This is a genomic window from Azoarcus sp. KH32C (assembly GCF_000349945.1).
In the GTDB taxonomy this organism is placed as follows: domain Bacteria; phylum Pseudomonadota; class Gammaproteobacteria; order Burkholderiales; family Rhodocyclaceae; genus Aromatoleum.
Window position 1 is genome coordinate 4,621,457 of sequence record NC_020516.1, and the last position, 56,983, is coordinate 4,678,439.

A 56,983-nucleotide genomic window follows, 5' to 3' on the forward strand; every position below is an offset into this window, starting at 1 on the left:
CCAACCCGGAGGAAATCTCGGGGGTGTTCGACCGCCTGCGCCGGATCGGCGTGACGGTCGCGGTCGACGACTTCGGCACCGGCTACTCGAGCCTCGCCTACCTGCGCCGCCTGCCGATCGACGTGCTGAAGATCGACCGTTCCTTCGTCAGGAACGCCGACCGCGACGCGGGCGACGCGCAGATCGTGCGCATCATCATGGCGCTCGCCCAGGCGCTCAAGCTGGACGTCATCGCCGAAGGGGTCGAGACCCAGGCCCAGGCCCACTTCCTGGCATCCTGCGGGTGCGAGACGGCGCAGGGCTTCCTGTTCGCACAACCGCAACCGGCCACCGTCGCAGCCGAGTGGCTGCGGGCCCATCGGGCCGTCAGCGGTCCGACCGCCGTGGAGGAAACGCTATGTTCTGCCAGCCGCTAAGACTTGCCATCGTCGTGCTGATCGCGGGGGCCGCACCGGCGTTCGCGGCGCCGCTCGACGGCGAGCCGATCAAGCCGCTTCCGGCGAACCTGAACCCCGACCCGTCGCGCGCCGCGCTGGGCCGCCGCCTCTTCCACGAGCCGCGCCTGTCGGCGAATGGCGCGGTGTCGTGTGCGAGCTGTCACGCTCTCGACAAGGGCGGCGCCGACGGACGCGACCGGTCGATCGGCTTCGACGGACGCCAGACGGCGGTGAATGCGCCGACCGTGTTCAACGCCGCACTCAATTTCCGCCAGTTCTGGAACGGACGCGCCGCCACGCTGGAAGCGCAGGTGGATGCCGTCGTGCAGCATCCGGTGGAGATGGGATCGAAGTGGGAGGACGTCGTCGCCAAGCTGGCGCGCGACCCCAATTACCGGAGCGAATTCGCGCGCAGCTACCCGGATGGCGTGACGAAGGCGAACATCCAGGATGCGATCGCGAGTTTCGAGCGCACGCTGATCACGCCCGATTCACGCTTCGACCGCTACCTGCGCGGCGACGGCGACGCGCTCTCCGCCGAAGAGAAGGCCGGATACACGAAGTTCAAGCAATACGGCTGCGTGACCTGTCATCAGGGCGTGAACGTCGGCGGCAACATGTTCCAGAAGTTCGGCGTGATGGCCGACTATTTCGCGAAGCGCGGCCACATGACCGAAGCCGACCTCGGGCGCTACGTCATCACCGGCGATGTCGAAGACACGCATGTCTTCAAGGTCCCGAGCCTACGCAACGTCGCCCTGACCGCACCCTACTTCCACGACGGATCGGCCAAGACCTTGGGCGACGCAGTCGACGTCATGTTCCGATATCAGCTCGGCCGCCCCGCATTGCAGGCCGACAAGGTGGCGATTGTCAAATTCCTCGAAACGCTGACCGGCGACGTGGCAGGGAGGCCGCGATGACGCATCCGAAACGGCGCATCTATTTCGCCATTGCCGCGATGGTCGCGGTGCTCACGTCGGCGCTGGCTTTCCTCTACGCCAAAACGCGCGCCTACGACGAGACGCGCCATTTCGAGAATCTGGCCAACCTGCGCGAGATCGAGCACCTCGACGCACACTGGGAGCTCGACGCGCTGAAGTCGCGGCTCGGCATCAACACGCATTACGACCCCCTGGCGGCCGCATTGCCCGAGTTCCGACGCATGGAGGCGGAACTCCGGGCACTGGTCGCCGACGGACTGGCCGACACGCCTTCAGCCCTGGTACAAAACATCGATGCGCTCGATCGATCGATCCAGCAAAAGACCGAACTGATCGAACACTTCAAGTCCCACAACGCGGTGCTGCGCAACTCGATGGCCTTTCTTCCCACCGCCGCCGACGACGTGCAGGAACTGGTGGACGCGGCACTGGCCAAGACCGCGACACGGCGGTCGGGCGGCATGCGGCGCATTCCTGAAGACACGGACGACTTGCTGCTGGCGGCCTTCGTCTACGGCCACGACGGCTCCGAGGACAGGGCCGGCGAGGTCGAGGACGCACTGAGCCGCATTGCCGCCGACACGGACCAACTGCCGGCGGATATCCGCGAACGGCTGGACGTCTTTGCTGCCCACATCCGCACCGTGCTGCGCGAACACCGAGTCCTCATCGGCCTGCTCGACGAGATCGCAGCCGTGTCGATCGACCGCCACATCGACGACATCGAAGCGCTGCTGTCCGACCAATACCTGCGGGCCAGCACCGAACGCCACCGCTACGGGCGCTACCTGCTCGGCTTCGCGGCGCTATTGACGGCTTTGCTCGTCCCCGCGGCGTATAGCGCGATCCGCAACCATGGCGTCGTCAAGCGCGTCAATCGGGAGCTGCAGGAAGCCAACGAAAGCCTGGAGCAGCGGGTTCGTGAACGCACGCGCGAACTGCACGAGACCCAGGCGGAACTTGTCGACGCCGCGCGCCACGCCGGGATGGCGGAGATCGCGACCAACGTGCTGCACAACGTCGGCAACGTCCTCAACAGCGTGAATGTCTCGGCGAGCCACGTGGCCGGACGCGTGCGCGGGTCGAAGGCCGGCGGACTGGCGCGGGCGGTCGCGATGATGAACGAGCACGCCGCGGAGCTCGGCGAGTTCCTGACGCAGGATGAAAAGGGCAAGCTGCTGCCGGGCTATCTGGCGAAGCTCTCCGAGGCGCTGAGCGCCGAGCAGGCGGAGATCATGGACGAACTCGGGCGGCTGACGAACAGCATCGATCACATCAAGGAGGTGGTCGCGACCCAGCAGTCCTACGCAGGCGCCTCCCAGCTAGTGGAGCCCGTGCGCATCCGCGATCTCGTCGATGACGCGTTGCGCATGAATGCGGGATCGCTCGCGCGCCACGACGTGACCGTCGTCAGGGAGATCGCCGATCTGCCGGAACTGCCGCTCGACCGCCATCGCGTGCTGCAGATCCTCGTGAACCTGATCAGCAACGCCAAGCAGGCGATGGACGCGACGAGCGAGCGGCCCCACCGCATGACCGTGCGCGCAGCACTCGTCGATGACGGCACGGAAGGGCCGCGGCTGCGCATCCGCGTCGAGGACGAGGGCGAGGGCATCGCGCCCGAAAACCTGACGCGCATCTTCAGCCACGGTTTCACCACGCGCAAGAACGGCCACGGCTTCGGACTGCACAGCTGCGCGCTGGCGGCGCGCGAGATGGGCGGCACGCTGAGCGCGCACAGCGACGGTCCGGGCCGCGGCGCCGTCTTCACGCTCGATCTGCCGATGCCGGCGGACGCCCCCGTCAGCTCGTGCTCCCCGGAACCGCTTCCGGAGCGAGCGGCAGCGTAACGCGCACGGTGGTCCCGCGGCCACGGGCGCTATCGATCTCGATGCGCCCGCCATGGCGGCGCACGATGGTATCGGCGACCGACAAGCCCATGCCGGTGCCCGAGCCGACTGGGCGGGTCGTGAAGAAAGGATTGAAGACGCGGGCGAGGTTTTCCTCGGTGATGCCTTCGCCATCGTCCTCGATCTCCACGCGCACCCGCTCGCCGTCCTCGCCGGCGCAGCGCACGACGATCCGTCCGCCCTGCCCGACGGCCTGCATCGCGTTGACGAGCAGGTTGGAGAACACCTGACGGATGCCCGACGCGAGGCAGAAGATCGGCGGCAGCTCGCCCTGCTCGCGCACGATCGTCGCATCGCTGCCCGTGCGGCTCGCGGCCGCGATGATGGCGCCTTCAATCAGTTGCTGCAGGTCGCTCGACTGCCACTCGCCCTGCTCGCCGCTCGCGGAAAACTCCATCAGCTCGCGGACGATGCGGGCAACGCTGGCGAGGCCGGACTGCGTTTCATTGAGCAGCGCCGGCGTGTCCTCGCGCAGGAAATCGAGGTCGCAGGCTTGCCGCGCGGCGCGCAGCAGGGCCTGGTGCTCGGAATCGAGGTGGTGCTCGGTCTGCTCGTAGGTCTGGACGAGCGTCATCAGATCGTTGAAATAGCGCAGCAAGGTGCCGACGTTGGCCTTCACGTAGCCGATCGGGGTGTTGATCTCGTGCGCCACGCCGGCCGCGAGCTGGCCGATGGCGGCCATCTTTTCCGACTGCAGCAGTTGGTCGCGCGTGTCGGACAGGCGCTGGTTGGTTTCGCGCAGCTCGACGAGGCTCTCCTGCAGGGCCCGCTCCGCGCGGTCGCGGTCGCTGACGTCGCTGAAGACCAGCACGGCCCCTTCGCACGCCTCGTCCTCGATGATCCGCGCGACGCTGTATTCGACCGCGAAGGCAGCGCCGCCCGGCCTGTGGAATTCGCTGCGCCGGCGCGCCTGTTCGCTCGTGAAAGGCGGGCGCCACGGGACCGTCCCGGCCGCCTCGGCAGTACTGTCGGCGCCGCGCCCGACGACGACGTCGACGGTCTGCCCGAGCATGTCTTCCACCTGCCGGCCGAGCATCCGTCCCGCGGCCGCATTCGCGTAGTTGATGCGCCCGTCCTGGTCGAGGCCGAGGACGCCTTCGGTCGTCGCGTGCAGGATCAGTTCGTAGGTGCGCGACAGGCGGGCGAACGCCGCCGTCAGCTGCTGCACGCCGTCACCCGGCGCGTCCGGTTCGTCCGAGGCGTCGATCAGGGGCTCGTTGGCAGCCATGACTTCCTCCTTCGCCCTTGGGATGGGCTTCCGGGAACGGACAGTTTGACCGGGCCCGTGCTCGAAAGCTCCGCGCCCCCGCCCCGCTGTCATGCCCGTGTAGGGATTTCCTGACGGCAAAAGCAGCGCTTCCTGACACGCGATTCCGCCTTCCCCGACGGTGCCGGCGGCCGTCTTCCTCTCAAATGTGTCCATCCAGAACCAGCCAGCGGGACACCCGATGAAGCTGCTCATCGTCGAAGATTCGAAGCCTGTCAGCAAGCGCCTCCAGCACGCTTTCGGCCGGCTTCCGGCACTCGAAACCGAGATCGCCGACACCCTGCGCCAGGCCCTCGAACGATTCCGCCTGTGCCAGCCGCAACTGGTGCTGCTCGACATCGAACTGCCCGACGGCAACGGTATCGAGCTGCTGCAGACCATCAAGCGCGAACGCCCGGCGACCTGGGTGCTGATGTTCAGCAACCACGAGATCTACCGCCAGCGCTGCAAGGCGGAAGGCGCCGACTACTTCTTCGACAAATCGGGCGAGTTCGAAGTGCTTGCCTGCATCGTGCAATCCCTCGCGGAGGCGAACTCGTGAGCGATCAAGCGATCCGCCCCTGCGGCGTCCCTGCGGCCGTCTGGCTGGCGCCGCTCCTCGCCACCGTGGTCGGTGCCGGCCTTGCCCTCACCATCGGCGACATCACGACGCGAAACCTCGTCCTCGCCGGCATCCTGCTCGCCGGCGGCGTGGCTGCCGCGTGGGGCACCGTCTTCGCCTGCCGCCGCGCCGCCGAACGCCATGTTCGCGAAGTGACGGCACTTATCGAATCCGAGGCGACCGCCGGAACTGCGCGCAGCGAACAGGCCGCCGGGCAGTTCGCCGCCTTGTGCGGCGGCATCCTGCCGGTATGGAGCCGGCACCTGCAGACGGTACGGATGCAGACCGAGGAAGCGATCGGCACCCTGTCCGCACGCTTCGCCGGCATCTCCGACAAGCTCGACACCGCGGTCCGCGCCTCGCACGAAGCCGCCGGCAATGGTGCGGCGGGCGGCGACGGCATCGTCGGGATGCTCGAAGCGAGCCGCAGCGAGCTCGGCGCGATCCTCGCCTCACTGCGCACCGCCTTCGACAGCAAGATGCACCTGCTCGACGAGATCGCACGTCTGGCCGCCTTCGCCGACGAGCTGCGCGGCATGGCCGACGAGGTCGGCAAGATCGCCGGCCAGACCAACCTGCTGGCACTGAACGCGGCGATCGAAGCGGCGCGCGCCGGCGAGGCGGGACGCGGCTTCGCAGTCGTCGCCGACGCGGTGCGCGAGCTGTCGCGCCAGTCGAGCGAAACCGGCAAGCACATCAGCACCAATATCGCGGCCGTCACCGCGGCGATCGACGCCACGCTGCATGCCGCCAACGAGCAGGCGCATACCGACGAGCAGAGCATCTCCGAGGCCGACGCCGCCGTCGCCTCGATCCTCGAGCGCTTCCACTGCGCGACCGCCGGCCTGGAAGCCTCGGCCGAGATTCTGCAGCGCGAGAGCAGCGGCATCCGCGGCGAAGTCGCCGACGTGCTCGTGTCGCTGCAGTTCCAGGACCGCATTAGCCAGATGCTCGGCCACCTCGACGACGACATGCAGAAGCTCGCCGCCCAGGACGCGGCGGCAATCGACGTCGCAGCCTGGCTCGACGAGCTCGCGCGCAGCTACACGACCGAGGAGCAGCGCGTCGTCCATCACGGCGGCGGGACAGCCCGGCCCGCCACAAGCGAAATCACATTTTTCTAGGAGAGCGCCATCATGGCCAAGACCATTCTCGTTGTGGATGACTCGAGCTCGCTGCGCCAGGTGGTCAGCATCGCGCTCAAGGGCGCGGGTTACGACACCATCGAGGCCTGCGACGGCAAGGACGCGCTGGGCAAGATCGGCGGACGCAAGGTCCATCTGATCATCAGCGACGTGAACATGCCGGTCATGGACGGCATCAGCTTCGTCAAGGAAGTGAAGAAGCTGCCGGAGCACCGCTTCACGCCGGTGATCATGCTCACGACCGAATCGCAGGAGGCGAAGAAGCTCGAAGGCCAGGCCGCGGGCGCCAAGGCCTGGGTCGTGAAGCCCTTCCTGCCGGCGCAGATGCTCGCCGCGGTCTCCAAGCTCGTCCTGCCCTGAGCGCTCAAAGAAGGAACGGAACATGGAAATCACCTTCGACACCACCGTCACGCCCGCCTGCCTGCGTTTCGCCGGCGAAATGACGATCTATGCGGCGGCCGGGGTGCACCGCGAGATGTTCCCCCGCTTCGAGATATGCAACGAGATGACCTTCGATCTCTCGGCCGTCGAAGAGATCGACAGCGCCGGCCTGCAGCTCCTGCTCCTCGCCCGCCAGCACGCGGAGGCGATCGGCAAGGCGTTTGCCCTGGCGGCGATCAGCCCCGCGGTCGGCGAGTTGCTGGAACTCTTCGGACTCGGCGCCTTCTTCGGCGTCCCCGCACTCGGGGCCCCGATCGCCGACATGTCCGACGCGGACGAGCCGGCATGAACATCGACGCCGCCCTGCCGACCTTCATCGCGGAAAGCAACGAGCTGCTCGCGAGCATGGACGACTGCCTGCTGCTGCTCGAACGCGAGCCCGACAACGCCGAAGCGATCGCGGCGACCTTCCGCGCGATCCACACGATCAAGGGTTCGGCCGGGCTCTTCGGGCTGGACTGCATCGTGCGCTTCGCCCACGTCGCCGAGAGCGTGCTCGACCGCGCGCGCGAAGGCGAACTGCCGATCGACGACGCCCTGACGGCGCTGCTGCTCGAATGCCGCGACCACATCGGCGACCTCGTCGCGACCGTCTCCGGCGACGACTCCGCCGCTGCCGACGCGGTCGCGCCGCGCGGTGAAGCCCTGCTCGAAAGGCTCCGCCGGCTGTTGTCGTACGACGTCGTGCCCGCCGCCGACGGCCCCTGCCGCGCAAGCACCTGCCGCGCCACCGACTGCGGACTCGGCCCCTGCCCGCGCCACGACGAGTCGCCCGCCCACGGCGGCGTCGCGAGCGACACCTGGCACGTCTCGCTGCGCTTCGGCCCCGACGTGCTCGCCAACGGCATGGACCCGGCCGCCTTCTTGCGCTACCTCGCGACGCTCGGCGAAGTCGAGCGCACCGTCACACTGTGGGACGGCATGCCCGCCGCCGACACGATGGACCCCGAGCGCTGCTACCTCGGCTTCGAGATCGCATTGCGCAGCACCGCCGAGCGGCAGGCGATCGAAGGCGCTTTCGACTTCGTCCGCGACGACTGCCGCATCGCCATCCTGCCGCCGCACAGCCCGCTCGAAGACTACCGGCAACTGATCGCGACGCTCCCCGAAGGCCGCGAACGCGCCGCCGAACTGCTGCTCGCCTGCGGTACGCTGGATGCGGTCGAGCTGGCCTGCGCGATGGCGGACGAACCCGCGCCCCCGGAGCCGCCCGCCGCTGCGCCCCCGGTCGCGGAACCTCTCGTCGCGGAGCCGGCTGCCGCCCCGCCCGCGACGCGCGCCCCCACGGGCGAATCGCGCCGCAGCCAGGAACGCCGCGGCCAGGAAGCCAAGTTCGTGCGCGTCGACGCCGCCAAGCTCGAAGCGCTGATCAATCAGGTCGGCGAGATGGTCATCGCCAGCGCGTCGGCCGCGCTACACGCGCGCCGCAGCGGCGACGGGCTCCTCAACGAGGCGATGTCGCTGATGGGCCGCCAGATCGAGGAGCTGCGCGACAGCGCGCTCAGCCTGCGCATGGTCGAGATCGGCGAGACCTTCAGCCGCTTTCACCGTGTCGTGCGCGACGTCAGCCGCGAACTCGGCAAGGACATCAAACTCGTCACGACTGGCGACGATACCGAGCTCGACAAGATGGTTGTCGAGAAGATCAACGACCCGCTGATGCATCTGGTCCGCAACGCGATGGACCACGGCATCGAGCCGGTCGACCTGCGCACCGCCCGCGGCAAGCCGGCGACTGCGACGGTGCGGCTCAACGCCTACCACGAGTCCGGCAGCATCATCATCGAAGTCTCCGATGACGGCGGGGGCCTGCCGCGCGACAAGCTGCTGCAGAAGGGGATCGAACGCGGCCTCGTCGCACCCGGCCAGGCCCTCTCCGACCACGAAGTCTTCAAGCTGATCTTCGAACCGGGCTTCTCGACCGCCGAACAGGTCACCAACCTGTCCGGCCGCGGCGTCGGCATGGACGTCGTCCGCCGCAACATCGAGGCGCTGCGCGGCAGCATCGAGATCGACAGTACCCCGGCCGTGGGCACCACGATGCGCATCCGCCTGCCGCTGACGCTCGCGATCATCGACGGCTTCCTGATCGAAGTCGCCGGCTCGCCCTTCGTCGTGCCGCTCGACATGGTCGTCGAATGCCTCGAACTGCCCGACAGCGAGCGCAGCACCGGCAACGGCCGCCACTACCTCAACCTGCGCGGCGAAGTGCTGCCCTTCGTGCGCCTGCGCGAACTCTTCGGCATCGAAGGCGACGCCGCCCGGCGCGAGAACGTCGTCGTCGTGACCTTCGCCGGACAGAAGGCGGGCCTCGTCGTCGATCGCCTGTTCGGCGAACTGCAGACCGTCATCAAGCCGCTGGGCGCCGTCTTCCGCCACCTGCGCGGCATCTCCGGCTCGACCATCCTCGGCAGCGGCGAAGTCGCGCTGATCCTCGACGTTCCCGCCACCGTGCAGCAGGCGGCGAGCCGCGAAGCCGGCGAACGGCCCGATACCGCGGCGCAAACACGCAGACCACTTCCCGCCAGCGCATCGCCTCTAGCCATTCACTGAGCAAGGAGACTTCCAATGTTCCGCAATATGAAAATCGGCCTGCGGCTCTCGCTCGGCTTCGGCGCCCTCCTGTTGTTGCTGCTCACGATCGCCTATGTCGGCATCGTGCGCATGGGCGCACTCGAAGACAGCATCACGCTGATGGTGAAGGACCGCTATCCGAAAACGGTGATGGCCAACGCGATCAACAGCGACGTCGGCGCGATCGCCCGTCACTTGCGCAACATGCTGCTCACCGACGATGCCGCACGCTGGCAGGGCGAGCAGAACGCCATCGAGGACGCCCGCCGCCGCATCCGCGAAAACCTCGAAAAGCTCGACGCGGTCGTGACGACCGAACAAGGCATCGCGCTGCTGAAGGTGATCAAGGACCAGCGGGCGCGCTATCTCGAAGGCAGCGACCGCATCGTCAAGCTGACCACCGACCGCAAGCGCGAGGAAGCCGTCGCCTACCTCAACGCCGAGCTGATCGGCATCCTGCGCGACTACACGGACGCCGTGCAGAACCTCGTCACTTACCAGGGCGAACTGATGGTCAAGGCGGGGGAAGAGGCGTCCGAGCAGTACGCATCGGGCCGCATGCTGATGGTCTCGCTGGCCGGCATCGCCTTCGTCGCGGCGCTGTCGATCGCACTGTGGATCACCCGCGGCGTGGCACGTCCGCTGACCCGCGCCGTCGCCATCGCCAACCAGCTCGCCGCCGGCGACCTGTCCGCGCGCATCGAGGTCGAATCGCGCGACGAGACCGGTCAGCTGCTCGCCGCGATGAAGAACATGGTCGAAAAGCTGTCGAGCGTCATCACCGAAGTGCGCGCCGCCGCCGACAACCTGTCGAGCGCCTCCGAACAGGTCAGCGCGACCGCCCAGTCGCTCGCGCAAGGCTCCAGCGAGCAGGCCGCGAGCGTCGAGGAGACCAGCGCCTCGATCGAGCAGATGTCCGCCTCGATCAACCAGAACGCCGAGAACGCCAAGGTCACCGACGGCATGGCCGCGAAAGCCGCACGCGAAGCCGACGAAGGCGGCGAGGCCGTGGGCCGTACCGTCGCCGCGATGAACAGCATCGCCGAGAAGATCGGCATCATCGACGACATCGCCTACCAGACCAACATGCTCGCGCTCAACGCCGCGATCGAGGCCGCCCGCGCCGGCGAGCACGGCAAGGGCTTCGCGGTGGTCGCCGCCGAAGTCAGGAAGCTCGCCGAGCGCAGCCAGATCGCCGCGCAGGAGATCGGCGAAGTCGCCAAGGGCAGCGTCTCGCTCGCCGAACGCGCCGGCAAGCTCCTCGATGAGATCGTGCCCTCGATCCGCAAGACCTCCGACCTCGTGCAGGAGATCGCCGCCGCGTCCGAAGAACAATCGACCGGCGTCAGCCAGATCAACGCCGCGATGAACCAGCTCAGCCAGACCACCCAGCAAGGCGCCTCGGCCTCCGAACAGCTCGCCGCCACCGCCGAGGAAATGGGCAGCCAGGCCGAGCAACTTCAGACGGCGATGGCCTTCTTCAAGACCGACAGCCGCCCGTCCACGGCGCCGCAAGCGATCGCGCGCAACCGGCTCGCCAGCATGACGGGCCGCGGCGGCCGGCTCGCCGACCGGTCCGAACTCGGCCTCGGCGAACCGGAATTCGTCCGCTTCTAAGCCGACCATCCAGAAACGTCGAAGGAGATTTCGATGAACCCCCATGCCCATCACGCCGCCTCCGGCCACAGCAACGAACTGCAGGACATCATGCGCATCATCGGCCTCGACAACGGCCGCATCCACGAGCGCAAACAGTTCCTCGACATCGACGAGCGCGACGCCCAGCGCATCCGTGCCGTCGCCCCCGTCCTGCAGGAGACGATGACGGCCACGGTCGACAAGCTCTACGCCCACCTGCTGAAGTTCGAGCACTCGCGCCAGAAGCTCGGCGACGAAACGAACATCAACCGCCTCAAGGGGATGCAGACCCGCTACTTTAGCCAGCTGCTGTCGGGCAACTACGACGAGAGCTACGTCACCGGCCGCGTCACGGTCGGCCTCTCCCACGTGCGCGTCGACCTCAAGCCGCAGTGGTACCTCGGCACCTACAACTATTTCCTGCGCGAAGTCACCGAAGTGCTGCTCGACAAAGTCGCGCGCGGCGGCATGGGTGGCGGCCTGAGTGACGTCTTCAGCCGGCGCGACCGCAAGCGCGAGTTCTGCGACGCGCTGCAATCGCTCACGAAGGTGATCTTCTTCGACATGGGACTTGCGATCGACGCCTACATCGGCAAGCTCACGCAGCAGATCGAAGCCCAGCAGCGCGAAGCCGAGCATCGCCGCGAAGCGCTCGAAGACAAGGTCAGGCAGCTCCTCAGCGTCGTCGACGCCGCCGCCGCCGGCGACCTGAAGGCCGAAGTCGGCATCACCGGCGACGACGCCATCGGCCGCCTCGGCACCGGCCTGCAAAGCATGATCGACAATCTCCGCCGCACGATCAGCGAGATGGATCGCATGTCGCGCGAACACGACGCCGGCGACATCGACGTGCGCATCAACGCCGACAGCTTCCGCGGCGCCTACAAGACCATGGCCGAGGGCGTGAACAACATGGTCGCCGGCCACATCGCCGTCAAGAAGAAGGCGATGGCCTGCGTGAAGGCCTTCGGCGAAGGCGACTTCGACGCCCCGCTCGAACAGTTCCCGGGCAAGAAGGCCTTCATCAACGACGTCATCGAGCACGTGCGCGGCAACCTCAAGGGCGTCATCAAGGACGTCAACGCGCTGACCGACGCCGCGCTCGCCGGCCGTCTCGACACGCGCGCCGACGCCGCCCGCCACCAGGGCGACTTCCGCGTGATCGTCAATGGCATCAACGACACGCTCGACGCCATCGTCGCCCCGCTCACCGACGTCAAGCGCGTGGTCGCCGCGATGGCCGAAGGCGACATGACGCAGAGCATCACCCGCGACTACCGCGGCGCCTTCGACGAACTAAAGGGCGCCGTGAATAGCTCGATCGCGAAGCTCGCCGACACCGTCACCGAAGTGCGCGCCGCCGCCGACAACCTGTCGAGCGCCTCCGAGCAGGTCAGCGCGACCGCCCAGTCGCTGGCGCAAGGCTCCAGCCAGCAGGCCGCGGGCGTCGAAGAGACGAGCGCCTCGATCGAGCAGATGTCCGCGTCGATCAACCAGAACGCCGAAAACGCCAAGGTCACCGACGGCATGGCCGCCAAGGCCGCCCGCGAAGCCGGCGAAGGCGGCGATGCCGTGAGCCGCACCGTCGCCGCGATGAACAGCATCGCCGAGAAGATCGGCATCATCGACGACATCGCCTACCAGACCAACATGCTCGCGCTCAACGCCGCGATCGAAGCCGCCCGCGCCGGCGAGCACGGCAAGGGCTTCGCGGTCGTCGCCGCCGAAGTACGCAAGCTCGCCGAGCGCAGCCAGGTCGCAGCCCAAGAGATCGGCGAAGTCGCCAAGGGCAGCGTCTCGCTCGCCGAACGCGCCGGCAAGCTCCTCGACGAGATCGTGCCCTCGATCCGCAAGACCTCCGACCTCGTGCAGGAGATCGCCGCCGCGTCCGAAGAACAATCGACCGGCGTCAGCCAGATCAACAACGCGATGACGCAGCTCAGCGAAACGACCCAGCACAGCGCCTCGGCCTCGGAACAGCTCGCCGCCACCGCCGAGGAAATGGGCGGTCAGGCCGAACAGCTGCAGCAGCTGATGGCCTTCTTCCGCACCGGTGCGGCGCCCGCCGCGAAGCCGAAGCCGCAAGCGCCGGCCGCAGCGCCGCGGCAGGCCAGGAGCAGCGTCGTCCATCTGCGCGAAAACGCAGGCTGGCGCGGCGGACAGACGGCGTCCGCCCTCGCCGAAGCCGATTTCGTCAAGTTCTGAGCCCGACGCCAGGAGACTCCCATGAACGCACGCCTCAACCTCGCAGAGCCGATCGGCGTCGGCCAGCAGCAGCACCTCACCTTCCTGCTCGGCGGCGAAATGTTTGCCGTCGGCATTCTCCGCGTGAAGGAAATCATCGAATACGGCAGCCTCACGACGGTGCCGATGATGCCCGACTGCATCAAGGGCGTGATCAACCTGCGCGGCGCCGTCGTGCCGGTGATCGACCTCGCGCGCCGCTTCGCCGGCCCGGCGACGAAGATCAACCGCCGCAGCTGCATCGTCATCATCGAGACCACCGCCGACACCCGCGACGGCATCGGACACCAGGACGTCGGCATCATCGTCGACGCGGTCAGCGAAGTGCTCGAGATCCCGTCCGACCAGATCGAGCCGCCGCCCGCCTTCGGCACCCACATCCGCGCCGACTTCATCGCCGGCATGGGCAAGCTCGACGGCCGCTTCGTCATCATCCTCAACGTCGACAAGGTCCTGTCGATGGACGAACTCGCCGCGCTCGCGCCGGCCCCCGGCATCGAATCCCGGGAAGCGCGGGCAGCGGCCTGACACGCGCGGCGATCGCACACGGAGACCACATGAAGGCCGCCCTCATCGAACAATCCGTCGCCATCGGCCTCAGCGATGCCGAGTTCGTGCAGTTCCAGAGAATGCTGCACCGGCTCGCGGGCATCCACCTCGGGCCGGAGAAGAAGGCGCTCGTATGCGGACGGCTCAACAAACGGCTCAAGCACCACGGCCTCGACAGCTACGGCGGCTACCTGCGCCTGCTCGGCAGCGGCCGCGAACCGCAGGAACTGCAGACCGCCCTTGACCTGCTGACCACCAACGAGACCTACTTCTTCCGCGAACCCCGGCATTTCGCGCTGCTGCGCGACCGCATCCTGCCCGCGAGGCGGCCCGGCGCGAGCTTCCGCGTCTGGAGCGCCGCCTGCTCGAGCGGCGAGGAGCCCTACAGCCTCGCGATGCTGCTCGCCGACCGCCTCGGCGACGCGCCATGGGAGATCGTCGCCTCCGACATCAGCACCCGCGTCCTCGCCCAGGCGCGCAGCGGCCACTACGCGATCGAGCGTGCCGACAACATCCCCCGCCCCTACCTCAAGGCCTACTGCCTGAAAGGGATCGGTGCGCAGGACGGGACCTTCCTGATCGACCGCGGCCTGCGCTCGCGGATCGACTTCCGCCAGGTGAATCTCAACGAACGCCTCCCCCAGTTCGGCTGCTTTGACGTCATCTTCCTGCGCAACGTGATGATCTATTTCGACGTCGAAACCAAGCGCCAGGTCGTGCAACGCCTGCTCGGCGCGCTGCGCCCCGGGGGCTACCTGCTCGTCGGCCACTCGGAAAGCCTCAACGGCATCAACGACCACGTCGAGCCGGTCGTCCCGTCCGTCTACCGCAAGCCATGAAAACGCCGCCCGGCACCGTCGAGATCTTCCTCGCCCCCGGCGAGCACTACTTCGGCGACCGCCACACGCGCATCCGCACCCTGCTCGGCTCCTGCGTCGCAATCTCGCTGTGGCATCCGCAACGTCACCTCGGCGGCATGTGTCACTACTTGCTACCCGCGCGCATGCGCGGCGAAACCGAGGAGCTCGACGGCAAGTACGCCGACGAGGCGCTGCACCTGCTGATCGGCGAGCTCACGCGCGCCGGCACCCGCCTGCAGGACTACGAATGCAAGCTGTTCGGTGGCGGCAACATGTTCCCGGACCGTCAGCGCAAGACGGCACGCTGCGCCGCCGATCACGTCGGCCGCAAGAACGCCCAGGCCGGCCGCGACCTGATGCGCCGCCATGGGCTCCGCCCCGCGCGCGAGGATCTCGAAGGCGCCGGCCACCGCAACGTCATCTTCGACCTGTGGACCGGTAACGTCTGGGTCAAGCACGTCGTGCTGCCGGCGGCTCCCGCCCAGTGCGCCAACTGCGAAGGAAACACCCTATGCCTGAACGGATAAAAGTCTTCGTCGTCGACGATTCCGCCGTCGTGCGCCAGGTCGTCAGCGGCGTACTCGCCGCGGATCCGGCGATCGACGTGATCGGCTCAGCGATCGACCCGCTCTTCGCACTCGAAAAGATGAACCGGCAGTGGCCCGACGTCATCGTGCTCGACATCGAAATGCCGCGCATGGACGGTATCACCTTCCTCAAGAAGCTCATGGCCGAGCGTCCGACGCCCGTCGTCATCTGTTCCTCGCTCACCGAGAAGGGCGCCGCGACCACCATCGAAGCCCTCGCCGCCGGCGCCATCGGCATCGTCACCAAGCCCGGCATCGGCGTACGCCGCTTCCTGATCGAAGAGGCCGCAGCCGAACTCATCCACACCGTGAAAGCCGCCGCCGGCGCGCGCCTCAACCGCCTGCCCCCGCGCCCGGCGAGCGCCCCCGCGCCCTCCGCCAGGCCGGCGGCCGACCCGCTCACTCCCCGCGCCGCGGCCGCGATGCAGCAGACCACCGAGCGCATCGTCGCCCTCGGCACCTCGACCGGCGGCACCCAGGCGCTCGAAGCCGTGCTCACCGCCCTGCCGCGCACGGCCCCCGGCATCGTCATCGTCCAGCACATGCCGGAGCGATTCACCGCGTCCTTCGCCGCCCGTCTCGATGCACTCTGCCAGATCGAGGTCCGCGAAGCCCGCAGCAACGACCGCGTGATCCCGGGGCGGGCACTCATCGCCCCCGGTGGACGCCACATGCAGCTCAGGCGCAGCGGCGCGCAATACGTCGTCGACGTCAGCGACGGCCCGCTCGTCAATCGCCACCGCCCCTCCGTCGACGTCCTGTTCCGCTCCGTCGCCAAGGGCGCCGGCCGCAACGCGCTCGGCGTCATCATGACCGGCATGGGCGACGACGGCGCACGCGGCCTCAAGGACATCCACGATTGCGGCGGTGCGACCCTCGCGCAGGACGAAGCGAGCAGCGTCGTCTATGGCATGCCGCGCGAAGCCGTCAAACTCGGCGCCGTCAATCGCAGCGTGCCGTTGGGCGCGATCGCCGGCGAAATCGCCCGCTTCGGCTAGCTTCGCGCCCCCATCGCGTCTATGCCTATCGTCTAATTGCGCCCCCAAAACGGCGCGCGCATACTGCCTCGTCATGAAGCAAACAGTTACAACCAGCACGACAAGAATCGCCATCGTCGGCATCGCGGCCCTCGTCGCCGCGCTGACGATTGCCAGCTGGTGCCTGTTCGGAGCATCCCCCGCGGACGCCTCGTTGACCAAGACCGAGCACGCGAGCCGACGCCCCCCGACCGCCCTGCCCTCCGCGCGCGGCTCGCACGACAGTCACCCGGCCTCCGCCCAAGACATTTCCGTGCCGTCAGCCGACGACGGCACCCCCGAAGACCCGGCAGAGAATCCCGAGGATCCGAAGCGGGCGCGCCATCCGATGGAGTGGTGACGGCACCATCGCAGCGCAGCCAGCCGCATCCCCAGGAGAACACACAGACAACACGTCAATGAGCGACCGATCGCTCGATCTTCAAAAGGGGAAAGGCAAATGGCAAAAACCGCATTGATCATCGGGGGCGGCGCGCCGAACGCGACGCTGATGTCCGGGGCACTCACCGCCTTCGACGAGGCCGGGGTCGAATTCGACGTCGTCTCGACCGCAGGCGCCGGCGCCCTGATCGGCCTGCTCTATCTGGCACCCGCCAGCGGCGACGTCCAGGCCGCCTTGCGCAGCACGGTCGAGATGGGGGTCTCGGACGCGATCTACGAGCGCTACCCGGTCAACTACAAAGTGTTCCAGAAACCCGGCGCGGTCGCCGACCTCTACCGCAGCCTGGTGCAGGCCAACCCCTTCCTGCAGACGATCCAGAAATCGGCCGGCACCGGCGCCGCCGACAAGCTCGTCGCCGACCTCGCGCAGCTGATGTTCGCGAGCTTCTGCCCGACCACCCTCGACGGCAAGAGCCTCGGCCTGTGCGCCGCCGTGCCCTTCCTCGAACACATCGTCGATTTCGCCGCGCTCGACGCGCACCGCGCCCGCTTCTACGTCAATGCCTACAACATCGACGACCGCTACATGCAGAACTTCAGTAGCGCCCGTGGCGAAATCAACGCCGACACGATCCGCGCCGCGCTCGCCTTCCCCTTCCTCTATCCGCCGTACCGGATGAAGGATCCGAAGTCGAAGACCGGCGAAGAGAAGTTCTACTACGAAGGCGCCGCCCACGACTGCCTGAACTACAAGTCGCTAGTCGAAAACGAACGCTCGGTCCGCGACATTGTCGTCTTCGACGTGCTCGGCGCCGAAAAGCTGATGCGCAAGCCGCGCGACCTCTACGACGCCTGGCTGCTATCGATCATCGTGCCGCTGATCGAGATCGCGCGCGACGACACGAAGATCTTCCAGGAACGGCACAACCGCGCCGGCAAGTGGAATCTGCTGCCGGTGAAGTTCGACATCGCCGCCAAGGACTGGGAGACCTCGCTCGACTGGTCGCGCTCGAACCTCGCCCGCCTCTTCGACGTCGGCTACCGCTCCGCGCAGAGGTTCCTCGCCGACGAAGGCGCCGCGCTACCGCGCCGGGGCAAGGCCGAAACCGCAGCCCCCGTTCCGACGCCCGCGCGCCGCCGCAAGAGCACGCGGATGCGCAATGCCGACCTCGTCGTCCCCCTCGCCGACGACTCCTCTTCCGACGCCGCCTGAGGGCCCGGGCCGCGCAAAAGCCGAACGTCCCGCAACTCAGGACACTAGACGGGCAGCTTTGCCCTCAGGCGTTCGGCATAGTCCCGCAACAGCGCGACCGGCGGCTCCTTGCGCGGCCACGATAGGCCGACACCGTCCTCCGCATGCCGCGGCACCACGTGCATATGGAAATGGAACACCGTCTGCCCACCCTCCCGGCCGTTCGCCTGCAGCAGCGTCAGCCCCGCCGGATCGAACTCCCGCCCGATCGCCTGCGCGATGCGTTGCGCAGTCTGCATCACCGCCGCGCATTCCTCCTGCGTCAGATCGAGCAGCGTCACCGCGTGGCGCTTCGTCGCGACCAGCACGTGCCCCGGATTGACCTGCCCGATGTCCATGAACGCGACCGCCAGCGCGTCCTCGTACACCTTCGCGGCGGGAATCTCGCCCGACACGATGCGGCAGAAGATGCACTGCCCCGGCGGCGAAGTATCGACAAAATTCGGCATGGCGATTCTCCTTCTGTTCTCCGTTCTATTCGGTCTGCGCGCGCAACCATTTCACCGCTCTGCGGATTGGCAGTAGTCTTTCCGGATTGCCGCAAAAACACAAGACGACCGCTGGCTCCGCAGTTCCGGGCCGCCTCCCAATGCTGGCGGATCGGCTGCCGCGGTCGCCCGGGATGACAGTGGCTTCGCGAAAGCGCACAATTAAACGAGAAACCGATCATCGGGCTCAAAAATGCGCAACGCATTGACCAACCACCGGGCCAATCTATCGACCATTGCCGCATGGGCCATGTTTAGTCGCGGGCTGGAGCCGGAATTCTCCCCCGGTGTGAAGCAGCAGCTAAACCAGCTGAAAGGCCCTTCTCGCGAGCAGGGCCCAGATATCCGGGACCTGACCTCGTTGCCCTGGTGCTCGATCGACAACGACGATTCGCGCGACCTGGATCAGCTGACGGCAATCGAAGCCCTCCCAAGGGGCGAGGTGCGCGTCTTCGTGGCCGTGGCCGACGTTGATGCAATGGTGAAGAAGGGCTCCGAGATCGACGAGCATGCCCGTATCAACACCACTTCGGTCTACACGTCGGCCCGCGTGTTTCCGATGCTGCCCGAACGGCTCAGCACTAACCTGACGTCGCTCAATCCCGACGAGGACCGGTTGGCCTTGGTCAATGAGATGGAGTTCTCCGACGACGGCATCCTGGTCAGCTCCAACGTCTACCGCGCGTTGGTGCAAAACAAGGCACAGCTGGCATACGACGCCGTCTCGGCGTGGATTGAAGGCGAAGGCGAATTGCCGGCTGCCGCACGCCGCATTGCAGGAATGAATACCCAGCTGCGCATGCAGGACGAGCTGGCGCAAAAATTACGGGTGTTGCGACACGCTCAAGGCTCGCTGGAGTTTGAGACTTTTCAGCCCCGTGCGCTCTTTGAAGGCAACCGCATCACCGACATCAAGCAGCAACCGAAGAACCGGGCGCGCCAGTTGATCGAGGAATTGATGATTGCGACCAACGGTTGCACGGCGCGTTTCCTGGCGGAGCACGGGAGGGCCTCTCTCAGGCGGGTGGTCCGCTCCCCCGAACGCTGGCAGCGAATCGTCGACGTCGCCAAGGATTATGGTGTAACGCTCCCCGACTCGCCGGATGGCAAAGCACTCGAAGCCTTTCTCGCTCACCAGCATAAGCTTGACCCGTTGCGCTTTCCGGACTTGTCGCTCGTGATCGTCAAACTGATGGGCGCGGGGGAGTACGCCGTAGAGCGACCGCAGGGTCCGCCTGTCGGGCACTTCGGCCTGGCCGTGCAGGATTACATGCATTCCACGGCACCCAATCGGCGCTTCCCCGATCTGATTACGTTACGTTTGCTGAAGGCTGCACTTTCGGGTGTGCAAGCGCCCTACTCCAATGACGAACTGGACGAACTGGCCTTGCACTGCACCTCGCAGGAGGATGCGGCAAAGAAGGTCGAGCGCCAGCTTCGCAAGTCGGAGGCAGCCCTGCTGCTGCATTCGCGTATCGGGCAGCGATTTGACGCGCTCGTTACCGGCGTTGGGAACAAAGGCACTTGGGTCCGCATATTCGAACCACCGGCCGAGGGAAGGCTCAAGGGCGACCTTCCCACGCTCAAAGTGGGGCAATCGCTGCGGGTGCAGCTCGTATCGACTTCAGTCGAGCGCGGTTTCATCGACTTCGTTCTTGCTCACTGATCGCCTTGAATCGCACCGCACTGCACCTGACCCGCAAGAGGTGAATGTATGGAGCAGAAACAGCAAGTCATCGCCTGGTATTTCCTTGCCGCGTTCTTGGTGATCCTGACAATCCAGAATTTCTTCATCCAGGGTCATGTGGAAAGCCTGCCCTACAGCGAATTCAAAGCGCTGTTGCACGCCGGCAAAGTCAAAGAGATCACGCTCACCGAGCAGGCCATCTCAGGAAGCTTGTCCGATGACTCCCTAGAAGGATTGGTCGCGAAAGAAACGGCCGAGCGCCTCAAGCAACTCGGAAAAGGCGAACACCTCTTCACGACCATTCGCGTCAATGACCCCAGCCTGGTTCAGGACCTGGAGGCAGCCAAAGTCCGATTTGCCGGACAGGTCGAGAGCAAGTGGCTTTCGACCCTTCTGTCGTGGGTTCTGCCTGCGGTCATCTTTGTCGGGATCTGGCAGTTTGCCATCAAGCGCATGGGGGGTGGCGCGGGCGGGCTCATGGCGATCGGCAAGAGCAAGGCCAAGGTCTACATGGAGAAGGAAACGGGCGTCACCTTTGACGATGTAGCCGGCATCGACGAAGCGAAGGACGAGCTCATGCAGGTGGTGGAATTCCTCAAGGCCCCCGATCGCTACCGCAGGCTGGGCGGGAAAATTCCCAAGGGAGTATTGATTGTCGGGGCACCCGGCACCGGCAAGACGCTGCTGGCCAAAGCGGTCGCGGGCGAAGCGGGAGTTCCGTTCTTTTCGATGAGCGGCTCGGAATTCGTCGAAATGTTCGTTGGTGTCGGTGCCGCGCGGGTACGCGACCTGTTCGAACAAGCAGAGCAAAAGGCACCCTGCATCATCTTCATCGATGAGCTCGACGCGTTGGGCAAGGCGCGCGGAATGAATGTCGTGGGTGGAAATGATGAGCGTGAGCAGACCCTCAATCAGCTCCTGGTCCAGATGGACGGCTTCGACACCCACAAAGGCGTCATCATCCTGGCCGCCACGAACCGGCCGGAAATCCTGGATCCGGCGCTGCTGCGCCCAGGGCGCTTCGACCGCCACGTGGCGATCGATCGTCCCGACTTGAACGGCCGGGAGAAGATTCTTCTGGTCCACAGCAAGCAGGTCACCCTCGCGCCGAGCGTCGAACTCGCCAGCATCGCCGCGCGCACTCCGGGTTTCGCCGGCGCCGACTTGGCCAATCTGGTCAATGAAGCGGCACTGCATGCGGCACGGGCGGGAAAAGATGCCGTCGACATGGAGGACTTCGACGAGGCCATTGACCGAGTGGTGGGGGGGCTGGAAAGAAAGAATCGAATCATGAATCCCAAGGAAAAGGAGACAGTGGCATACCACGAGGCCGGGCATGCCTTGGTTGCCGAAGCGCGGCCAAACGCCGATCGTGTCGGCAAGATCTCCATCATCCCCCGCGGTATAGCGGCCTTGGGTTATACGCAGCAGATTCCGACGGAGGACAGGTATCTGCTGAAAAGGAGCGAGCTCCTGGATCGTATCGACGTTCTGCTGGGTGGGCGTGTCGCAGAGGAACTCGTCTTTGGCGACATTTCCACCGGCGCGCAGAATGACTTGCAGCGGGCAACCGACATGGCCCGCCACATGGTTACGCAATACGGAATGAGCGAATCACTTGGCCTCGCCACATTCGAAGAACCCCGTACCTCGGCGTTTCTCAACATTCCAGTGTCGCAGCAGCCTGCCACCTACAGCGACCGCACGGCGCAGGCGATCGACGACGAAATAGGAAAACTGCTGGCAGACGCCCATGCTCGCGTCGTGAAAACGCTGGAAGCCAACCGCGGAAATCTGGAGGCTTTGGCAAAGCTGCTACTGGAGAAGGAGGTGGTCGACCGAGCCACCCTGGACGCGCTGCTGTCCGCCCAGGCTCCAGTCGGCAAGGACAGTGATTCGGGGGGCGAGACGACAGCTCACCGACCCTCCGATCAGCGAGAACCCGGCTAGCCATAAAGGAACGCCCGACACGGGGTGCCGGGCGTTATCGCCATCCAATGCTCGGAGCAGGTAATAATAATTTGCGCAGCGGCCTTGCGGTTACTCCACGGTGACCGATTTGGCCAGGTTACGCGGCTTGTCGACGTCGGTCCCCTTCACGAGCGCTGCGTGGTAGGACAGCAGCTGCAGCGGCACGACGTGCAGCACCGGCGACAACATGCCGTAGTGCTCGGGCAGCTGCAGGATATGCACGCCCTCGGACTCCGGAATCTCGCTGCCGGCGTCGGCGAAGACATACAGCTCGCCGCCGCGCGCCCGCACTTCCTGCAGGTTCGACTTCAGCTTTTCGAGCAACTCGTCGGCGGGCGCAACGGCGATCACCGGCATCTCGCGGTCGACGAGCGCCAGCGGGCCGTGCTTGAGCTCACCCGCGGCGTAGGCCTCGGCGTGGATGTAGGAGATTTCCTTCAACTTCAGCGCGCCTTCCATCGCGATCGGCCAGTGCTGGCCGCGCCCGAGGAAGAGCGCGTGCTGCTTCGCGGCGAATCGCTGCGCCCAACGCTCGATCTCGGGCTCGAGGGCGAGCACCTTCTTCACCGCGACCGGCAGGTGACGCAGCGCGGTCAGGTGCTTCGCCTCGTCGGCTTCCGACAGGCGGCCGAAGAGCTTCGCCAGCGCGAGCGTCAGCAGCGCCAGCGCCGCAAGCTGGGTCGTGAAGGCCTTGGTCGACGCCACGCCGATCTCGGGGCCCGCGCGCGTGATGAAACGCAGCGCCGCCTCACGCACGATCGCGGATTCGGGCACGTTGCAGATCGCGAGCGTCCGCGTCATGCCCCGCTCGCGGGCGTATTTGAGCGCCGCCAGCGTATCGGCCGTCTCGCCCGATTGCGAAATGACGACGACCAGCGTGTCCGGATCGGCCACCGAGTCGCGGTAGCGGTATTCGCTCGCAATCTCGACCGTGCAAGGCACACGCGCGACCGACTCGATCCAGTAGCGGGCGACCAAGCCCGCGTGATAGCTCGTGCCGCACGCGATCACGAGCACGTTCTTTACGCCGTCGAGCACTTGCGCCGCCTGGCTGCCGAAAAGCTGCGGCGATATTGACCCACCGCCAGCGATGATTTCGAGCGTGTTCGCCAGCGCCTGCGGCTGCTCGAAGATTTCCTTCTGCATGTAATGACGGTACTGGCCGAGCTCGACCGCGTCCGCCGACAGGCTGGACACGTTGATCGCGCGCTCGACCGGCGTGCCGTCGGGCCGCACGATGCGATAGCCGTCGAGCCGCAACTCGGCGACGTCGCCCTCTTCCAGGTAGATCACCTTGCGCGTCACCTGCAGCAGCGCGGCAGTGTCGGACGCGGCATACATGCCGTCCTCGCCAACGCCCAGCAGCAGCGGCGCACCGTGCCGCGAAACGATCAGGCGCGAGGGATCCGTCTCGCAGATAACGCCGATCGCGTACGCGCCGACCAGCTCGTTGGCCGCAAGCCGCACTGCCGTGAAGAGATCCGGCTCGGTCTTGAGCTTGCTGTGGATCAGGTGGGCGATCACCTCGGTATCGGTTTCGGACACGAACTCGTAGCCGCGCGCAATCAGCCGCTCCTTGATCGCACTGAAATTCTCGATGATGCCGTTATGCACCACGGCGAGGCCGCCCGAGACGTGCGGATGCGCGTTGCGCTCGGAGGGCACGCCATGCGTCGCCCAGCGGGTGTGGGCGATGCCGATGTTCGCCGACAACTCCTTCGACGCCGCCAGCGCCGCGAGCTCCGCCACGCGCCCGGTCGAGCGCACGCGTTGCAGGCCGCCGTTCAGCACCGCGATGCCGGCCGAGTCATAGCCGCGGTATTCCAGTTTGCGCAGACCTTCGAGGAGAACCGAAACGACGTTGTCCTTCGCGATCGCAGTGACGATGCCACACATGATGTTCTCTCCGACTTACTTCTTCTTCACCGGCCGCTTCCAGCCGGCAATGCTGAGCTGACGCGCCCGCGACACCGTGAGCTGCTCCGGCGGCGCATCCTTCGTCAGCGTCGTGCCCGCACCGAGCGTCGCCCCGCGCCCCACGCGCACCGGCGCGACGAGCTGGGTGTCCGAGCCGATGAAGACGTCGTCCTCGATCACGGTGCGGAACTTGTTCGCGCCGTCGTAGTTGCAGGTGATCGTGCCGGCGCCGATATTGACGCGCTGACCGACATCGGCGTCGCCGACGTAGGCGAGGTGGTTCGCCTTCGAATGGTCGGCGATCGCGCTGTTCTTGACCTCGACGAAGTTGCCCAGATGCACGCCGTCGCCCAGGGTCGTGCCGGGGCGGGTGCGTGCGTAGGGGCCGATGACGCATTCGCGTCCGGTCACCGTATCTTCCACGTGCGAGAAGGGGGCAAGCCGGGTGCCGGCGCCGATGCGCGCATTGCGGACCACGCAGTTCGCGCCGATCCGCACGTCGTCGGCGAGCTCGACGCGCCCTTCGAACACGCAATTGACGTCGATCTCGACGTCGCGGCCGCACGCTAGCTCGCCGCGCACGTCGATGCGCGCCGGATCGATCACCGTCACGCCCTCCTCCATCAGCCGCAGCGCGAGATTGCGCTGGTGGATGCGCTCGAGTTCCGCGAGCTGCGGCTTGCTATTGACCCCGAGAGTCTCCCACACTGCGTCCGGCTGTACTGTGACAACTTCGACACCGTCGGCCACGGCAAGCCCGATGATGTCCGTGAGGTAGTACTCGGCCTGCGCGTTGTCGTTGCCGATCCGGCCCAGCCAGTCGCGCAGGCGTGCGACGGGTGCGACGAGGATGCCGGTATTGACCTCGCGCACGCGGCGCTCCTCGGCGCTCGCGTCCTTCTGCTCGACGATGCGCACGACCTTCCCGTCGGCATTTCGCAGGATCCGCCCGTAGCCCGTCGGGTCGGCGAGCTCCACCGTCAGCAGCGCAAGACGCCCGTTCCCGGCCGCATCCTGCAGCCGTCTCAAGGTCGCCGCGCCAATCAGCGGCACGTCGCCGTAGAGCACGAGTGCCGTCTCGCCGTCGCTCAGATGCGGCAGCGCCTGCTGCACTGCGTGCCCGGTGCCGAGCTGCGGCTCCTGCAAGGCCCACGCGACCTCTTCGTCGCCGAAGCGCGCCCGCACCGCCTCTCCGCCATGTCCGTACACCACGCAGATGCGCGAGGCCTGCAGCGCACGAGCCGTCGCGACGACATGTCCAAGCATCGGGCGGCCGGCAATCGGCTGGAGCACCTTCGGCAACACCGAACGCATGCGTTTGCCCTGCCCGGCGGCGAGAATGACGACTTCCATGGGGGTCCTGTACGGTATGAATTCGGCGCCGATTCTAGCATGCGCCTCCGTTGCACCCGCCGGCCCGCCCGTCACCGACAATGAAACAACTTTCGCTTGCGGCAATGCACACAAGTTTGCGTTCCGACAACCGAAAACCCAATACCCACAGCTAAAATGGCGATTTTGCAACGCAACCAGGCGAGACCCATCATGGACCATGCCGTCAATCAATTCATCGAGAACCGCGTCTTCGACGAAATCCAGGTGGGCGACCATGCCCAGCTACTTCGTACGCTGCGGCCGGACGACATCCATCTCTTCGCCGTGATGTCGGGCGACGTCAACCCGACCCACGTGGACACCGAATACGCCCGCTCCAGCCAGTTCCGCGAAGTCGTCGGCCACAGCATGTGGGGCAGCACGCTGATCTCGACCGTCCTCGGCACCGAATTCCCCGGCCCCGGCACCGTGTATGTGTCGCAAGGCCTGAATTTTCACCGCCCGATCACCATCGGCGACACGCTGACGATCACCGTCACCTGCCGCGAAAAATTCGAGCACAATCATCACATCCTGTTCGACTGCCTCGCCGTCAATCAGGACGGGCTGAAGGTCATCGACGGCATCGCCGAAGTCCAGGCACCGACCGAAAAGATCAAGCGCGCGCGCATCCACCTCCCCGAAGTGACGATTTCCGATCGCGAGCTGCGCTACGGCCACCTGCTGTCGATCACTTCGGGCAAGGCGCCGATCCCGATCGCCGTCGCCCACCCCTGCGACGTCGAATCGCTGCGCGGTCCGATCCAGGCGGCCGAAGCCGGCCTCGTCATTCCTGTGCTCGTCGGCCCCGAGGCCAAGATCCGCGCCGTGGCGGAACAAAACAACATCGATCTGCACGGTTTCCGCATCGTCGACGTCGCGCACAGTCATGAAGCCGCCGAAACGGCCGTCGCGCTCGCCCGCGATGGCGTCGTCGAGGCGCTGATGAAAGGTTCGCTGCACACCGACGAACTGATGAGCGCGGTCATCTCCAAGGTCGGCGGCCTGCGCACCTCGCGCCGCATCAGCCATGTGTTCATGGCCGACGTGCCGACCTACCCGCATCCGCTGCTGATCACCGACGCCGCGATCAACATCGAGCCGACGCTCGAGGACAAGGTCGACATCATCCAGAACGCGATCGACCTCGCCCACGTGCTCGGCCTGCCCGAACCGAAGGTCGCGATCCTGTCGGCCGTCGAGACCGTCACCTCCAAGATCCGCTCGACCATCGACGCCGCCGCGCTGTGCAAGATGGCCGACCGGGGCCAGATCAAGGGCGGTCTGCTCGATGGCCCGCTTGCCTTCGACAACGCCGTCTCGCTCGTCGCCGCCAAGACCAAGGGCATCCGCTCCGCGGTCGCCGGCAACGCCGACATTCTCGTCGTGCCCGACCTCGAATCCGGCAACATGGTCGCCAAGCAGCTCGAATACCTCGCCAATGCCCTGATGGCCGGCGTCGTGCTCGGCGCACGCGTACCCATCGTGCTCACCAGCCGCGCCGACACCGCCGAAACCCGCGCCGCCTCCTGCGCCATCGCGCAGCTGATGGCCCACAAGAAGCGCGAGGCGAAACTCGTATGAAGGCTGTCCTCGTCATCAACGCGGGCTCGAGCAGTCTCAAGTTCGCGCTGTTTCCGACCGAACCCGAACTCGCGACGAGCGCCCCGCTGTCGGGGCAGATCGAAGGCATCGGCGCCACGCCTCATCTCAGCGCGAAGGATGCCAGCGGCGAGCGCTACGACGAACCCGTGATCACGGCCGGCAGCCAGAGCGAACAGCACCGCGACTCGCTGAACCACCTCTTCCGTTGGCTCAGCAGTCACAATCCGAACCTCGACATCGTCGCGGCCGGCCACCGCATCGTGCACGGCGGCGAACTCCACAGTGCGCCCGTTCTGCTCAACGAATCGGTGCTGCGCGACCTCGACAGCTTCATTCCGCTCGCGCCGCTGCATCAGCCCCACAACCTGCGCGCGGTTCGCGCCGTGGCGGCGCTGCTGCCCGAGATCCCTCAGGTCGGCTGCTTCGACACCGCCTTCCACCGCACCCAGCCCGCGGTCGCACAAGCCTTTGCGCTGCCGCGCGCGATCAGTGCGGAAGGGGTGAAGCGCTACGGTTTTCACGGCCTGTCCTACGACTATGTCGCGCGCCAGTTGCCTGACGTCGTCCATGAACGGGCGCGCGGTGCAGTGCTGATCGCCCACCTCGGCAACGGTGCATCGATGTGCGCGCTGCGCGACGGCAAGAGCGTCGCCTCGACGATGGGCTTCACCGCCGTCGAGGGCCTGATGATGGGCACGCGTACCGGCAGCCTCGATCCCGGCGTGCTCCTGTATCTGATGGAGCAGAAAGGCATGGACGCCAAGGCGCTGACGAACCTGCTGTACAAGCAGTCCGGCCTGCTCGGCGTCTCAGGCATCAGCCAGGACATGCGCACGCTGCTCGCGTCGGATGCGCGGGAAGCGCGCGAGGCAGTGGAACTCTTCTGCTATCGCATCGCTCGCGAGATCGGCTCCCTCGCCGCAGCGGCGGGCGGCCTCGACGCACTGGTCTTCACCGGCGGCATCGGCGAACACGCCGCCGAAGTACGCCAGCGCGTCGCCGAGCTGTCGGCCTGGCTCGGGATCGAGATCGACACCGAAGCCAACGCCCGCCACGCCCAGCGCATCGACACGCCGCAGAGCCGCGTCGCGGTGGCCGTCGTGCCGACCAACGAGGAAGGCATGATCGCCCGCTACACCGTGGATCTGCTCGCACACGCCGCCTGATCCGTCAGCCGGCAGCAACAAAAAGGGCGACCCACGGGTCGCCCTTCTTACCTCAGCGGTAGCCTGAAACGCTCAGCGCGGCAGGACCGTCGAACCCATCAGGAACTGATCAACCTCGCGGGCGCACTGACGACCCTCGCGGATCGCCCACACGACCAGCGACTGGCCACGACGCACGTCGCCCGCTGCAAAGACCTTCTCGGCGCTCGTCGCGTAGCAGCCGGCACCGTCGGTCGTCGCCTTCGCGTTGCCGCGCGCATCCTTCGTGACGCCGAATGCGTCCAGCAGGCTGCCGAGCGGATTCGTGAAGCCCATCGCGAACAGCACCAGATCGGCCTTCACTTCGAACTCCGAGCCCGGCACTTCGACCATCTTGCCGTCCTTCCACTCGAGGCGGACCGCCTTCAGCGCCTTGACCTTGCCGTTATCGCCAATGAACTCCTTCGTCGCAACGGCGAAGTCGCGCTCGCAGCCTTCCTCGTGCGAGGACGAGGTGCGGAGCTTCACCGGCCAGTACGGCCAAGTCAGCGACTTGTTCTCCTGCTCGGGCGGCATCGGCAGCAACTCGAACTGGGTCACGTTGACCGCGCCATGGCGGTTCGACGTACCGACACAGTCCGAACCCGTGTCGCCGCCGCCGATCACGACGACGTGCTTGCCTTCGGCCGAGATCGGGTTCGGGCCGTCGCCGGCCACCGCCTTGTTCTGCGGAATCAGGAATTCCAGCGCGAAATGCACACCCGCGAGCTCGCGCCCCGGCACAGGCAGGTCGCGCGGCACTTCCGAACCGGCCGCGAGGACGACCGCGTCGAATTCCTTCTTCAGCGCTTCGGCACTGACGAATTCCTTCGCGTCGTTGACGATGCCGGCCGGCACCGTTTCCGAGCCCACCAGCACGCTGGTGCGGAAACTCACCCCTTCGGCTTCCATCTGAGCGACACGGCGATCGATCAGCCCCTTCTCCATCTTGAAGTCGGGGATGCCATAGCGCAGCAGGCCACCGATGCGGCTGCTCTTCTCGAACACGGTCACATCATGGCCGGCGCGCGCGAGCTGTTGCGCCGTGGCGAGACCCGCGGGACCGGAGCCCACTACCGCGACCTTCTTGCCGGTCTTCGTCGCCGACGGGCGCGGCTGGACCCAGCCTTCTTCCCAGGCCTTATCGATGATCGCGTGCTCGATCGACTTGATGCCCACAGCGTCCGAGTTGATGTTCAGCGTGCAGGCCGCTTCACATGGGGCCGGACAGATGCGGCCCGTGAACTCCGGGAAGTTGTTCGTCGAATGCAGCGTGTCGAGCGCTTGACGCCACTGGCCGCGGAACACCAGATCATTCCAGTCAGGAATGATGTTGTTGACCGGGCAACCGTTGTTGCAGAAGGGAATGCCGCAATCCATGCAGCGCGCCCCCTGCACCGCCGCCTGCTCGTCGGTCAGGCGCAGCACGAACTCCTTGTAAGTCTTGAGACGCTCCGCGACCGGCGCATAGGCCTCCGACAGACGCTGGTACTCAAGAAATCCAGTGGGCTTGCCCATTTTTATGCGGCCTCCAGTTGCTTCTGCTTCAGCGCAGCCAGCTCGGCCAGCGCGCGACGGTATTCATGCGGCATCACCTTGACGAACTTCGTGCGCCAGGTGCTCCAGTTCTCGATGATCTCGCGGGCACGCGTGCTGCCCGTGTAGCGCAGGTGACGTTCGATCAGCCCCTTCAGGATGAGCTCGTCGCCCATCTCGAGATGGTTGATGTCGACACGCTCCGGCCACTCCAGCTCGTCGCCGGACTCGGAGCCCTTGCGCGCCTCGATTTCGTCGGGCAGGGGCTCCAGCGCGACCTGCGCCATGTTGCAACGCTTGTCGAAGCTGCCGTCCTCGTCGAACACGTAGGCCACGCCGCCCGACATGCCGGCCGCGAAGTTGCGCCCGGTCTGGCCCAGCACGACGATCGTGCCGCCCGTCATGTACTCGCAGCCGTGGTCGCCCACGCCCTCGACGACCGCCGTCGCACCCGAGTTACGCACCGCGAAGCGCTCGCCTGCGACGCCGGCGAAGTACGCTTCACCCTCGATCGCACCGTACAGCACGGTGTTGCCGATGATGATATTTTCGGTGGTCTGGCCACGGAACGCCGCTTGCGGGCGCACGATCACGCGGCCGCCCGACAAGCCCTTGCCGACGTAGTCGTTGCCTTCGCCGACGAGTTCCATCGTCACGCCGCGCGCCAGGAAGGCCGCGAAGCTCTGGCCGGCCGTGCCGTTCAGTGTGACGTGGATCGTGTCGTCCGGCAGGCCGGCATGGCCGTACTTGCCGGCGACCGCGCCCGACAGCATCGCGCCGACGGTACGGTTGATGTTGCGCACCGGCAGATCGATACGGACCGCCTCGCCGCGCTCCAGCGCCGGCTTCGCCAGGTCGATGAGCTGGTTGTCGAGCGCCTTCTCGAGGCCATGGTCCTGCGTCGCGACGTGATGGCGCGGGAGGTTGGCTGCCACCGCCGGGCGGTGGAAGATGCGGCTGTAGTCGAGACCGCGCGCCTTCCAATGCTCGATGCCCTTCTTCATGTCGAGCAGTTCCGGACGACCGATCAGGTCCTCGAACTTGCGGATACCCATCTGCGCCATCAGCTCGCGCACTTCCTCGGCAACGAAGAAGAAATAATTCACGACGTGCTCGGGCTGGCCGGTGAAGCGCTTGCGCAGCTCAGGATCCTGGGTCGCGACCCCGACCGGGCAGGTGTTGAGGTGGCACTTGCGCATCATGATGCAGCCTTCGACGACCAGCGGAGCGGTCGCGAAGCCGAACTCGTCGGCGCCGAGCAGCGCGCCGATCACGACGTCGCGGCCGGTCTTCATCTGGCCGTCGACCTGCACGCGGATGCGGCCGCGCAGGTTATTCAGCGCCAGGGTCTGCTGTGTCTCGGCAAGACCCAGTTCCCACGGGCTGCCGGCATGCTTGATCGACGACCACGGCGAAGCCCCGGTGCCGCCGTCGTGGCCGGCGATCACGACGTGATCGGCCTTCGCCTTCGCGACGCCCGCGGCAACTGTGCCGACGCCGATTTCCGACACCAGCTTGACCGAGATCGACGCGACCGGGTTGGCGTTCTTGAGGTCGTGGATCAGCTGCGCCAGGTCCTCGATCGAGTAGATGTCGTGGTGCGGCGGCGGCGAGATCAGGCCGACGCCCGGCACCGAGTGACGCAGGAAGCCGATGTATTCCGACACCTTGTGGCCGGGCAGCTGGCCGCCCTCGCCGGGCTTCGCGCCCTGCGCCATCTTGATCTGGATCTGGTCGGCGTTGACCAGGTACTCGGTCGTGACGCCGAAGCGGCCCGACGCCACCTGCTTGATCGCCGAACGCAGGCTGTCGCCCGCCTTCAGATCGAGGTCGCGCGCGATGCGGTTCTCGCCGACGATCTGCGACAGGCGGATCGCCTGCGTGATCGGCTTGAAGCGCATCGGGTCCTCGCCGCCTTCGCCGGTGTTCGACTTGCCGCCGATGCGGTTCATCGCGACGGCGAGCGTCGTATGCGCCTCGGTCGAAATCGAGCCGAGCGACATCGCGCCGGTTGCAAAACGCTTCACGATCTCCTTCGCCGGCTCGACTTCGTCGAGCGGGACCGGGGGACCGGCGAGCTTGATCTCGAACAGACCGCGCAGCGTCATGTGGCGCTTGGTCTGGTCGTTGATCAGCTTCGCGTATTCCTTGTAGGTGTCGGCCTTGCCCGAACGCGTCGCATGCTGCAGCTTCGCGATCGCGTCCGGCGTCCACATGTGCTCGTCGCCACGCACGCGGTAGGCGTACTCGCCGCCCGCATCGAGCATGTCGACCAGCACCGGATCGTTGCTGAAAGCCTTGCGGTGCAGACGGATGGCTTCTTCCATCACGTCGAACACGCTGAGGCCCTCGACCTGGCTGGTCGTGCCGGTGAAGTACTTGTCGCACAGCGCCTGCTTGAGGCCGACCGCTTCGAAGATCTGCGCGCCCATGTAGGACATGTAGGTCGAGATGCCCATCTTGGACATGACCTTCATCAGACCCTTGCCGATCGCCTTGACGAAGTGCTTGACGGCCTTCTCGCCGGCTTCGCCGCCACCGGAGAGCTCATGCAGCGTTTCCATCGCGAGGTAGGGATGGACCGCTTCGGCGCCGTAGCCGGCGAGCACCGCGAAGTGATGCACTTCGCGCGCCGTACCCGTCTCGACGACGAGACCGGCACGCGTGCGCAAGCCCTTCGACACCAAGTGCTGATGCACGGCCGAGGTCGCCAGCAGTGCCGGGATCGCGACGTTGTCGGCATCGACCTTGCGGTCGGACACGATCAGGATGTTGTAGCCCTGCAGCACCGCGTCCTCGGCTTCCGCGCACAGCGTCGCCAGGCGTGCCTCGACGCCTTCCTTGCCCCAGGACACCGGGTAGCAGGCATCCAGTTCGGCCGAGCGGAAGCGGCTGTCGGCATAACGCGCGATGTTGCGGATCTTCGCCATGTCGGCGAAGTCCAGCACCGGCTGGGTCACTTCCAGGCGGTACGGGGGGTTGATCTCGTTGATCTCGAGCAGGTTCGGACGCGGCCCGATGAAGGACACGAGCGACATCACGAGCTGTTCGCGGATCGGGTCGATCGGCGGGTTCGTGACCTGCGCAAAGAGCTGGCGGAAGTAGTTGTAGAGCGGCTTTTCCTTGCCCGACAGCACGGCGAGCGGCGAGTCGTTGCCCATCGAGCCGGTCGCTTCCTCGCCGGCCTTGCCCATCGGCTCGAGGATGAACTTGATGTCTTCCTGCGTGTAGCCGAAGGCCTGCTGACGGTCGAGCAGCGACGAGGAAGGCTCGACGTAGTCGGCATCGACCGGCGCCGACAGTTCATCGAACTTGATGTTGATGCGGCGGATCCACTCGCGGTAGGGCTTCGCCGTCGCGAGCGATTCCTTCAGCTCGCGGTCGTCGATGATGCGACCCTGGTCCATGTCGATCATGAACATCTTGCCCGGCTGCAGACGCCACTTCTTGACGATCTTGCTGTCGGGGATCGGCAGCACGCCGGATTCAGACGCCATCACGACGAGGTCGTCGTCGGTGACAATGTAGCGGGCCGGGCGCAGGCCGTTACGGTCGAGCGTCGCGCCGATCTGGCGACCGTCGGTGAAGGCCACCGCAGCGGGGCCGTCCCACGGTTCCATCATCGCGGCATGGTATTCGTAGAAGGCGCGGCGCTTCTCGTCCATCAGCGTGTGCGATTCCCAGGCTTCCGGGATCATCATCATCATCGCGTGGGCGAGCGAATAGCCGCTCATCACGAGCAATTCGAGCGCGTTGTCGAAGGCGGCCGAGTCGGACTGGCCGGGGTAGATCAGCGGCCAGATCTTCTGGAGGTCGTCACCGAGCAGCGGCGAGGACACGCCTTTCTCGCGGGCGCGCATCCAGTTGTAGTTGCCGCGCAGCGTGTTGATTTCGCCGTTGTGGGCGATGTAGCGGAACGGATGCGCGAGGTTCCACTTCGGGAAGGTGTTCGTCGAGAAACGCTGGTGCACGAGGGCCAGCGCGGAGACGGCCCGCGGGTCGGCCAAGTCCAGGTAGTACTCGCCCACCTGCGGCGCAAGCAGCAGGCCCTTGTAGGTGATCGTGCGCGCCGACATCGACGCCATGTAGAACTCGCGGCCGTGCTTCAGGTGCAGCGCGTTGATCGCGTTTGCGGCACGGCGACGGATGATGTAGAGCTTGCGCTCGAGCGCGTCGGTCACCATGATGCCCGGACCGCGGCCGATGAAGACCTGGCGGATCACCGGCTCGGTCGCACGGACCGCGGGCGACATCGGCATCTCGCGGCTCACCGGCACGTCGCGCCATCCCAGCACGACTTGGCCCTCGGCGCGCACCGCGCGGCCGATTTCCTCTTCACAGGCCAGGCGCGACGCATGCTCCTTCGGCAGGAAGACCATGCCGACCCCGTACTCGCCCGCCGGCGGCAGATTGATGCCCTGCTTGACCAGCTCCTCGCGATAGAGGGCATCCGGAATCTGCATCAGCAGACCGGCGCCATCGCCCTGGAGCTCATCGGCACCGACCGCGCCCCGGTGGTCGAGATTCTTCAGAATCTCAAGCCCCTGGCTGATGATGTCATGACTCTTGACGCCCTTGATGTGGGCGACAAAGCCTACCCCACAGGCGTCATGTTCATTGGACGGGTCGTACAGACCCTGCTTTTGGGGGAGATCCATCTCGTTCTTCCTCGACACAACACGTTTGCCGACACACATCGGCGTTGATCGGGCGACGGGAGCGCCGCTTTGCTCAAGACGCACCAGGATTGTGCGGGCGTCAAAAAAAGCCGGGCGCGCACGCGCTCCGGCTCTGTTCGGCCGTTGCGCGGGCGCAGGGCCATTGCTACCTTTTGGGCGGATTTCAGAATATACCCGTGCAAAACCCTCGATTCAAGAGTTTTTTGCGCTGCGGTAAGCCTATGATGCCTCAGTAGATTTCACCGACCGCGAAGAGACGCCGATGCTCCCTCATCGCGTAGCGGTCGGTCATCCCCGCAATGTAGTCGGCGATCGCCCGCGGCGTGTCGGTTTTTGCCCGCAACTGGTACTGCGGCGGCAGCAGACGAGGGTCGTTCATGAAGGCGCCGAACAGGTCGTCGATGATCCGGCGCGCCTTGTCCGTCATTCGCAACACCTGATAGTGCTGGTAGAGGTTGTGCCGCAGGAAGGCCTTCAGCTCGCGCAGCCGGGGCTGCATCGCTTCGGAATAGGCGACGAGACGCGGCGCCCGATGGACATCCGCCAGCGTTTCGATGCCGGCCGCCACGATGTTCGCGCGCGTCGTCGCGATCAGGTCCAGGGCCATCTCGTTGATCATGCGCCGGATCGTTTCATGGATCAGCCGCCGCCCGCCCAGAGCGGGCCACAACGCCTCCACCTCCTGGCGCGCTTCGCGAAATACCGCCACATCGTCGAGCTGCTCGAGCGACACGAAGCCGGAACGCAGGCCGTCGTCCACATCGTGATTGTTGTAGGCGATCTCATCGGCGAGATTCGTCAGCTGGGCCTCCAGCGACGGCTGCGTCCCTTCGAGAAAGCGCTTTCCGAGCTCACCGAGTTGAGCGGCGTTCTCGCGGGAACAGTGCTTCAGGATGCCTTCACGCGTCTCGTAGCACAGGTTCAGGCCGTCGAAGGCGGCGTAATGCTCCTCGAGGAGATCGACCGTCCGCAAGGACTGCAGGTTGTGCTCGAATCCCCCATGGACCTTCATGCAACCGTTGAGGGCCTCCTGGCCGGCATGTCCGAAAGGCGTGTGACCCAGATCATGCGCAAGCGCGACGGCTTCGACGAGGTCTTCATTCAGGCCAAGTGCGCGCGCGATCCCGCGGGAGATCTGCGCGACTTCGATGCTGTGCGTCAGGCGCGTGCGAAACAGGTCACCCTCGTGATTGACGAACACCTGCGTCTTGTATTCGAGACGCCGAAAGGCCGTCGAATGGACGATCCGGTCGCGATCGCGCTGGAATTCGGTCCTGATCCCGGGAGACGGTTCAGGGTGAAGCCTCCCCCGCGAATTGGTCTCGCTGACGGCCCAGGCAGCGGATGTAGTCATTACCGGCCCCCCCATACTCAGATGCCCTGCCTGCTCAAGTGCGACGCTGGCTGGCCAGTGCACGCGCCACTCCGTCCGGCAAGTCCTGCGCGAATGGGGGCCCGCTCAGATGCTCACGCGCAACGCGCCGTAATCGCACTGGCGATCATGGGAGCGGCCGAGTTGCCATGAATGACCGCACGTCCGATCTGTCTCAACAGCACGAGCCTCAACTTCCCGGCTTCGACCTTCTTGTCATGCGCCATGAGATCGAGGTACTGCTCCACCGGCATCTTCGCACCGACCACCGGGAGTCCCGCACGACCAAACAGAGCCTCGATGCGCGCGATGTCGGCGGAGGACAGCCAGCCCAGCAAACGTGACAGTTCAGCGGCCATCATCGTTCCAGCCGCAACCGCCTCGCCGTGCAGCCAGTTCCCGTAGCCCATGCCGGTCTCGATCGCATGACCGAAGGTGTGCCCGAGATTCAACAGAGCGCGCTCGCCCTGCTCGGTCTCGTCTGCGGCCACGACCTCAGCCTTGTTCGCACACGAGCGCTCGACGGCGAAAGCAAGCGCGTCCGCGTCCCGCTCCAGCAGCTTTTCCAGATTTCCTTCGAGCCACTCGAAAAACGCCGGATCGCGGATCAGGCCATACTTGATCACTTCGGCCAACCCTGCCCGCAATTCCCGATCCGGCAAGGTATCCAGCGTCCGGATATCGGCGAGCACCAGCTTCGGCTGGTAGAAGGCGCCGATCATGTTCTTGCCGAGCGGATGGTTGATCGCAGTCTTACCTCCGACCGAGGAATCGACCTGCGACAACAGCGTCGTCGGGATCTGGATGAACGGCATCCCGCGCTGATAGGTCGCCGCGGCAAACCCTGCCATGTCTCCGACCACCCCGCCACCCAATGCGATCAGGGTTGTCGAACGCTCACAGCGTTCGGCGAGCAACTTGTCGAAGATCAGATTGAGGGTCTGCCAGTCCTTGTGCGCTTCACCGTCGGGAAGCACCGCGACCGAAGTGCTTACGTCCGCTGCATCGAGCGCCTCCTCCAACCGCTTCAGGTAGAGCGGACCGACCACGTCGTTCGTGACGATCGCTACCCGCCGAGTCTTCAGGAACGGCTGAATCAGCGACGGGTCAGCAAAGAGATCCTGACCAATGTGGATCGGGTAGGACCGGCTACCGAGGGCGACATTCAGTGTTCGCATTTGTCTTCTTGCAAGTTTCAATCGCCTTGTCGATCAGGCGAACCATCCCGCCAGGATTGCCGCGCCCCCCGTCGACGATCACGTCGGCAACAGCCCGATAAAGGGGGTCGCGCTCGCGGTGGAGCGTCTCGATCCGCTCACGCGGATTCGCGACCTGCAGCAGGGGACGATTTCGGTCGTTCCGCGTCCGCTCCCAAAGGATCTGGGTCGGCACGTTCAGGTACACCACGATGCCGCGCTCGGACATCATGGCGCGATTATCCGGATTCAACACCGCACCGCCGCCGGTGGCGAGAACGAGCCCCGACTCCTGGGTCAACTCGTCGATCAGCTGGCTTTCACGCCGACGAAACCCGGCCTCACCCTCGATCTCGAAAATGGTCGGGACCTTGACTCCCGTGCGCGCCTCGATTTCGTGGTCACAATCCACAAAACGCAAATGATGGCGCCGGGCATACTCACGGCCAACCGTGGTCTTCCCGGCACCCATCATGCCAACCAGAATCACTAACACCAAACGAACATCCGTTACTTTTCGCCGAATACAACCAGCAGTTCAAGCGGGGCGGCGCGCGCCTCACTTGAGGGTCAGCGCCTCCGATACGATCTTGGGGGTGATGAACACGAGCAATTCGCGGCGCGAGGAAGTTGTGTTTGTCGAACGGAATAGCGCTCCGATTAGCGGCAACTCGCCAAGCACTGGCACGCGGTCCACAGTATTGGTCTCTTCTTCCTCGAAGACACCGCCGATGACAACAGTACCACCATTTTCGACCATAACTTCGGTTGTCACACTCTTCTTGTTGATTGGCGGATTGCCGAGCACCTTGTTTGCAAAGTCTGCACGGTCTTTGCTCACTTCCACCTTCAGTTGCACCCGGCCGTCCGGAGTGATCTGCGGACGCACCTTCAGCATCAATACTGCGTCCTTGAATTTGACCGTCGGAGGCTCGGTACCGCTGGATGGCGAGACGTACGGAATTTCCTGCCCCTGTTTGATCGTCGCCTCGACTTGGTTCGCAGTGAGAATGCGAGGACTAGATACGACACGACCCCGCCCATCCGACTCAAGCGCTGCAAGTTCAAGATTAAGGAAGCGCGTCAGCCGTGAATTGAAGAGCGTGAGGTTGAGCGCGCCATAGGGTTGCGTGGGCAAAAACCCGGTCCCGCTGGTTGCCGACTCGCCGATCCGATGGACAGTGCTATTGAGCATGGTGTTGGTATCGGTCGAGATTTGTCCGTTCGACACACTGGCGAATTCACTCGAACCAAGCCCGATGTTCCCGCCCTTACCGAACTTAATCGAACCAGATGCTCCATAGCCGAGGCGCACACCGAGGTCGCGCGCGAAGTCCTTGTTCGCCTCGACGACGCGCGCCTCGATCATCACCTGACGCGGCACGATGTCGATTTCCTTGATCAGGCTGGCCACGGCAGCAAGGCGCGTCGAGACATCGGTGACGAACAGACGGTTGGAGCGCTCGTCCACAACGACACTGCCCCGCTTCGACAGAACCGTCTGGTCTTTGCTCTTGAGGAACTCGAAGATTTCCTTCCCGCTGTGGTAGTTGATCTGGAAGCTTTCGGTCTGGAGGGGCTCAAGATCACCGATCTGAGCCTTCGCTTCGAGTTGCAGCTTTTCGCGTGTCGCCAATTCCTCGGCCGGCGCAATCCAGATCACATTGCCCGACTTGCGCATGTCGAGGCCCTTCGACTGGAGGATGATGTCCAGCGCCTGGTCCCACGGCACGTCCTTCAGACGCAGAGTCAGGTTGCCCTGGACGGAATCGCTCGTGATGATGTTGAAGTTGGTGAAGTCGGCGATGACCTGGAGCACCGAACGCACGTCGATGTTCTGGAAATTCAGCGAGAGCTTTTCTCCGCCGAACTTGCCTCGCGCCCCCTGGACGAGCTTGTTCGGGTCTTCGACGACGCGCCGCACTTCCAGCACGAACTGCGAGTCGCTTTGGTAGGCGTTGTGCTCCCACTTCCCGTTCGGCGTCACCACGAGTCGCACGTTATCGCCTTGGGCCTGGGCCGTAAACGAAGTCACAGGCGTTGCGAAGTCCGTTACATCGGAACGGCGCTGGAGATGTTCGGGAAGAGAGGCCTTAAGGAATTCGACGACAAGATTCCCACCTTGCTGCCGAATATCGATCCCCGTTTCCGGATTCGCCAGCTGCACGACTACACGCCCTTCGCCGTCCTTGCCGCGGCGGAAGTTGATATCGCGAATGCTGCCCGCTCCGGCGGCCGCGGCGGACTTGGGTGCGGCAAAGTTGGCCATGGCCTGGGATACTTGGGTCTCAGCAACATCGCGTCCTGCCGGCGCAAGCGTGATGATTACATCCCGACCATCAATACGCGACTCGAACGGCGACACTCGCGTCATGTTCAGGACGAGACGCGTTCTATCCCCCGCCTGGACAATGTTCGCGCTGCGCACATCGCCCTGGCCGATATCCTGCTGGCTACGACCGAGACCGTTCGCAGTGCCGGGAAAATCAAAGGCAATGCGAGCCGGATTGGCGACGCTGAAGCCGGCGGGCGGGTTTGCAAGAGGCTCCTTGAGCGTCAGCTTCAGGTAGACCGTACCCCCTCGCTGGGACACTTCGAGGCTCTCGATCCGGTTGCTTGCTTCCTTCGTTGCAACAACGCTGCTTTGCGCCAGCACGTCGGAGGCCGGGACCATTACGGTCATCGCCGCCGAAAGCAGCGCAATCAAGCTTATGCTTCTCATTTCTTTGCCTCCTGCAACTGCAACTTGCTATTGCGCTCAACCCAGTCGCCGTTCAAATCTTCGACGAGTTCCTTGACGGTGATTTCGGAATCCGAAATCGCGGTCACAAGACCGAAGTTTTGCCCCATGTAATTTCCAACGCGAATCTGATACAGGTTCTTGTCCGCTCGCACCAGCGCATGGACTTTCTTGTTCTGGGTCATTACGCCGACCAATTGCAGGGACTCGAGCGGAAACGCCTCCAGCGGTTCCCTGCGACGATCAAGGTCGGGACCGCCTCGACTGGCAGTCTTGGTTTCTGGCTCGATTCTGGATGCCTGGAAAGGATCCGAACCCGAAGCGACGTCGTACTTGGCTGCCACGTATGGTTTCATTTCGGGCAAGGGCTTCACAGAGCCAGCCATCCCCTTTTCCTGTTCATGCATCCAGGCCTCGATATCTCCCTGGTCGCTTGAACAGCCCCCAAGCAAGAGGGCAAAAATGATTATTAGAAGGCGCTTCATGACGTAATCACTTGCCTCCCTTCGCGGCCTTCGCAGCCTTTTCTTGCTGCCGCTTCTGGGCCAATTCTTCTTCGTCGAGATACCGATATGTAATCGCCTTTGCGTCCATCTTCAGAGAGCCGTCTTTCTGCCCTTCGATGGCCAGGTCGCTCAACGTTACAATCCGGGGCATTCCCGCCACATCCTCCGCGAAAGTCCCCAAATCGGCATACCGGCCGGAAATCTTGACGTCAATTGGCATCTCCGCGTAGAAGTCCTTGACGCCCTCGGTCCCCGGCTTGAAGAGATCGAACTGCAATCCGCGACCGAGCCCCGCTTGGTTGATGTCGGCCAGCAGCGAATCCATTTCCGCCTTGTTTGGCAACTGCTTCAGCAGCGCACCAAACTGGCGGTCGATTTCCTCGAGCTGCATCTTGTAGGCTTCAAGATTGACCGCCAGCTTCTTCTTGGTAAGCCAGTCCTGACGCAGTTGCTCCTCTTCCCCCTGGCGTTGCTCGAGGACCGCAGCTTGATCGCGCCAGTCGAACCACCACGCCAAGGCCACAACACCGACGAGCAGTACAATAAATACGGCAATCCGTGGCGCAAGTGGCCATGCACCGGGATCGTTGGGATCGAGCCCCTTGAAGTCCTGCGCGAGCTGCGCAAAATCGATATTGCTTGATTTGCCCAGCTTCATTTCTTCGCCCCCGCCATTTCGTCGGCTTTCGGACGCTCGATACCGACGTTCAGGGAAAATTCGCTGACACGGCGATTATTGAGCGTAGCAGCCTTAACTTCGACTAGCCCGGGCTGCTGCAGGAATGGGGATTCATCCAGAGCTCGCATGAGTGTCGAGACGCGCGAATTCGACTGGGCATAGCCGGCCAACGCGATCTTTGGCCCGGTCTGCTTGATCGACTTGAGGTAGATCCCGTCAGGCACACGTTTGGCGAGCTCATTCAGCAACTGCACTGACTGCGCGCGGGTTTCCTGCAAGGACTCGATGACCTGCTTGCGGGAGAGCAAGGCATCAATCTGTTCCCGGAGCCGCTTGATCTCGGCAATCTCCGAATCGACCTTGGCGATTTCAGCCTTCAGAAAAGCGTTCCGCCGCTCTTGATGCTCGATGTATCCGGCATAGACGCCATGCACGACGACGCCGATCACGACGCCGATGAGGGCCATGGCACCGGATATTACGAAGAATTGCTGGCGCCGCTCGCGACGCTTCAATTCCCGGTGAGGCAATAGATTGATTCGAATCATGAATCGAATCTCCGCAAGGCCAAGCCACACGCCACCATCAGCGACGGAGCATCGGCCAGGAGGTTTTTCGGCCTGACGCGCGACGACAGCGCCATGCCGGCAAAGGGATTGGCAACGACGGTGGGCACCTGGGTGCGACCGCCGACGACCTCGGACAACCCAGGCATGACGGCACAGCCGCCGGCAAGAACGATGTGGTCCACCTGATTGTATTGCGTCGAGGTGAAGAAGAACTGGAGTGCGCGCGAAACTTCGAGCGCCAGGCTGTCCATGAACGGGCGCAGAAGGTCGCGCTCATAGTCCTCGGGCAGACCGCCGCCGCGCTTCGCCGCTTCGGCGTCCTCGACGCTCATGCCGTACTGGCGCGCGATTTCCTGCGTCAGCTGGTTGCCCCCGAAAGCCTGCTCGCGCGCATACAACTGCTGGCCGTTGCGCAACACGCTGACGTTCATGACATTGGCGCCCACGTCGATGACCGCGACGATCTTGTTGGCGCTTCCGCCGGGGAGGCGCTGGGCGACGAGTTCGAACGCGGCCTCGGCCGCGAAGGATTCGACGTCCATCACGACGGCCTTCAGTCCGGCCGACTCGACGACGGCAACGCGGTCTTCGACCTTTTCCTTGCGCGAAGCGGCAATCAGCACTTCGACCTCCTCCGGACTACCGGGGGCCGGTCCAACGACTTGAAAATCGAGATTGACCTCTTCGAGTGCAAACGGGATGTACTGGCTCGCTTCGGACTCGACCTGGAGCTCCATCTCCTGGTCGCGCAGCCCGCCTTGCAGAATCATCTTCTTGGTGATGACCGCCGATGCCGGGAGGGCGACGGCCGCATTCTTGATGCCTCCGCCCATGCGGCGTAATGCACGACGGATCGCCTCGCTGACGCCCTCGAGATTAGCGATGTTGCCGTCGACGACGGCATCGCGCGGCAGGGGCTCGATGGCATACCGTTCGATCCGGTAGGATTCCTTGTCGCCCCCTGCAAGCTCGAGCATCTTCACCGATGAAGATGAAATATCGAGCCCGACAAGCTGGCGCGTCTTTGGTCGAAACAGGGAGAAATCAATCACAAAGAAAATCCTTAAATTTCTTTATGTTAGGCGCCAATACTGAATAAGCTTGTGAGATGCTAGCAACAAGCCGTTTCACTGTAAAGCGGCGGGCTTGACAAATGGCGTTGGAGGGCCTCGACCCCGGATCGTATAATCCCGTCCCCAATCCCCCTTTTTGGACTTTCGATGCGCTGGGTCTTTTACCCGATTGTCGGCCTGATCGGACTGATCATCGCCGGCGCGGCCACGCTTGCCGCCGTTTCCGCGTTAGCCTGGCCGAACCTTCCCCCTCTTGATGTCCTGACCGACTACCGCCCCAAGGTGCCGCTGCGAGTATACACGTCGGATGGATATCTACTGGGCGAGTTTGGCGAGGAGCGCCGCTCGGTCGTGAAGATCGAGGACGTACCGACCTCGCTGAAGCAGGCGATCCTGGCCGCGGAGGACGAACGCTTTTACGAACACCCCGGAATCGATGTCTTTGGCATTATGCGGGCCGCAGTGGCGAACGTCGTGTCGGGCGGGCGAGGCCAGGGCGCCTCGACGATCACGATGCAGGTTGCCCGCAATTTCTTCCTGACGCGTGAAAAGACGTTCAACCGCAAGCTTTACGAGATCCTGCTCGCGTTGAAGATCGAGCGGAGCCTCAGCAAGGATCAGATCCTCGAGCTCTATATCAACCAGATCTACCTCGGTCAGCGCGCCTATGGCTTTTCGGCGGCGGCGCGCGCGTATTTCGACAAGTCGCTGAAGGACCTGACGATTGCGGAAGCGGCGATGCTGGCAGGCCTCCCGAAGGCGCCGTCTGCCTACAACCCGATCGTCAATCCGAAGCGGGCGACCTTGCGTCAGCATTATGTGCTGCGCCGAATGTACGAGACCGGTGCAATCGACGAGAGGACGCTGGAGGCCGCCAACGCCGAGCGGCTGGTGCTCGCTTCGGGGCACTCGAACCAGAACACACTGCGTGGCGATTACGTCGCGGAAATGGCGCGCCAGATCGCCGTCGAGCAGTTTGGCGAGGATGCATACCAGTCAGGGATCCGGATCGTCACGACGGTCACGCGGAATGACCAGCTCGCCGCGTATCGGGCGGTACGGCAAGGGGTGTTCGATTATGACCGCCGCCACGGCTACCGCGGACCGGAGAGCTTTGTCGATACGAAGGAGTTTTCGCTCAAGGACGAGGAGCATCTCGACGAGGCGCTCGCCGATGTTACCGACTACGACGATATGCTCGCGGCGCTCGTTCTCGACGCGAACCCGAAGAAGGTCCGCGTGTATCGTCATGGCGAGACGATCGACATCACGGGCAACGGGCTGACGTTCGCCGCGCCGATGCTGAATGATCGTGCTCCGCCTGCGAAACGCCTGCGCCCTGGGGCGATCGTCCGCATCCGGAACGGCGGCGACAAGGGTTGGGAGATCGTGCAGCTGCCGGAGGTCGAGGCGGCGCTGGTGTCGATCGACGCCCATACCGGCGCCGTGCGAGCCTTGATCGGCGGCTTCGATTTCAATCGCAACAAGTTCAACCACATCACCCAGGCGATGCGCCAGCCCGGATCCAGCTTCAAGCCTTTCATCTATTCGGCGGCGCTGGAGCGGGGCTACTCGCCGAGCAGCGTGGAAGAGGATGCGCCGCTCTTTTTCCCGGCAGGCGTGACCGGCAGCAAGGACTGGGAGCCGAAGAACTACGACGGCAAGTTTGATGGACCGATGACGCTGCGCGACGCGCTGGCGCGCTCCAAGAACATGATCTCGATCCGGTTGCTGCGCGCGATTTCGCCTGAATATGCCCAGGACTACATCACGCGTTTCGGCTTCGAGGCCGAGCAGCATCCGCCCTACCTGACGATGGCGCTGGGCGCGGGGATGGTGTCGCCGTGGCAGATGGCGACCGCTTACGCGGTGTTCGCGAACGGCGGCTACCGGGTGACGCCTTATGTGGTGAAGGAGATCATCGATGGCGAAGGTCGCGTGGTCGCGCGCGTCGATCCGCCGCAAGCCGGCGAAAGCGCGCCGCGGGTGATCGATCCGCGCAATGCCTGGCTGATGAACTCGATGATGCAGGACGTCGTGCGCAAGGGGACCGCGACCAAGGCGCTGGCGCTCAAGCGCGCCGACATCGCGGGCAAGACCGGCACCACCAACGATTACGTCGACGCCTGGTTTGCAGGCTACAACCCCGACGTCGTCGCGATCAGCTGGATGGGCTTCGACCAGCCGCACAATCTCGGCAAGGGCGAGACCGGCGGCTTTGCGGCGCTGCCGACATGGATCAACTACATGCGCACGGCGCTGGCGGACCAGCCGGAGAAGGCGCTGCCGATGCCGGAGGGACTGGTGGCGATTGCATCGGCGACGGGACGCGATGAATACATCTACCGCGAGAACCAGCCGCCTGCCCCGCTAGCGCTGCCTAACAACCTGCCACCACCGTCGGAAGCGCCGGATGACGGCACGGTGGCCGCACGCTTGCTGCAGGGTCTGCCAGCGCCGGTGGTCGAACGAACCGCCAAACCGGTCAACCATTAGGGCGATTGACCGTGGGAGAGCCGCTCAGGCTGGAGACAGGCTGACGCTCTCCCCGGATTGCTGGCTCACGACGTTCGAGAGCAGCGCATAGAGTTCCTGCCCGTCACGGCCTGAAACCCACTGGCCATCGACGGGCCGGAAATGAAAGCCGCCCGATTTCGCCGCGACCCAGATCTCGCGCGCGGCCGAATGACGATTGATGATGACTTTCGTGCCGTTGTCGAATTCGACCTCGACGATGCCGCCCGGCTTGGTTTCGAGATCCAGATCCACGCCGCATGCCTCGAGGGCTGCTTCGATGCGCGCCAGTTCAGCTTCCGCCAGGGCATTGAATGCCGATTCTTCCATGCTCGTTCCTTCTGTTAGCATTCGCGTTTTTCCGACCGACGACACCATGCAAGCCATCCTGCGAGCCACGGCGCTATGCGGCGCACTGATCCTGAGCGGTTGCGGAATCAAGGGGCCCCTGACGCTGCCTCCTCCGCCCACGCCGACCAAGGCGTCGCCGGCTACCAAGGTCGATCATAACAAAGCCCCCCTGAGCCCGAACGAATCCCCGAGCGAATCGAAATGAGCACCGTTTTTCCCATCCCCACGCTCCAAGCCGGAACCGCAGGACTGCAACTGGAAGGAGTTCCGCTTGCCGACATCGCGCAGGCCCACGGCACACCGACCTACGTCTATTCGCGCAAGGCGCTGACGGATGCTTTCGTCGCCTATCGCGGGGCGCTGGCGGGCCGGCGCTCGCTGGTGTGCTACGCGGTGAAGGCCAACTCGAGCCTCGGCGTGCTGTCGGTGTTTGCGCAGCTCGGCGCGGGCTTCGATATCGTTTCCGGCGGCGAACTGTCGCGGGTGCTCGCAGCGGGCGGTGACGCGGGAAAAGTGGTGTTCTCCGGGGTCGGCAAGAGCCGCGCCGAAATGCGCCAGGCGCTGATGGCTGACATCCGTTGCTTCAACGTCGAATCGGCGGCGGAAATCGATCGGCTGAACGAAGTGGCGGGCGAACTCGGGAAGGTCGCGCCGATCGCCTTCCGCGTGAATCCGAACGTCGATCCGAAGACCCACCCCTACATCTCGACCGGACTGAAGAGCAACAAGTTCGGGGTCGCGTTCGATGCGGCGCTCGATCTGTACCGCCGCGCGGCGGCCCTGCCCCATCTGAAGGTCAGCGGCATCGCCTGCCATATCGGTTCGCAGCTGCTCGACCCGGCGCCGATCGCCGAAGCGGCGGAAAAGGTCTTGGGCCTCGTCGACCGGCTGGCGGCCGAAGGGATCGTGCTCGATCACATCGATCTGGGCGGCGGGCTCGGCATCCGCTACCGCGACGAGGAGCCGCCGAGCGTCGAGCAGTATCTGGCCCCCTTGTTGGCGATCTTCGCCGGACGCAAGGAAGAGCTGTGTTTCGAACCGGGACGCTCGCTGGTCGGCAACGCGGGGCTTCTGCTGACACGAGTCGAATATCTCAAGCCGGGCGAGGAGAAGAATTTCGCGATCGTCGACGCGGCGATGAACGATCTCGCGCGGCCGGCGCTGTATGACGCCTACCATGAGGTGGTGGCAGTGGCGCCGCGCGCCGAAGCGGGACGCAATTACGAAATTGTCGGGCCGATCTGCGAGAGCGGGGACTTCCTCGCGCACGACCGCGAACTGACGGTGGCCGAGGGCGATCTCGTGGCGTTGCTGTCGGCAGGTGCCTACGGCATGGCGATGAGCTCGAATTACAACACCCGGCCGCGCGCGGCCGAGGTGATGGTGGACGGCGAGCGTGCCTTGCTGATCCGCCGGCGCGAGACGGTCGAATCGCTGTACGCGCTGGAAACGCCGCTGCGCTAGCCGAGAAGGCTAGGCTTCGTCGGGCAGCGCGCTGGCCTCTTCGATCAGCGCGCTGCCGAAGGCTTTCCACGCCGTCCCGCCGTGCGTATGCACGCCGGTGTCGGCGCTTTCCTCCATGACGCGCAACATCAGCACACCCAGCGCGAAGAGTTCGCCGCGCGCGCGTAGGCGCGGGTCGGGGTCGGCGAGCAAGGCCTGGGTATGCTCGGCGCCGCCCTGCAGCGCTTCGCGGGCCAGCGCCCGCATCGCGCCCCGGTCGGACCAGTCCAGGTCGAGCAGCATCCCGCGCTTAAAGATCTCACGCTCGAGTTCGCTCGCATCGCGCGAGAAATGTTCGAAACCGCTCATCTGCGGCAAACTCCTCAGGGTCCGGCGAGTTCGTCGAGACAGCGCGCGAGCGCGGCCTGCCAGAAAGGCATTGCGATGCCGAAACGGGCCTCGACACGGTCGAGCGCGAGGCGCGAGTTGGCGGGACGGGCTGCCGGCGTCGGGTAGTCGGCGGCAGGAATCGGCTCGACCCGCAGGACCTTGAGGGGGAGCCGCGGCAGCCGTTCGCGGGCGGTGGAAAAGATTGCTTCCGCGAAGCCGTGCCACGAAGTCTCGCCGCGCGAGACGAGGTTGAAGACGCCTGAGACGAAGGCGCCCTGGCAGCGCTCGTGCTGGGCGCGGGCGACGATCTGCGCGGTCGCGTCGGCGATGTTGCGTGCCCAGGTCGGAGCGCCCCACTGGTCGGCAACGACGCGCAGTTGCTCGCGCTCGGCGCCGAGCCGCAGCATCGTGCGGACGAAGTTGCCTCCGCGCGAAGCGAAAACCCAGGTGGTGCGCAGGATCAGGTGGTCGCAACCGCTGTCGGCGATCGCCTCTTCGCCGGCGAGCTTGCTGCGGCCGTAGGCATTGAGGGGCGCGACGGGATCGTCCTCGATGTAACGGCCGGACTTTGTGCCGTCGAAGACGTAATCGGTCGAATAGTGAATGAGCAATGCGCCGACGGCCTTCGCGGCCTGTGCGAGTTCGCCCGGCGCAACGCCGTTGATCGTGGTCGCAAGCGCTTCTTCGGTTTCGGCCTTGTCGACCGCGGTGTAGGCGGCGGCATTGACGATGACGTGCGGCGCGTGCCCGGCAATCAGCGCGGCGAGCGTATCCGGACGCGACAGGTCGCAGTGGCCGCGATCGAGTGCCACGACTTCGCCGAGTGGCATCAGGGATCGGACGAGCTCCCAGCCAACCTGGCCGCTGGCTCCGGTGACGAGCAGTTTCATTCAAAGACCTCGCATTCCGCGAACGGCTTGCCGTCGCGATCCTTGCCGGACAGTTGCGGCTCGCCAGCGAGCGGCCATTCGACGCCGACGGTCGGGTCGTTCCACTGCAGGCAACGTTCGTGCTCGGGGGCGTAGTAGTCGGTGGTCTTGTAGAGGAAATCCGCCGACTCGGAAACGACGACGAAGCCGTGTGCGAAGCCGGGCGGGATCCACAGCTGGCGGTGGTTATGTTCCGACAACTCGATGCCGACCCAGCGTCCGAAAGTCGGTGAATGGCGGCGCAGATCGACGGCGACGTCGAACACCGTGCCGCGCACGACGCGCACGAGTTTCCCTTGGGGTTGACGGATCTGATAGTGCAGGCCGCGCAGCACGCCTTGTGCGGAGCGCGAGTGGTTGTCCTGTACGAACTGTTCGTCGAGGCCGGTCGCCTCACGGAAGCTGCGCGCGTTGAAGCTTTCGAAGAAGAAGCCGCGCGCGTCGCCGAACACTTTGGGCTCGATCACGAGCACATCGGGGATCGCGGTGGGAACGACCTTCATCAGAAGACCCTTTCTTCGAGGAGACGTTGCAGGTATTGACCGTAGCCGTTCTTGGCGAGCGGTTTGGCAAGTGCGGCGAGTTGTGCGGCGTCGATCCAGCCGGCACGCCAGGCGATCTCTTCGGGACATGCAACCTTGAGTCCTTGGCGTTTCTCGATGGTCTGGATGAAGAGACTCGCATCGAGGAGGCTTTCGTGGGTGCCGGTGTCGAGCCAGGCGTGGCCGCGGCCCATGACCTGAACGTCGAGCGTGCCGTCTTCGAGGTAGCGGCGGTTGACGTCGGTGATCTCGAGCTCGCCACGGGGGCTGGGTTTGAGGCCGCGGGCGATGTCGACGACGCGGTGGTCGTAGAAGTAGAGGCCGGTGACGGCGTAGCGGCTCTTCGGCTTGGCGGGCTTTTCCTCGAGGCTGACCGCATGGCCGGCCGCGTCGAATTCGACCACGCCGTAGCGTTCGGGGTCGGTCACCGGATAGGCGAAGACGGTGGCGCCGGACGTGCGCAGGGCGGCCTGCTTGAGGTCGTCGGCGAATTCATGGCCGTAGAACAGGTTGTCGCCGAGCACGAGGGCGGACGGACCGCCGGCGAGGAATTCCTCGCCGATCAGGAAGGCTTGCGCAAGGCCGTCCGGGCTCGGTTGCACGGCGTACTGCAGGTGCAGCCCCCAGCGGCTGCCGTCACCGAGCAGTTGCTGGAATCGCGGGGTGTCCTGCGGCGTGGAGATGATCAGGATTTCGCGTATGCCGGCCAGCATCAGGGTACTGAGCGGGTAGTAGATCATCGGCTTGTCGTAGACCGGCAAGAGCTGCTTCGAGACCGCGAGGGTCGCCGGGTGCAGGCGGGTGCCGGATCCGCCGGCGAGGATGATGCCTTTGCGCGTGCTCATGGCTCAGCGCTCTCCGTAGTTGCGTTCGACCCATTCGCGGTAGCTGCCGGACTGGACGTGGGCGACCCAGTCCTGGTTGGCGAGGTACCACGCGACGGTCTTGCCGATGCCGGTTTGGAAGGTTTCGGCGGGGCGCCAGCCGAGTTCGCGCTCGATCTTGCGCGCGTCGATCGCGTAGCGGCGGTCGTGGCCGGGGCGGTCGGTGACGTAGGTGACGAGGCGCGCGTGCGGGCCGGCGGGGTCGGGGCGCAGCTCGTCGAGCAATGCGCAGACGGTGTGCACGATGTCGATGTTGGGCATCTCGTTCCAGCCGCCGACGTTGTAGGTTTCGCCAACGCGACCACGCGCGAGCACCTCGCGGATCGCGGCGCAGTGGTCGCCGACATAGAGCCAGTCGCGCACGTTGCGCCCGTCGCCGTAGATCGGCAGCGCCTTGCCGGCGAGCGCGTTGGCGATCATCAGCGGGATGAGCTTTTCCGGGAACTGGTAGGGGCCGTAGTTGTTCGAGCAGTTGGTGGTGAGCACCGGCAGGCCGTAGGTGTGGTGCCAGGCGCGGACAAGGTGATCGGACGCGGCCTTGCTCGCGGAGTACGGGCTGTTGGGCTCGTAGGCCTTGGTTTCGGCGAAGGGGGGGTCGTTGGGCCCGAGCGAGCCGTAGACTTCGTCGGTGGAGACGTGCAGGAAGCGGAAGGCGGCCTTGGCGGGCTCTTCGAGCGCCGACCAGTAGGCGCGGGCCGCTTCGAGCAGCGTGAAGGTGCCTTCGACATTGGTGCGAACAAAATCGGCAGGCCCGTGGATCGAGCGGTCGACGTGGCTTTCGGCGGCGAAATGGACGATCGCGCGGGGGTGGTGTTCGGCGAGTACGCGGTCGATCAGGGGCCGGTCGCAGATGTCGCCATGGACGAAGACGTGGCGGGCGTCGCCCGCGAGGGAGGCCAGGTTCTCGGGATTACCCGCGTAGGTCAGCGCGTCGAGATTGAGGACCGGTTCGTCGCTCGCACGCAGCCAGTCGAGGACGAAATTGGCACCGATGAAACCTGCACCGCCTGTCACCAGAATCATTGGATCACCCGTTATCGCGGAATCGGCAAGGACGCGCGGCGTAGAATGATGCGCCTCGCGTCCCGTGAGACACAAATTGTATCTCTTACGAATAAACGTCGCCCCCCCGCTCCCGCAACAACTCGTTTCTCCAATGACTCTCCGCTCGTTCTGCCGCCTGTTCGCCCTCATCCTGTTGAGCTACTCGCTGGCCGCGGCCGGCGCCGACGAATTGCCCGGCAGCGTGCGTCAGGCGCTCGAGGCGGCCCACGTGTCGGCGGCGGACGTGGGCGTCTGGGTGCAGGCAGTCGATGCGGACAAGCCGCGGCTGCAAGCCAATGCCGCGCGGGCGATGAATCCGGCCTCGGTGATGAAAGTGGTGACGGCCTTTGTCGCTTTCGAGCGGCTGGGGCCGGCCTACACGTGGACGACGCGGATCGCGGCCGGCGGGCCGATCACGGGCGGCGTGCTGGACGGGAACCTCTACGTCACCGGCGGGGCGGACCCGATGCTGACGCACGAGCGCCTGTGGAAGCTGCTGCGGCAGGTGCGCGCGCTCGGCATCGAGACGATTCGCGGCGACATCGTGCTCGACGGTTCGGCGCTGCGCCTGCCGCCGCACGACCCGGGCGCCTTCGACGGCAAGCCCCTGCGTCCCTACAACAGCGGCGCATACGGGCTGCTGATGCATTTCAACACGCTGCAGCTGCGTCTCGTGCCGCCGGATACGGCCGGCGAGGCGGTGGCCGTTGCGGCGAGCCCGACGCTGAAGGGGCTGGAGATCGACAACCGCCTCCGGACGGCACCCGGACCCTGCGGCGTGTGGTACGGCAATCTCGAAGCGGCGATGGACATCGGCGCGAACGGTCCGCGGCTGTTGCTGCAGGGGACGTTGCCCGCGAGTTGCGGCCAGCGCGACTGGGCGGCGGCACCACTATCGCCCGAGCAGTTCGGCGTGGCACTGGTGGCGGCGTTGTGGAACGAGGTCGGCGGGCGGATCGACGGGACGGTGCGCAGCGGCGTGACGCCCCCGGAGCTGCGGCCGCTCCTTACCGACACCTCGCCGACGCTGGCGGAGGTCGTCCGCGAGATGAACAAGTGGTCGAGCAACGTGATCGCACGCGAGCTGTTGGCGAACCTCGGCGTGGACAGTCCGGCGGCGATCGACATGGTGGCGGGCGGTGCGCAGGTGGCGCGCGATCAACTCGCGGCCGACGGCGTCACGACGACGGGGCTGATGCTCGAGAACGGATCGGGCCTGTCGCGCATCGAGCGCATCAGCGCGCGCACGCTTGGCGAGATCCTGCTCGCGGCGTGGCGGCGGCCCTTCATGCCGGAATTCATCGCGTCCTTGCCGATCGCCGGCGAGGACGGCACCGCCCGCGGGCGGCTGCACGACAGCCCGGCGCGCGGCAGCGCCCATATCAAGACCGGTTCAATCAATGGGGTGAAGTCCTTCGCGGGTTATATGCTCGACCGCGAGGGCCGGCGGCATGTGGTCGTGATGCTGGTGAATCACCCGGAAGCGAGTGGCACGCAGGCGGCGCAGGACGCGTTGCTGGAATGGGTGTGGGCGACCGGAGGCGATAGCCGCGCGGCGCGGTGATCGACGCTCAGTCCTGCGGGGGCATCGGCATCGTGCTGCGGTCGAGCAGATTCGCCCAGCCGCGCACGACGCGATAGACGACCCAGAGGCCCGCCCCGGCGACCAGCGCGAGCGCGAAGGGCAGGCCGATCACAGTCAGCACCAGCCACACGGCGACGACGATCCACAGCAGCGCAAACCAGAAAGTGCGGATCTGCCAGCGGAAATGGCTTTCGAGCCAGGTTCCGCGGACGGCACCGCGCTTGAGGTAGTTGAGCAGCACGGCGACGATCGACGGCAGGCTCGCGACGAAGCTGCCGATGATGGTCGCCGAGCCGACGACGCCCGTGACCACGGCGAAGGCGTGCAGCGCGTAGATGACATGCGTCAGCGTAACGAGTCCGCCGAGGTCGGCGGCGGGTTGCGGCAGGTTATCGGTCTGGTAGGAAGTCATCGGTCTTCCCCGGGGCTGGGTGCGTCCAAGGTGGACGCCGCGCTAAAGCCCGAGTTCAGCCCACATGGCGTCGACGCGCTGCTTGACTGTGGCATCCATCACGATCGGGCGGCCCCATTCGCGGTTGGTCTCGCCCGGCCACTTGTTGGTCGCATCGAGCCCCATCTTGCTGCCGAGGCTTGCAACCGGGCTCGCGAAGTCGAGGTAGTCGATCGGGGTGTTGTCGACCATCACCGTATCGCGTGTTGCATCGACGCGAGTCGTCATGGCCCAGATGACTTCCTTCCAGTCGCGAATGTCCACGTCGTCATCGACGACGATGATGAACTTCGTGTACATGAACTGGCGCAGGAAGCTCCAGATGCCGAACATCACGCGCTTGGCGTGGCCCGGGTACTGCTTGCGGATGCTGACGACGGCGAGCCGGTACGAGCAGCCTTCGGGCGGCAAATAGAAGTCGATGATCTCGGGGAACTGCTTCTGCAGCAGCGGCACGAAGACCTCGTTGAGCGCGACCCCGAGCATCGCCGGCTCGTCGGGCGGCTTGCCGGTGTAGGTCGAGTGGTAGATCGGATCCTTGCGCATCGTGATGCGCTCGATCGTGAAGACGGGGAAGTCGGAGACTTCGTTGTAGTAGCCGGTGTGGTCGCCGTAGGGGCCTTCGGGCGCGGTGTCGTTCGGGTGGATCACGCCTTCGAGCACGATCTCGCTTGATGCCGGCACCTGCAGGTCGGAGCCGAGGCATTGCACGAGCTCGGTCTTCGCGCCGCGGAGCAAGCCGGCGAACTGGTATTCGGACAGCGTGTCGGGCACCGGCGTGACGGCGCCGAGGATCGTCGCGGGGTCGCAGCCGAGCACGACGGCGATTTTGAACGGCTCGCCCGGATGCGCGAGTTGGTGTTCACGGAAGTCGAGCGCGCCGCCGCGGTGGGCGAGCCAGCGCATGATGACGCGGTTGGGCCCCAGCACCTGCTGGCGGTAGATGCCGAGGTTCTGGCGCTTCTTGCCCGGGCCACGTGTGACGACGAGGCCCCAGGTGATCAGCGGTGCGACGTCGCCGGGCCAGCAGTGCTGGATCGGGAGCTTCGCGAGGTCGACATCCTTGCCTTCCCAGACGATCTCCTGGCAGGGCGCGGAGCGCACTTCCTTCGGCGACATGTTGAGCACCTGGCGGAAGGCCGGGAGCTTTTCCCAGGCGTCCTTGAGCCCCTTCGGCGGCTCGGGCTCCTTGAGGAAGGCGAGGAGCTTGCCGACTTCGCGCAGCGGCGTCTGCCAGTTGCCATCGGGCAACTCCTCGCCCATGCCGAGCGCGACGCGTTCGGGGGTGCCGAAGAGGTTCGCGAGCACGGGCATGGCCTGCGGCACGCCGCGCGTGACGGGCTTTTCGAACAGCAGCGCCGGGCCGCCGGCGCGCAGCACGCGGTCGGCGATCTCGGTCATCTCGAGGTGGGTGTCGACGGGGACGCGGATGCGCTTCAGCTCGCCGCGCTGCTCGAGTTGGGCGATGAAGTCGCGAAGATCGTGGTAACGCATGAGGGTCTTGTCGTCGCGCCGTTCAGCGGTGCTGGTTGATGGCGTCGCGCGTTTCGAGCGCCGCGCGGCGGGCCGCCTGCGCGAAGTCCTCGCCGCTGCCCGCGTAGAGGATCGCGCGCGAGGAATTGATCACCAGGCCGGTGCCATTGGCGGTTGCGCCCGCCTGCACCGTTTCCGCGATGTCGCCGCCCTGAGCACCGATGCCGGGCACGAGGAGCGGCATGTCGCCGACGATGCCGCGCACGCGCGCGATCTCAGAGGGAAAGGTCGCGCCGACGACGAGGCCGCAGTTCCCACTGGCGTTCCATTCGCCGGCGACGAGGCGCGCGACACGCTCGAAGAGGCGCTCGCCATGTTCGACGGCGAGGAACTGCAGGTCGCTGCCGCCCGGGTTCGAGGTGCGGCACAGCAGGATCACGCCCTTGTCGGTGTATTCGAGGTAGGGCTCGACGGAGTCGCGACCCATGTATGGGTTCACGGTGATCGCGTCGGCGCGGTAGCGCTCGAAGGCTTCGACGGCGTATTGCGTCGCGGTGCTGCCGATGTCGCCGCGCTTGGCGTCGAGGATCACCGGCGTACCGGGATGGCGGTCGTGGATGTGGTCGATCAGGGCTTCGAGCTGGTCTTCGGCGCGCTGCGCGGCGAAGTAGGCGATCTGGGGCTTGAAGCAGCAGACGAGGTCGGCGGTGGCGTCGACGATGCCTTTGCAGAATTCGAGGATGGCGTCCGGGCGGCCCTGCAGGTGGGCGGGCAGACGGGCAGGATCAGGGTCGAGGCCGACGCAAAGCAGGCTCTTGCGGCTCTGCCAGGCGGCCTGGAGGGCGGTCATGAAGTGCATGGGTGCATCCGGGATGTGTCCGGGCGGAATGATAAGCCGGATGAGGGCCGAACGCCCATGCCGCAGCACGGGGATACCAAAAAGAAGGGCCGCGCGCGGCGGCCCGGCGGCTGATACCCGATCGTGCTACGACTCGATCTTGAGGATCTTCATCGCCTTTCCGAGGGTGTCGACCGACTCCTGGTGCTTGCCGGCTTTGTGCAGCGCTTCGCCGTCGGCGCGCAGCTTCTTCACTTCGGCCATCTGCTCGGCGGTGAGCTGCGGGTTCTTCGCCAGCGCGTCGTCGATCTTCTTCATGTCCGCGGGACAATGGAATGCAAAGGCACTGCCGGACAGCGCAATCAGCAGGCCCGCGATCAGGCTCTTCTTCATCGTCATTTCCTCCAGGTGGGCGCGGGACCGGACCGCGCTGCCCCTTTAACCTAGTTCAGGCGGCGGGAAAGGCAATGTAATCAATCGCAAGTCCGGCGAAGATCGTCGCGCCGACCCAGTTGTTGTGCAGGAAGGCCTTGAAGCAGCGCGCGCGGTCGCGCTCTCGGATCAGCGTGTAGTGATAGCCGGCGATGCCGGCGGCGGCAGCGAGACCCGCGAAGAAGACCGGGCCCCGCCCTGCCGCGATCCCGACCGCGGCGATCAGCGCGAACGCGGCGGCGTAGCACAGCATCACGGCGGCGACGTCGAAGCGGCCGAAGGTGATCGCGGAGGTCTTGATGCCGATCTTGAGGTCGTCGGGGCGGTCGACCATCGCGTACTCGGTGTCGTAGGCGACGGTCCAGAAGATGTTGCCGGCGAGCAGCCACCACGCGCTGGCCGGCACGGTCTCCTGCAGCGCGGCGAAGGCCATCGGGATGCCGAAGCCGAAGGCGATGCCGAGGTAGGCCTGCGGGATCGCGAAGAAGCGCTTCATGAACGGGTAGCTCGCGGCTAGGAACACCGCTGGCAGCGACAACCACAGCACGAGCGGGTTGAGCGGCAGGATCAGCACGAAGGCCACGAGCGACAGGCCGGCAGCGAGGAGCAGCGCCTCACGTGTCGTGACGGCGCCGGTCGCGAGCGGGCGGTTCTTGGTGCGCTCGACGTGGCCGTCGAAGTCGCGGTCGGCGTAGTCGTTGATGACGCAGCCGGCCGAGCGCATCAGCACCGTGCCGACGACGAAGATCGCGACGACAGCGAGTGGAGGATGGCCGTCGGCGGCAAGCCACAGCGCCCAAAGCGTCGGCCATACGAGGAGCAGGATGCCGATCGGCTTGTCGAGGCGCATCAGCCGCAGATAGATCGGAAGGCGGGCGGACAGTGGCAGCGGAGCGGACATCATTCGGGCAGTTCCAGGATCGTCGGCAGGAAGGTTTCGCTGACCAGCAGCGCGCGGCCGTGCAGGCGGAACAGCGAGCGGCGGGCCCACAGGCGGGGTGGCAGGGCGCGCGGCGCGACAGCAGTCGCTGCGAGATGATAGCGCGCGTCGCGCCGGTCGAGGCAGGCGCAGGTGAGCGCGCGGCGGCTGATCGCGGGGTCCGCGAAGAGCGCTGCGCCGAGCGGACGCGCGCCGATGCCATGGAAGAGGTTCCAGGCGCCGCGCACGTTCGCGCGCGGCAGCAGCGAGCGCGCGAACACGACCGGGACGCCGTCGGCGACGAGCAGGACTTCACGCAGCCACGCGAGCTCGCCGCGGCGCAGGCCGAGCAAGGTGGCTTCGTCGCGGTGCGGCAACGCCAGACGCTGGCGCAGCACCTTGACGGAGAAGCGTTCGCAGCGCGCCCGGATCCGGGCCGTCAGCGAGGCGGGGTCGGTGAGCCAGGGGCGGAGTTTGCGGGTGACGGTCGCGCGCGGCGGGCGCTTCAGCCAGGTTTCGCAGTGGGGACGGGTGCGCATCGGTCGGGGGCTCGGAACGTCGCGCATCATACCGATAAGGCGTGACGGCCCCAACCATTGCTCCGAAGGGGGCTTGGAGACATTCCGGCGGCCGGCGGGCCCTTCAGGTGCGACAGGCCGCTCGGCAGTCAGGAGATCCCCTCCTCGGGCGGGGGCTCGCCCCGCAACTGCCTGAGCGTGGCGGCGAAGGGCAACTCGTTCAGGCG

Annotated in this window: 51 protein-coding genes (2 of these 51 cut by a window edge); 24 read left to right on the forward strand and 27 right to left on the reverse strand. The window is 65.5% G+C overall.

Annotated elements, in window-relative coordinates; all coding sequences use genetic code 11:
- The 3 genes in view from AZKH_RS20775 to AZKH_RS20785 are tightly spaced (each overlapping or abutting the next) and all read left to right on the forward strand, a layout consistent with a single transcriptional unit that may run on beyond the window.
- Nucleotides 1-416: the final stretch of an EAL domain-containing protein gene (locus AZKH_RS20775; RefSeq protein ID WP_015437767.1), read on the forward strand. It extends 1,900 nt beyond the left edge of the window; 416 of the gene's 2,316 nt are visible here — the last part of the coding sequence; the start codon falls outside the window, past its left edge; it ends in the stop codon at nt 414-416.
- Nucleotides 398-1,360: a cytochrome-c peroxidase gene (locus tag AZKH_RS20780; RefSeq protein WP_015437768.1), complete on the forward strand. Its 963-nt coding sequence runs from the start codon at nt 398-400 to the stop codon at nt 1,358-1,360. Before AZKH_RS20775 ends, AZKH_RS20780 begins: the two co-directional genes overlap by 19 nt.
- Nucleotides 1,357-3,231, forward strand: coding sequence for a DAHL domain-containing protein (locus AZKH_RS20785; protein WP_015437769.1), 1,875 nt, complete (start codon nt 1,357-1,359; stop codon nt 3,229-3,231). Before AZKH_RS20780 ends, AZKH_RS20785 begins: the two co-directional genes overlap by 4 nt.
- Here AZKH_RS20785 and AZKH_RS27015 read toward each other — a convergent pair.
- Nucleotides 3,185-4,519, reverse strand: coding sequence for a nitrogen regulation protein NR(II) (locus AZKH_RS27015; RefSeq protein WP_015437770.1), 1,335 nt, complete (start codon nt 4,517-4,519; stop codon nt 3,185-3,187). The two genes, AZKH_RS20785 and AZKH_RS27015, sit on opposite strands and share 47 nt — an antisense overlap.
- A 220-nt stretch (nt 4,520-4,739) precedes the next feature.
- Between AZKH_RS27015 and AZKH_RS20795 the strand changes: the two genes are divergently transcribed.
- From AZKH_RS20795 to AZKH_RS20855, 13 genes are all read left to right on the forward strand, one after another.
- Nucleotides 4,740-5,099: a PleD family two-component system response regulator gene (locus AZKH_RS20795; RefSeq protein WP_015437771.1), complete on the forward strand. Its 360-nt coding sequence runs from the start codon at nt 4,740-4,742 to the stop codon at nt 5,097-5,099.
- Nucleotides 5,096-6,283, forward strand: coding sequence for a methyl-accepting chemotaxis protein (locus AZKH_RS27930; protein ID WP_015437772.1), 1,188 nt, complete (start codon nt 5,096-5,098; stop codon nt 6,281-6,283). Before AZKH_RS20795 ends, AZKH_RS27930 begins: the two co-directional genes overlap by 4 nt.
- Before the next feature lie 12 nt (nt 6,284-6,295).
- The gene (locus tag AZKH_RS20805) at nt 6,296-6,664 is read left to right on the forward strand and encodes a response regulator (protein ID WP_015437773.1); all 369 of its coding nucleotides are present in this window, start codon (nt 6,296-6,298) and stop codon (nt 6,662-6,664) included.
- 22 nt (nt 6,665-6,686) lie between these two features.
- Nucleotides 6,687-7,034, forward strand: a complete 348-nt coding sequence (locus AZKH_RS20810) for a lipid asymmetry maintenance protein MlaB (protein ID WP_015437774.1) — start codon at nt 6,687-6,689, stop codon at nt 7,032-7,034.
- Complete coding sequence (locus tag AZKH_RS20815; RefSeq protein ID WP_015437775.1) at nt 7,031-9,298, forward strand: chemotaxis protein CheA; 2,268 nt, start codon at nt 7,031-7,033, stop codon at nt 9,296-9,298. The genes AZKH_RS20810 and AZKH_RS20815 overlap by 4 nt, the downstream gene beginning before the upstream one ends.
- 15 nt (nt 9,299-9,313) lie before the next feature.
- A complete protein-coding gene (locus AZKH_RS20820) occupies nt 9,314-10,936 on the forward strand; it encodes a methyl-accepting chemotaxis protein (protein ID WP_015437776.1) in 1,623 nt (540 codons plus the stop codon).
- A gap of 33 nt (nt 10,937-10,969) precedes the next feature.
- Nucleotides 10,970-13,162, forward strand: a complete 2,193-nt coding sequence (locus AZKH_RS26425) for a protoglobin domain-containing protein (protein ID WP_015437777.1) — start codon at nt 10,970-10,972, stop codon at nt 13,160-13,162.
- Between the two features lie 21 nt (nt 13,163-13,183).
- The gene (locus AZKH_RS20830) at nt 13,184-13,729 is read left to right on the forward strand and encodes a chemotaxis protein CheW (RefSeq protein WP_015437778.1); all 546 of its coding nucleotides are present in this window, start codon (nt 13,184-13,186) and stop codon (nt 13,727-13,729) included.
- A gap of 29 nt (nt 13,730-13,758) precedes the next feature.
- On the forward strand, nt 13,759-14,589 hold the full coding sequence (locus AZKH_RS20835) for a protein-glutamate O-methyltransferase CheR (RefSeq protein WP_015437779.1): 831 nt from the start codon (nt 13,759-13,761) through the stop codon (nt 14,587-14,589).
- Nucleotides 14,586-15,137, forward strand: coding sequence for a chemotaxis protein (locus AZKH_RS20840; protein ID WP_015437780.1), 552 nt, complete (start codon nt 14,586-14,588; stop codon nt 15,135-15,137). The genes AZKH_RS20835 and AZKH_RS20840 overlap by 4 nt, the downstream gene beginning before the upstream one ends.
- The gene (locus tag AZKH_RS20845) at nt 15,122-16,195 is read left to right on the forward strand and encodes a chemotaxis response regulator protein-glutamate methylesterase (RefSeq protein ID WP_015437781.1); all 1,074 of its coding nucleotides are present in this window, start codon (nt 15,122-15,124) and stop codon (nt 16,193-16,195) included. Before AZKH_RS20840 ends, AZKH_RS20845 begins: the two co-directional genes overlap by 16 nt.
- A 73-nt stretch (nt 16,196-16,268) precedes the next feature.
- The gene (locus AZKH_RS20850) at nt 16,269-16,574 is read left to right on the forward strand and encodes a hypothetical protein (RefSeq protein ID WP_015437782.1); all 306 of its coding nucleotides are present in this window, start codon (nt 16,269-16,271) and stop codon (nt 16,572-16,574) included.
- Between the two features lie 99 nt (nt 16,575-16,673).
- Complete coding sequence (locus tag AZKH_RS20855) at nt 16,674-17,828, forward strand: patatin-like phospholipase family protein (RefSeq protein WP_015437783.1); 1,155 nt, start codon at nt 16,674-16,676, stop codon at nt 17,826-17,828.
- A 44-nt stretch (nt 17,829-17,872) separates the two neighbouring features.
- Here the strand turns inward: AZKH_RS20855 and AZKH_RS20860 are convergent, their stop codons facing one another.
- Complete coding sequence (locus AZKH_RS20860; RefSeq protein ID WP_015437784.1) at nt 17,873-18,316, reverse strand: HIT family protein; 444 nt, start codon at nt 18,314-18,316, stop codon at nt 17,873-17,875.
- 232 nt (nt 18,317-18,548) lie between these two features.
- Here AZKH_RS20860 and AZKH_RS20865 point away from each other — a divergent pair, with 232 nt between their 5' ends.
- Together AZKH_RS20865 and ftsH are read left to right on the forward strand one after the other, a co-directional pair.
- Nucleotides 18,549-20,021, forward strand: a complete 1,473-nt coding sequence (locus tag AZKH_RS20865) for an RNB domain-containing ribonuclease (RefSeq protein ID WP_015437785.1) — start codon at nt 18,549-18,551, stop codon at nt 20,019-20,021.
- A gap of 48 nt (nt 20,022-20,069) precedes the next feature.
- A complete protein-coding gene (gene ftsH / locus AZKH_RS20870) occupies nt 20,070-21,992 on the forward strand; it encodes an ATP-dependent zinc metalloprotease FtsH (RefSeq protein ID WP_015437786.1) in 1,923 nt (640 codons plus the stop codon).
- Between the two features lie 90 nt (nt 21,993-22,082).
- Here the strand turns inward: ftsH and glmS are convergent, their stop codons facing one another.
- Both glmS and glmU read right to left on the reverse strand, forming a co-directional pair.
- The gene (glmS, locus tag AZKH_RS20875; RefSeq protein ID WP_015437787.1) at nt 22,083-23,909 is read right to left on the reverse strand and encodes a glutamine--fructose-6-phosphate transaminase (isomerizing); all 1,827 of its coding nucleotides are present in this window, start codon (nt 23,907-23,909) and stop codon (nt 22,083-22,085) included.
- Nucleotides 23,910-23,924: 15 nt separating this feature from the next.
- On the reverse strand, nt 23,925-25,283 hold the full coding sequence (glmU, locus tag AZKH_RS20880; protein ID WP_015437788.1) for a bifunctional UDP-N-acetylglucosamine diphosphorylase/glucosamine-1-phosphate N-acetyltransferase GlmU: 1,359 nt from the start codon (nt 25,281-25,283) through the stop codon (nt 23,925-23,927).
- Between the two features lie 192 nt (nt 25,284-25,475).
- Here glmU and AZKH_RS20885 point away from each other — a divergent pair, with 192 nt between their 5' ends.
- Nucleotides 25,476-26,888: a bifunctional enoyl-CoA hydratase/phosphate acetyltransferase gene (locus tag AZKH_RS20885; RefSeq protein ID WP_015437789.1), complete on the forward strand. Its 1,413-nt coding sequence runs from the start codon at nt 25,476-25,478 to the stop codon at nt 26,886-26,888.
- Nucleotides 26,885-28,075, forward strand: coding sequence for an acetate/propionate family kinase (locus tag AZKH_RS20890; protein ID WP_015437790.1), 1,191 nt, complete (start codon nt 26,885-26,887; stop codon nt 28,073-28,075). Before AZKH_RS20885 ends, AZKH_RS20890 begins: the two co-directional genes overlap by 4 nt.
- Nucleotides 28,076-28,147: 72 nt before the next feature.
- Here the strand turns inward: AZKH_RS20890 and AZKH_RS20895 are convergent, their stop codons facing one another.
- The 10 genes from AZKH_RS20895 to AZKH_RS20940 form a co-directional block, all read right to left on the reverse strand.
- Nucleotides 28,148-29,611 carry a glutamate synthase subunit beta gene (locus AZKH_RS20895; protein WP_015437791.1) on the reverse strand — a complete coding sequence of 488 codons (1,464 nt, stop codon included), beginning with the start codon at nt 29,609-29,611 and terminating at the stop codon, nt 28,148-28,150.
- A 2-nt stretch (nt 29,612-29,613) separates the two neighbouring features.
- Nucleotides 29,614-34,287, reverse strand: a complete 4,674-nt coding sequence (locus AZKH_RS20900; protein WP_015437792.1) for a glutamate synthase-related protein — start codon at nt 34,285-34,287, stop codon at nt 29,614-29,616.
- 250 nt (nt 34,288-34,537) lie between these two features.
- A complete protein-coding gene (locus AZKH_RS20905) occupies nt 34,538-35,662 on the reverse strand; it encodes a deoxyguanosinetriphosphate triphosphohydrolase (RefSeq protein ID WP_041656460.1) in 1,125 nt (374 codons plus the stop codon).
- Nucleotides 35,663-35,775: 113 nt separating this feature from the next.
- On the reverse strand, nt 35,776-36,858 hold the full coding sequence (gene aroB / locus AZKH_RS20910) for a 3-dehydroquinate synthase (protein WP_015437794.1): 1,083 nt from the start codon (nt 36,856-36,858) through the stop codon (nt 35,776-35,778).
- Nucleotides 36,830-37,375 (reverse strand): shikimate kinase, encoded by a 546-nt coding sequence (locus AZKH_RS20915; protein ID WP_156822143.1) that lies wholly within the window; start codon nt 37,373-37,375, stop codon nt 36,830-36,832. The genes aroB and AZKH_RS20915 overlap by 29 nt, the downstream gene beginning before the upstream one ends.
- 60 nt (nt 37,376-37,435) lie before the next feature.
- Nucleotides 37,436-39,598 carry a type IV pilus secretin PilQ gene (gene pilQ, locus AZKH_RS20920; protein ID WP_015437796.1) on the reverse strand — a complete coding sequence of 721 codons (2,163 nt, stop codon included), beginning with the start codon at nt 39,596-39,598 and terminating at the stop codon, nt 37,436-37,438.
- Complete coding sequence (locus AZKH_RS20925; protein ID WP_015437797.1) at nt 39,595-40,101, reverse strand: pilus assembly protein PilP; 507 nt, start codon at nt 40,099-40,101, stop codon at nt 39,595-39,597. Before AZKH_RS20925 ends, pilQ begins: the two co-directional genes overlap by 4 nt.
- Nucleotides 40,102-40,108: 7 nt before the next feature.
- Complete coding sequence (locus AZKH_RS20930; RefSeq protein ID WP_015437798.1) at nt 40,109-40,780, reverse strand: type 4a pilus biogenesis protein PilO; 672 nt, start codon at nt 40,778-40,780, stop codon at nt 40,109-40,111.
- Nucleotides 40,777-41,349, reverse strand: coding sequence for a PilN domain-containing protein (locus AZKH_RS20935; RefSeq protein ID WP_015437799.1), 573 nt, complete (start codon nt 41,347-41,349; stop codon nt 40,777-40,779). Before AZKH_RS20935 ends, AZKH_RS20930 begins: the two co-directional genes overlap by 4 nt.
- Nucleotides 41,346-42,422, reverse strand: coding sequence for a pilus assembly protein PilM (locus AZKH_RS20940; protein WP_041656464.1), 1,077 nt, complete (start codon nt 42,420-42,422; stop codon nt 41,346-41,348). The genes AZKH_RS20935 and AZKH_RS20940 overlap by 4 nt, the downstream gene beginning before the upstream one ends.
- 168 nt (nt 42,423-42,590) lie before the next feature.
- On the opposite strand from AZKH_RS20940, the gene AZKH_RS20945 reads away from it, so the two are divergent.
- On the forward strand, nt 42,591-44,939 hold the full coding sequence (locus AZKH_RS20945) for a penicillin-binding protein 1A (RefSeq protein WP_015437801.1): 2,349 nt from the start codon (nt 42,591-42,593) through the stop codon (nt 44,937-44,939).
- 24 nt (nt 44,940-44,963) lie between these two features.
- Here AZKH_RS20945 and cyaY read toward each other — a convergent pair whose 3' ends face one another.
- Nucleotides 44,964-45,287 (reverse strand): iron donor protein CyaY, encoded by a 324-nt coding sequence (gene cyaY / locus AZKH_RS20950; protein ID WP_015437802.1) that lies wholly within the window; start codon nt 45,285-45,287, stop codon nt 44,964-44,966.
- Between the two features lie 46 nt (nt 45,288-45,333).
- Between cyaY and AZKH_RS27755 the strand changes: the two genes are divergently transcribed.
- Both AZKH_RS27755 and lysA read left to right on the forward strand, forming a co-directional pair.
- Nucleotides 45,334-45,513 (forward strand): lipoprotein, encoded by a 180-nt coding sequence (locus AZKH_RS27755; RefSeq protein WP_231874567.1) that lies wholly within the window; start codon nt 45,334-45,336, stop codon nt 45,511-45,513.
- A complete protein-coding gene (gene lysA, locus AZKH_RS20955) occupies nt 45,510-46,772 on the forward strand; it encodes a diaminopimelate decarboxylase (protein WP_015437804.1) in 1,263 nt (420 codons plus the stop codon). Before AZKH_RS27755 ends, lysA begins: the two co-directional genes overlap by 4 nt.
- Before the next feature lie 9 nt (nt 46,773-46,781).
- Here the strand turns inward: lysA and AZKH_RS20960 are convergent, their stop codons facing one another.
- From AZKH_RS20960 to rfbB, 5 genes are read right to left on the reverse strand one after another with little or no spacing between them, the layout of a single operon-like run.
- Nucleotides 46,782-47,120, reverse strand: coding sequence for a hypothetical protein (locus AZKH_RS20960; RefSeq protein ID WP_015437805.1), 339 nt, complete (start codon nt 47,118-47,120; stop codon nt 46,782-46,784).
- A 14-nt stretch (nt 47,121-47,134) separates the two neighbouring features.
- Nucleotides 47,135-48,031 (reverse strand): dTDP-4-dehydrorhamnose reductase, encoded by an 897-nt coding sequence (gene rfbD / locus AZKH_RS20965; protein WP_015437806.1) that lies wholly within the window; start codon nt 48,029-48,031, stop codon nt 47,135-47,137.
- Entirely contained in the window at nt 48,028-48,573 is a 546-nt protein-coding gene (gene rfbC / locus AZKH_RS20970; protein ID WP_015437807.1) for a dTDP-4-dehydrorhamnose 3,5-epimerase, read from the reverse strand. Before rfbC ends, rfbD begins: the two co-directional genes overlap by 4 nt.
- On the reverse strand, nt 48,573-49,457 hold the full coding sequence (rfbA, locus tag AZKH_RS20975; RefSeq protein ID WP_015437808.1) for a glucose-1-phosphate thymidylyltransferase RfbA: 885 nt from the start codon (nt 49,455-49,457) through the stop codon (nt 48,573-48,575). Before rfbA ends, rfbC begins: the two co-directional genes overlap by 1 nt.
- A 3-nt stretch (nt 49,458-49,460) precedes the next feature.
- Entirely contained in the window at nt 49,461-50,519 is a 1,059-nt protein-coding gene (rfbB, locus tag AZKH_RS20980; RefSeq protein WP_015437809.1) for a dTDP-glucose 4,6-dehydratase, read from the reverse strand.
- 133 nt (nt 50,520-50,652) lie between these two features.
- Here rfbB and dacB point away from each other — a divergent pair, with 133 nt between their 5' ends.
- A complete protein-coding gene (dacB, locus tag AZKH_RS20985; RefSeq protein ID WP_015437810.1) occupies nt 50,653-52,104 on the forward strand; it encodes a D-alanyl-D-alanine carboxypeptidase/D-alanyl-D-alanine-endopeptidase in 1,452 nt (483 codons plus the stop codon).
- A 7-nt stretch (nt 52,105-52,111) separates the two neighbouring features.
- Here the strand turns inward: dacB and AZKH_RS20990 are convergent, their stop codons facing one another.
- From AZKH_RS20990 to AZKH_RS21020, 7 genes are all read right to left on the reverse strand, one after another.
- The gene (locus AZKH_RS20990) at nt 52,112-52,537 is read right to left on the reverse strand and encodes a hypothetical protein (protein ID WP_015437811.1); all 426 of its coding nucleotides are present in this window, start codon (nt 52,535-52,537) and stop codon (nt 52,112-52,114) included.
- Nucleotides 52,538-52,579: 42 nt separating this feature from the next.
- Complete coding sequence (gene ubiD / locus AZKH_RS20995) at nt 52,580-54,070, reverse strand: 4-hydroxy-3-polyprenylbenzoate decarboxylase (protein ID WP_015437812.1); 1,491 nt, start codon at nt 54,068-54,070, stop codon at nt 52,580-52,582.
- Between the two features lie 22 nt (nt 54,071-54,092).
- Nucleotides 54,093-54,908 carry an orotidine-5'-phosphate decarboxylase gene (gene pyrF / locus AZKH_RS21000; protein WP_015437813.1) on the reverse strand — a complete coding sequence of 272 codons (816 nt, stop codon included), beginning with the start codon at nt 54,906-54,908 and terminating at the stop codon, nt 54,093-54,095.
- A 126-nt stretch (nt 54,909-55,034) separates the two neighbouring features.
- Entirely contained in the window at nt 55,035-55,280 is a 246-nt protein-coding gene (locus AZKH_RS21005; protein ID WP_051071705.1) for a hypothetical protein, read from the reverse strand.
- Nucleotides 55,281-55,335: 55 nt separating this feature from the next.
- On the reverse strand, nt 55,336-56,220 hold the full coding sequence (gene ubiA, locus AZKH_RS21010; RefSeq protein WP_041657657.1) for a 4-hydroxybenzoate octaprenyltransferase: 885 nt from the start codon (nt 56,218-56,220) through the stop codon (nt 55,336-55,338).
- Nucleotides 56,220-56,777, reverse strand: a complete 558-nt coding sequence (locus AZKH_RS21015; RefSeq protein WP_051071797.1) for a chorismate lyase — start codon at nt 56,775-56,777, stop codon at nt 56,220-56,222. Before AZKH_RS21015 ends, ubiA begins: the two co-directional genes overlap by 1 nt.
- A gap of 128 nt (nt 56,778-56,905) precedes the next feature.
- On the reverse strand, nt 56,906-56,983 hold the 3' end of the coding sequence (locus AZKH_RS21020) for a phage holin family protein (protein WP_015437817.1). 294 nt of this gene lie beyond the right edge of the window; only the last 78 of its 372 coding nucleotides appear in the window; its start codon lies beyond the right edge, outside the window — the gene reads right to left on this strand; it ends in the stop codon at nt 56,906-56,908.

Bases quoted from the DNA above. Each gene is read 5' to 3' on its own strand.
- AZKH_RS20780 (WP_015437768.1), top strand. From the start codon at position 398: ATGTTCTGCCAGCCGCTAAGACTTGCCATCGTCGTGCTGATCGCGGGG.
- AZKH_RS20785 (WP_015437769.1), top strand. From the start codon at position 1,357: ATGACGCATCCGAAACGGCGCATCTATTTCGCCATTGCCGCGATGGTC.
- AZKH_RS27015 (WP_015437770.1), bottom strand. From the start codon at position 4,519: ATGGCTGCCAACGAGCCCCTGATCGACGCCTCGGACGAACCGGACGCG.
- AZKH_RS20795 (WP_015437771.1), top strand. From the start codon at position 4,740: ATGAAGCTGCTCATCGTCGAAGATTCGAAGCCTGTCAGCAAGCGCCTC.
- AZKH_RS20805 (WP_015437773.1), top strand. From the start codon at position 6,296: ATGGCCAAGACCATTCTCGTTGTGGATGACTCGAGCTCGCTGCGCCAG.
- AZKH_RS20810 (WP_015437774.1), top strand. From the start codon at position 6,687: ATGGAAATCACCTTCGACACCACCGTCACGCCCGCCTGCCTGCGTTTC.
- AZKH_RS20815 (WP_015437775.1), top strand. From the start codon at position 7,031: ATGAACATCGACGCCGCCCTGCCGACCTTCATCGCGGAAAGCAACGAG.
- AZKH_RS20820 (WP_015437776.1), top strand. From the start codon at position 9,314: ATGTTCCGCAATATGAAAATCGGCCTGCGGCTCTCGCTCGGCTTCGGC.
- AZKH_RS26425 (WP_015437777.1), top strand. From the start codon at position 10,970: ATGAACCCCCATGCCCATCACGCCGCCTCCGGCCACAGCAACGAACTG.
- AZKH_RS20830 (WP_015437778.1), top strand. From the start codon at position 13,184: ATGAACGCACGCCTCAACCTCGCAGAGCCGATCGGCGTCGGCCAGCAG.
- AZKH_RS20835 (WP_015437779.1), top strand. From the start codon at position 13,759: ATGAAGGCCGCCCTCATCGAACAATCCGTCGCCATCGGCCTCAGCGAT.
- AZKH_RS20840 (WP_015437780.1), top strand. From the start codon at position 14,586: ATGAAAACGCCGCCCGGCACCGTCGAGATCTTCCTCGCCCCCGGCGAG.
- AZKH_RS20845 (WP_015437781.1), top strand. From the start codon at position 15,122: ATGCCTGAACGGATAAAAGTCTTCGTCGTCGACGATTCCGCCGTCGTG.
- AZKH_RS20850 (WP_015437782.1), top strand. From the start codon at position 16,269: ATGAAGCAAACAGTTACAACCAGCACGACAAGAATCGCCATCGTCGGC.
- AZKH_RS20855 (WP_015437783.1), top strand. From the start codon at position 16,674: ATGGCAAAAACCGCATTGATCATCGGGGGCGGCGCGCCGAACGCGACG.
- AZKH_RS20860 (WP_015437784.1), bottom strand. From the start codon at position 18,316: ATGCCGAATTTTGTCGATACTTCGCCGCCGGGGCAGTGCATCTTCTGC.
- AZKH_RS20865 (WP_015437785.1), top strand. From the start codon at position 18,549: ATGCGCAACGCATTGACCAACCACCGGGCCAATCTATCGACCATTGCC.
- ftsH (WP_015437786.1), top strand. From the start codon at position 20,070: ATGGAGCAGAAACAGCAAGTCATCGCCTGGTATTTCCTTGCCGCGTTC.
- glmS (WP_015437787.1), bottom strand. From the start codon at position 23,909: ATGTGTGGCATCGTCACTGCGATCGCGAAGGACAACGTCGTTTCGGTT.
- glmU (WP_015437788.1), bottom strand. From the start codon at position 25,283: ATGGAAGTCGTCATTCTCGCCGCCGGGCAGGGCAAACGCATGCGTTCG.
- AZKH_RS20885 (WP_015437789.1), top strand. From the start codon at position 25,476: ATGGACCATGCCGTCAATCAATTCATCGAGAACCGCGTCTTCGACGAA.
- AZKH_RS20890 (WP_015437790.1), top strand. From the start codon at position 26,885: ATGAAGGCTGTCCTCGTCATCAACGCGGGCTCGAGCAGTCTCAAGTTC.
- AZKH_RS20895 (WP_015437791.1), bottom strand. From the start codon at position 29,611: ATGGGCAAGCCCACTGGATTTCTTGAGTACCAGCGTCTGTCGGAGGCC.
- AZKH_RS20900 (WP_015437792.1), bottom strand. From the start codon at position 34,287: ATGGATCTCCCCCAAAAGCAGGGTCTGTACGACCCGTCCAATGAACAT.
- AZKH_RS20905 (WP_041656460.1), bottom strand. From the start codon at position 35,662: ATGACTACATCCGCTGCCTGGGCCGTCAGCGAGACCAATTCGCGGGGG.
- aroB (WP_015437794.1), bottom strand. From the start codon at position 36,858: ATGCGAACACTGAATGTCGCCCTCGGTAGCCGGTCCTACCCGATCCAC.
- pilQ (WP_015437796.1), bottom strand. From the start codon at position 39,598: ATGAGAAGCATAAGCTTGATTGCGCTGCTTTCGGCGGCGATGACCGTA.
- AZKH_RS20925 (WP_015437797.1), bottom strand. From the start codon at position 40,101: ATGAAGCGCCTTCTAATAATCATTTTTGCCCTCTTGCTTGGGGGCTGT.
- AZKH_RS20930 (WP_015437798.1), bottom strand. From the start codon at position 40,780: ATGAAGCTGGGCAAATCAAGCAATATCGATTTTGCGCAGCTCGCGCAG.
- AZKH_RS20935 (WP_015437799.1), bottom strand. From the start codon at position 41,349: ATGATTCGAATCAATCTATTGCCTCACCGGGAATTGAAGCGTCGCGAG.
- AZKH_RS20945 (WP_015437801.1), top strand. From the start codon at position 42,591: ATGCGCTGGGTCTTTTACCCGATTGTCGGCCTGATCGGACTGATCATC.
- cyaY (WP_015437802.1), bottom strand. From the start codon at position 45,287: ATGGAAGAATCGGCATTCAATGCCCTGGCGGAAGCTGAACTGGCGCGC.
- AZKH_RS27755 (WP_231874567.1), top strand. From the start codon at position 45,334: ATGCAAGCCATCCTGCGAGCCACGGCGCTATGCGGCGCACTGATCCTG.
- lysA (WP_015437804.1), top strand. From the start codon at position 45,510: ATGAGCACCGTTTTTCCCATCCCCACGCTCCAAGCCGGAACCGCAGGA.
- AZKH_RS20960 (WP_015437805.1), bottom strand. From the start codon at position 47,120: ATGAGCGGTTTCGAACATTTCTCGCGCGATGCGAGCGAACTCGAGCGT.
- rfbD (WP_015437806.1), bottom strand. From the start codon at position 48,031: ATGAAACTGCTCGTCACCGGAGCCAGCGGCCAGGTTGGCTGGGAGCTC.
- rfbC (WP_015437807.1), bottom strand. From the start codon at position 48,573: ATGAAGGTCGTTCCCACCGCGATCCCCGATGTGCTCGTGATCGAGCCC.
- rfbA (WP_015437808.1), bottom strand. From the start codon at position 49,457: ATGAGCACGCGCAAAGGCATCATCCTCGCCGGCGGATCCGGCACCCGC.
- rfbB (WP_015437809.1), bottom strand. From the start codon at position 50,519: ATGATTCTGGTGACAGGCGGTGCAGGTTTCATCGGTGCCAATTTCGTC.
- dacB (WP_015437810.1), top strand. From the start codon at position 50,653: ATGACTCTCCGCTCGTTCTGCCGCCTGTTCGCCCTCATCCTGTTGAGC.
- AZKH_RS20990 (WP_015437811.1), bottom strand. From the start codon at position 52,537: ATGACTTCCTACCAGACCGATAACCTGCCGCAACCCGCCGCCGACCTC.
- ubiD (WP_015437812.1), bottom strand. From the start codon at position 54,070: ATGCGTTACCACGATCTTCGCGACTTCATCGCCCAACTCGAGCAGCGC.
- pyrF (WP_015437813.1), bottom strand. From the start codon at position 54,908: ATGCACTTCATGACCGCCCTCCAGGCCGCCTGGCAGAGCCGCAAGAGC.
- AZKH_RS21005 (WP_051071705.1), bottom strand. From the start codon at position 55,280: ATGAAGAAGAGCCTGATCGCGGGCCTGCTGATTGCGCTGTCCGGCAGT.
- ubiA (WP_041657657.1), bottom strand. From the start codon at position 56,220: ATGTCCGCTCCGCTGCCACTGTCCGCCCGCCTTCCGATCTATCTGCGG.
- AZKH_RS21015 (WP_051071797.1), bottom strand. From the start codon at position 56,777: ATGCGCACCCGTCCCCACTGCGAAACCTGGCTGAAGCGCCCGCCGCGC.